Consider the following 57062-nt stretch of genomic DNA (forward strand, 5'->3'; position numbering starts at 1 on the left):
CTCCATGAAATGGTTTTGTTTGACTTGCTCAAACTTGTTTTTATCGCTTTTTCCGTTATTTCTAACGGGGCAGTTTTGCTCGTTGTTCAGTTTTCAAAGAACAATTTTTTTCAACAACGCTGTATATCTTATCACGTTATCGAATTCAGTGTCAAGCTTTGTTTTTCGTTGATTTCAATTTCTATCCATCAATGATCTTTAGCTTTTCGTCCCAGCCGCTTGTTTCTCTCGGCCAGAAATAGAATATACCATAGGCATCTAATTCATTGCAAGACTTTTTTTGAAAAACTTTTCCGAAAACAATTTGTTTTGTTCTAAACACAAACCAAAAAAACTACCCCTGCAATCACGTAAACTGTAACTCGAAATAGTTACTTCATTAAAAGCAATCATTTCAGAGCGTATATGGTGGCGGAGAATTGTGGCTGTGTGAATCCATAATTTAAAGAGCTTGATCACTGAAGTACAGTGACCAAGCTCTTTTGCATCCGCGTGAGGACGGGGGTTTTACTTCCTCACTTCATTCCTTGCGACCTTTTTGAAATAACTTGGCAATCGCACCTCTAAGGTATAGGGACTCCGTTCATCTCGTATATGCTAATTCACCGCAATGACCAATGGATCACTAGCTACCTTTTGAGCTTCTTTCGCTACCACTTTTATCGTTTGGCCAGTGACCAACTGAATCAAAGAAACATTGATCGAAAATGAACCGTCACCCAACATATCTAGTTGTAATTGCATTGCCCTTATCATTAACTATCATAATTATTGTCGGTATCCGTTCATCGACACTTGGACCATCGTAAGTTCCTTGTATATTTACCGTTTCGCTGCTAACAATACTCGAAACAACAGGCACTGTGCTTTTAGGCGCTGGTTGAATTGTAATGTATACCGGATCGCTTGGCAGCATTCCTGCCTCATCGGTGATAACATATATTCGATCTCCGCCTCGCAGAACAGTAAACGCTTTAAACCGATCGACCAGTTACCTGAATTCATTTCGGAAAAGGTACCCGTATAATCTGCGTGCCATCTTCAAGATAGGCGCTTATTAAACCTGTCCCGTAATAGTAGGTGGACTGAACTTCTCTTCTCTACTGACATAACAGGCGTGAGCACCAGCGCATTGCTCATTACTTTACCAGGCGCATCAGCTTTGAGCTGCAATGTTTCTCCAGCCGGCAACGGAGGATATGACGGCATCATAAAGCTAAACTCGCCCTCATCATTAGCTTGTTTACTGTGAATGAACGTTCCGTCTTTATATATAGAAGAAGAAGGTAGCATGTGGCTCAATAACACCTTCTAAAATATAATTTGTATCCGTGTAGGCTGGAGCTGTAACAGAAGGAAAAGGTGTTTCTTCCGTCGGAACGATGGTGGTAAACAAGAACGGCTGGCTGGCTTTCTTCCCTGCTAACTTGGCTGTTAATTGATATTGGGTTTCGGATTCCAAAGCCAATTTGTGTACAAATGTTGTTCCGCCAGCACCTGAATAAAACTCTCTAATTACGTTTTCGTAGCTTATAATCTACCAAAATTGTAATAACAAAAATATCCAAATTTATATAGTAACAATCCATTTACTAGAAATTAATATGTAACTAGGTATTTGCGAAAATCCACTATTTAATGAGGCTAAAAAGAATATCAGATACGCCCATCCTCTTCTCCCCGCTCTTACATACAATGTTTTAGCCCATCAAATAAGGAGTGACAAGATCATGTCATTTTTCCCACCTCCCGGCCCCCCAGGATTCCCTGGACAGCCGGGACCTCCGGGAGGACCACCAGGAGGACCTTCGGGACCGTCAGGGCAGCCGATGGCGCCCAGCTCACCTCCGCCGGGATTCATCCCTCAACAACCTCAGGTCTCACCGTTTGCTGTTGACCCTGGCGCGATTTCTCGTTGTATGTTTAGGAATACGTACATTTGGCTCAGAAATGGAAACCAATTCTGGTTCTTCCCAGTATTCTTAGGGCGCACATCAGTTGCGGGTTTTCAGTGGAACGGACGGTTTTGGATGTATACTGGGCTGAGCTTGCAGTCCATTCAATCATTCACATGCGTCTAACCAAACCACGAGATAGAGCTCCGTCCCTCTAGGGATGGGGCTCTTTCTCGCGTTTGTATTTCTCTATGGAGGCGAGGGGCATCAATACCACCCATTATATGGGATATTATCATGGAGTTGTCTAACCATCGGTCTTACAGGCGTCCGAATAGGCGCGGCTCCGTCCTTAATGTTATAATGGCGGCAAATCCTAACTATCTACGAGAGAGGGCACGGGTGCTTGAGATTCCAGAAAATCTACCGCAACTATATACAGAACAACCTGTTCGTCAAAGTCATTCTCGTCTTCGCGGTCATCGTGCATCTGACGATCATCACGCTCTCGTACCTGCTCTTTGGTCTCATATCTGATTCCATCGTGAACAGCGAGCTGAATAACCAGAAGCAGGCAATGGAACGGGTGAACCGCTATATGGAGCAGAAGTACGACTGGGTGCAGAACACGGTGCAGGACATCTACCGCAACAGCCTGCTCGCGAGCAACGCGTCCTACTTTCTCCGTCATTCCTACAGCGAATACGCGCAGTACATGCTCGACCAGAACTACGCGGGCGGCAACGAGAGCGCGGTCGATATTCTGAGCTATCTCGCTGACCGGATGGATGCCGATCCCGACATCCAGAACATCCTGCTGTACAGCACTGACATGCAGCAGTTGTATGCTTTCAATCAAAACGGACCTCGGCGGCTTTACAAGACCAATCCGACCCGCTCCTACATTCCCGAGATCATGGCAGCGGACGGGCCAGTGGCGGCGACGCCGAACATCTGGATCCGCGGGCTGATCGGCCAATGGAACTCGCAGCTGTATTCCATGCGCGTCCAGGTGAACGATAAGAATACGCTCAAGAACATCGGACAGCTGCTCATATACTTCGATTCCGGCATGGTGAGCCGATCACTTGACCAGCAGCGGACGCCGCTTAAGGGCGAGATTCTGGTACTGTCTCAGGACGGGCAGGTGCTGTCCGATTCGGCGAACCAATACTACGGACAGCTCTTCCCGTACATGAAGCAAATCGGCTCCCTGAAGGAAACCGAGCTGATCGACGAGCCGTCGTACATCTCCACGCTGACGCAGAACAAAGCCGGGTACTTCGTGGTCGGCATTATGCCTAAAAGCGTGATGGCCGAGGCTTACGCAGGCCTCAAGCGAACGATCATTCTGATCAGCTCGATTTGCATCGTCGTCTCGGTGATCATTCCGTCCATCCTGATTGTCAATATCTCGCGGCGGACGAACCGGATCGTACACTTCATGCGGAAGGTGGAGGGGGGCAACTTCACCGCCCGCCTGCAGGACGCCCGCGAGGACGAGCTTGGGCAGATCTCCCAGAGCTTCAACGAGATGCTCGACGAGCTGGGCCGGCATATCGACCGGGAATACAAGGCGGAGATACGGCATAAGCAGACGGAACTTGCCGCTCTGCAGGCCAGGGTAAACCCACATTTTCTTTACAACACGCTTGAGGTCATCCGAATGCGGGCGATGTCGCAAGGAGCGGTCGACGTAGGCGAGATGATCTACAGCCTCGCGGCGCTGTTCCGCAACTCGGTCAGTGCGAAAGCGGAGAACACCCTTGGCGAGGAGCTCGAGATGTGCAGGCTGTACCTGGAGCTGTTCCGAATCCGTTACAAAGACAAATTCGCCTATGAGGTCGAATGCGACCAGGAGCTGCTGCGGGTTCCAGTTGCAAAGCTCCTGCTGCAGCCAATCGTAGAGAACTATATCGTGCACGGGATGGATTCCCGTCGTAAGAACAACAGCCTGACTATCGAAGCCGTGCAAGAGCACGGCCTGATCCAGGTTCAGATACGCGACAACGGCAAAGGCATCGAGCCGGAGAGGCTTGCGCGCATCATGCACCGGCTGAAGATGCCGGAAACCGAGGAACAGCAATCCTTCGGGCTGCGCAGCGTGCACGAGCGGATCGAACTCGTGTATGGACCCGGCTACGGGATAAGCATAGAGAGCATGCCCGGGAAGGGGACATCGGTGACGGTGACCTGGCCCGAGGCCACACAAAGGGAGGAAGCTGGCGATGTATAAAGTATTACTCGTGGACGACGAGCCGTTTATCACGGAAGGCTTGAGCGACGCGATCGATTGGTCCGCTTTCGGTCTGGAGGTCGTCGGCAGCTCCGAAGACGGCGAGGAAGCATTGGAGCGACTGCGCGAGTTGCCAGTCGACCTGCTCATCACTGACATCTCCATGCCGATCATGACCGGACTGGAGCTGATCCGCAAAGCACGGGAGCTGCAGCCGCAATTGAAGGTGATCATCCTGAGCGGGTTCAACGAATTCAATTATCTCAAGGAAGGCATGCGCCTTGGCATCGAGAACTACCTGCTCAAGCCGATTAACTTCGGGGAGCTTGAGGCGACGCTGACGGATACGGTACGGAAGCTGGAGGTGGACAAGCCAGAAAAGCCGTTGGGGGAAGATGAGATTGGCATCCTGCGGGACAATGTGATGACCCGATGGGTAAACGGGCGGATCGCGTTACCCGAGCTGACGGAACGAACAACACTACTCGGCATCGATCTTTCGAAGCCATATGTGGCGCTGGCGATCATCCGTTTTCGCCCGGAACAGAGTGCCACAGGTTACGGCCCGGACGACCGCATTGCGGATCTCCTGGCCGAAGAGACTGACCGCCTGACTCTTGTTCCCTTTCGCAACGACGAAGGCGAGCTGGTTGCCGTCTGCTGCATAAACGGAGACGAGCAGAATCAAGCTAAGGTAACGGAAGCCTTGGAAAGAGTAGCGGACAAATGGGAAAACAGGCAACTCGGCCCGCAGATCGCGCTCGGCGGGATCATGTCGACAGCCGACGCCCCTGCTAGCTACATCCAGGCTCGTAAAGCTCAGCAGTTTTTCCTGGTGCGGCATGACCGGCATTTACTCGACTATGCGGATATTTCCGCTGACACGGCAGCTCTTCCTTCGGGATTATTCGAATGGGAGGTATATGCAAAGTCCATCCTCGCCAAGGACAAGGACGAGCTGGCGGGGGTTATCGACCGCGATTTCGCGGCTATACGGATAGCGGAGAGCTTGCATCCCATCCGGGCGAGAGGCGCCGCCATCGAGCTGATGATCCTGATGAAGATCGAAGTTGACAAGCTCGGACGCACGGATGCCGCGGAGGTGTTCCAAAGCGCACTCGACCAAGCGGTGACCGCGGCAACGCTCGAAGGCGTGGAGAAAGCCGTACGGACGGCGGCATTCTTCACTGCCGATTCATTCTCCGGGGAAGACATGAGTCCTGTCATCAAGCAGGCGTTGCGCTACATCCACGAGCACTACGCGGATGCGCTGACGCTCAAGTCGCTTGGGTTGCAGTTCCATATTCACCCCAATTACCTTGGGCAGCTCTTTCACAAGCAGACGGGAGATACGTTCACGGATTACCTGAATAAATTTCGTATCGACAAAGCTAAGGAACTGCTGGCGGACAGCCGGCTTAAGGTGAACGAAATCGCAAGACAGGTCGGGTATTGGGAGACAGGCTACTTCTACAAGCAGTTCAAGAAGCATGTCGGGATGGTGCCGGGCGATTTTAAGGAGCTGCTATGACGCCGAGGCGTCATTCGTGGTTCCTTTCTTTATTTTGTACACTTATTCTTTGTTTTCTATTATTTTTGAAAATGTTTTCATCTTCTAAGATGAAGTAGCAAGAAGTCGCGACTACTGAAATGCTACACAGACAAAAGGGAGGAAACACAAATGGGAATCATCCGTAAAAAGGCAGCGATCGGTCTGACGTCCGCGATGGCCGTCATGCTCTTGCTGAGCGCCTGCGGAAGCAACGGTAACACTGCCACGAACAACAACACTTCGTCCGGCAACACAGGCAGCACCGCCAAACCGGTCGAATTGAACTGGTACACAATCGGCACGCCGCAGAAAGACGTCGACAAAGTTATGGAAGCGGTTAGCGAATACACGAAAGAAAAAATCGGCGCAACAGTCAAAATGACAATGATTGACTGGGGCGATTACAACCAAAAGATGCAAGTACTTACGGCTTCCGGCGCAGACATGGATATCATGTTCACTGCAGCATGGGCATTCGATTATGTGCAAAACGCGCGTAAAGGGGCTTTCGCTCCAATCGACGATCTGCTGACGCAATACGGCAAAGGAATTACCGACACTTTGAACCCTGCCTTCCTGAGTGGCTCCAAAGTCGACGGCAAAAACTACGGCGTACCGGCGAACAAAGAGCTTCCGACATCCGAGGTATGGCGCTTCAACAAGAACATCCTTGATGAGAATAAGCTGAGCATCACGGACGTGCGCTCCCTGGAAAGCCTGGAGCCGCTATTGAAGACAGTTAAACAAAACAACCCGGACGTGACGCCGCTGCAAGTGGACAAGACCTTCACGCCGTACATTCCATATGACTACCTGATTGAGAAATTCCCGCTGGCCGTTAAGCTGGGCGACTCCAGCTACAAAATTGTAAACGTGTTCGAAACGCCGGAAATGAAGCAAGCGCTCGAAACCATGCACAAATACTACCAAGCCGGCTACATTCCTACGGAAGCCGCGACGCTGGAATCGTCTTCGGACGTGCAAGCGACGGGCAAATGGTTCACCGATAAAGCGACGACGCAGCCGTTCGCGGACAACGTCTGGTCGACCAGCTACGGCTACCCTATCGTCTCGACGCCGATGAGCGACGCGCTGATCTACAACGCATCGGTCATGGGTTCCATGCAAGCCATCTCCGCGAACTCGAAGCATAAAGAGAAGGCGATGGAATTCCTGAACCTGCTGAACACCGATCCGGTTCTTCGCAACATGGTCGACTCCGGCATCGAAGGCACGCACTACAAGGTAACCGACGGCGACTACATGGAGAACCTGCCTGAGTCCAAGAACTACGATATGCCAACGTTCGCACTTGGCAACATTATGATCACGCACCTGAACCCTGGCGATCCTGCCGACAAATGGGAACAGTTCAAGACATACAACGATGCCGGCAAACCTGCCGCATTACTCGGCTTCAACTTCGATCCAACGAAAGTATCGAGCGAGATCGCGGCTGTGCAAAACGCGAAGGAATCCTTCTGGGCACCGCTCATGACGGGTACCGTCGATCCGGATAAATACTTGCCGCAAGCGATCAAAAAACTGAACGACGCGGGTCTTGGCAAAATCCTGACCGAAGCGCAAACACAACTCGACGCTTGGAAAGCTACGCAAGGCAAGTAAAGCACTTATAGCACCGAAGGGCGAATGCGAACATTCGCCCTTTTTTCAAAAACAAGGAACCGAACGGGATGGGACATCCCGTACATTGTTTCTCGTTCTAAGGGATGAAACTTGCGCCGCCAATGGACGGCATCAGCCGTTTCACCTTGAATTCTAAGAGTCTATATGTGTTTTTTATAAACATGGCTTAGAATTCTCCGGATTGAAACGCGCCACCCCTCCCTAAGGACGGGGAAGCCGTTTCACCTTGGGACGAAATGCCGCAGGCCCTTGGTGCTGCAAACCGACTTCGCTTAGAAAGGGTGAACCCCATGAAGGCCTTTGGGCGTTTCTTCAAAGACATCAACCGTAATAAAGCCCTGCTCCTGATGGTGCTTCCGGCTAGTATCTGGTTTATTTTCTTCTCGTACCTGCCAATGCTCGGCACGGTGATTTCCTTCAAGGAATACCGCGTGCACGGCGGATTTCTCTCCAGCATCATCCACAGCCGCTGGGTCGGCTTCGATAATTTCAAGTTCCTGTTCAGCACAAACGACGCGTACATCATCACCCGCAATACCTTACTCTATAACATCGTGTTCATCATCATTGGTCTAGTTCTGGCAGTGGCCATGGCCATCGTCCTTTCCGAAATCGCAAACAAGCGGCTGGCGAAATGGTTCCAAACGGGGATGTTCCTGCCTTACTTCCTGTCCTGGGTCATCGTCGGTTATTTCGCATATAGCTTCCTCAGCTACGACCGCGGCGTGATGAACAAGATCGTCCTGGCGTTCGGCATGGATCCGCAGCAATGGTATTCGGAGCCGAAGTACTGGCCGTTCATCATCGTCATCGTGTTCCTATGGAAGTCGCTCGGTTATAACAGCGTCGTCTATCTGGCCGCAATCATGGGCATCGATAAATCTCTATACGAAGCGGCAATGATCGACGGCGCGAACAAATGGCAGCAGATCCGTAACGTCACGCTGCCGATGCTGACACCACTCATGACCATTTTGACCTTGCTGGCCATAGGCCGCATTTTCTACGCGGATTTCGGCTTGTTCTACCAAGTTACCCGCGATTCCGGGACGCTCTACAACGTCACGAACGTTATCGATACTTACGTCTACCGTGGCCTGAAGACAACCGGGGAGATCGGCATGAGCACAGCAGCCGGCCTGTATCAATCTTTCGTCGGCTTCGCACTCGTCATCACGTCCAACTGGATCGTCCGTCGTTTCAATAAGGACAACGCGTTATTTTAGGAAGAAAGGAGCATCATCATGGCATCCCTTACGAAATCCAAGGACTTCCACCGGCTGACGCCGGCCTGGAACATCATCTTCAACCTCATTGCTGGACTGTTCGCGCTAGCTTGCGTGTTTCCATTTCTGCTCGTCATGGTTATCTCGTTCACGGATGAGAAGACACTGGCGCAGGACGGGTACTCGTTATTTCCGAACAAATGGAGTACCGACGCCTACAGCTACCTATTCAAAGCGGGCGACCAACTATTGCGCTCCTACGGCGTGACCATTCTCGTCACGGTTGTCGGCACGGCGATCAGCTTGATCTTTATCTCGCTTTTCGCGTACGCGATCTCCCGCAAAGGATTCAAATACCGTAAATTTTTCTCGTTCCTTGCCTTCTTCACGATGCTGTTCAACGGCGGACTCGTACCGTCCTACATCGTGACGACGAAGCTGCTCGGTCTCGGGAATTCCCTGTGGGCGCTCATTCTGCCGCTTGCAGTCAATGCCTTCTACATTATGATCATGCGTACGTTCTTCTCGACCATGATCCCGGACGCAATTATCGAATCCGGCAAAATCGATGGCGCCGGCGAGTTCGGCATATTCTTCCGACTCATCGTACCGCTTGCGCTGCCGGGCCTCGCGACAATCGCGCTGTTCAACGTGCTTGGCTATTGGAACGACTGGTTCAACGCCCTGCTGTACATCGAGAACCCCGATCTGGTGCCGCTGCAATCGATGCTGATGCGGATCGAGAACAGCATGCAGTTCATTCTTGCCAATAGCAACAACGCCTCCCTGGGGACGTCCGTGCTGCAGTCGATGCCGCAGGATACATCACGGATGGCGATGGTCGTCTTGGCAACCGGGCCTATCGTGCTCGCGTATCCGTTCTTCCAGCGCTATTTTGTGCAGGGGCTAACGGTTGGCGCCGTGAAAGAGTAATACCCTTTTGAAAACATTTCACACCGCAAGCGGCCCGCGGCGCGGACAACCGCCCACGGGCCGTTTGCGGTACGCATAAGTACGTATAAGCAACAACGCAATATAGTAACGACAAAGGGGAAAAACACCATGGAACAATTCAGATTACCAAAAATCGACATGCCTCACCTCCCGCTCCCGCAATCCGTGCAAGCGGTGCTAGCAGAGGCAGAGACGCGCCTCGCACACCGGCCGAAGCTGCTTCAGCTGTTTAAGAACTGTTTTCCGAATACGCTGGAAACGACAACCAAGCTGCTGAACGATGGCACGACTTTCGTCATTACGGGAGATATCCCCGCGATGTGGCTGCGTGATTCCGTCGAGCAGGTCATGCATTACGTACCGTTCGCCAAGGACGACGCAGACCTGCAGCGGATCATCGGCGGCCTGATCAAGCTGCATATGCGCAACATCGTCATCGACCCATACGCAAACGCGTTCAACGAGATGGCAAATGACTGGCACTGGAACACCGACGACAAGACGGACATGTCCCCTTGGGTATGGGAGCGCAAATTCGAGCTCGATTCCATCTGCTTCTCGATGCGCCTCGCGTTCACGTACTGGAAGGAAACCGGCCGCGCCGATATCTTTGACGCGGACTTCAAGATCGCCATGCGCGCCGCAGTTGACCTGTGGAAACGGGAGCAATACCATTTCGAGCGTTCGCCATACCGCTTCGAGCGGGACAACGGCATCATGACCGATTCACTCATGAACGACGGACTCGGCATGCCGGTCAACTACACGGGCATGGTCTGGTCCGGCTTCCGGCCGAGCGACGACGCCTGCGATTTCCATTACAACATCCCAGACAACATGTTCGCGGTTGTCACCCTCCGCCAGATGCGCGAGATCGCCGAATTCGTCTTCCGTGACCTGTCGTTCGAGAAGGAAATGGCGAAGCTGGAACGCGAGATCAACCATGGCATCCAGCTGTACGGCATCTACCGGCATCCGGAGTTCGGGCCGATCTACGCTTACGAGACCGACGGCTTCGGCAACTACTGCTTGATGGACGACGCGGGTACGCCGGGTTTGATCTCGATTCCATACCTCGGTTACGTGGACGGGGACGATCCAATATACCAGAACACGCGCCGTTTCGCGCTGAGCAAGGAAAACCCGTTCTATTACGAAGGAACGGCCGCGAAAGGCATCGGCAGCCCGCATACGCCGCCGGGGTATATCTGGCATATGGCCTTGTCCATGCAAGGGCTGACGGCCAAGACGGACGAGGAGAAACTCGCCATGATCGCGGTCTTGGAAGCGACGGACGCCGAAACAGGCTTCATGCACGAAGGCTTCCATTCTGACGATCCAACCGTATTCACCCGCAAATGGTTCGCTTGGTCCAACAGCTTGTTCTCGCAGCTGGTCTATAAAGCGATGAAAGCAGGATTACTCGATGCTTAATTCAACGATAATTTTCTATGATGGCGCCTTTCCGGGCGCCTCTGCCATTGGCGGAGCGGATTTGGAACAGCTGCGGGGCGTCGGCGAGGTGTGCGGCGCCGATGCGCTGGCATCGAGGCTGGAAGGTGCGGACGACGGCGTATTCGTGTCGCTGCATGCGCCTTATTTTCCCGCCGCGGCTTGGGAAGCGCTGCTCGGGTTTTTAAAACGCGGCGGCGGCTTGATCAGCCTAGGAGGCGCGCCCTTCCGCGTGCCGGTCCGCAAAGAGGCGGGCGAATGGCTCGCAGAGTCGGAGCAAACGGCATATCATCGACAGCTGCGCATTCATGAGATGCTGCCAGTGAAAGCGGTGCCGGTCGCGAAGCTGGCATCTGTCGAGGAAATCCCTCTATTCAAGGGCCGGGAGTCGCTGCTCGACGTCACGGATACGTGGAACCTCGTGCCGCATGTGACCAAATCGAGCGACCTGCCGCAACAGATGGGCTCGGCCGGTCCGATGGACGCGCATATTTACCCCGTGCTGAAGGGCATCTCCTACGAAGGACGGGAAGTTGCTGCACCGGCCGTGCTGTGGGAGAACACGAAAGGTGATTTCGCCGGCGGACGCTGGCTCTTCGTCAACCAACCGCTTGGTGCGGATTTCTTCGCACGCGGCGGAGCCGAGGCGCTGCAAGCGTGGACGGCATTCTGCGCGGCTGGCGTGACCGAGCTGTGGCTGAAGCCGAGCTATGCTTCCTACGAGCTGCATGAGCGTCCGATGCTGACGCTGCAGTCGCAGAAGCTGGGTCGAAGCACGGCGGGCAAAACGAACTGGACATTTGACATCAAAGTCCGCCATGACGAAGACTCGGACGTGTTCACCTGCCGTCATGAGGCGGAAATCGGCCCCGAGCTCGAGTTGAAGCGCATTCCGCTGCTCGGCGACATCCACGCGGGTTATTATCATGTGATTTGTGTCGCTAAATCCTCGGACGGCGAGACGCGCCTGCTTCGCCAAGGCTTCTGGGGGATGGACGCCGATTTACTGAACGCTGGAGGGCTGCTGTCACGCGGCCGGGATTATTTCGAGAAGGACGGACAGCCGATGCCTGTCGTCGGCATGACCTATATGACCTCAGACGTTGCGCGCAAGTTCCTGTTCCTGCCGAATGTATCGGTGTGGGATCGCGATATGGCGCAAATGCGCAAGGCGGGCATCAACTGGATCCGCACGGGTATCTGGACGGCGTACCGCAACATCATGCAGGTGGACGGGCATGCGTCCGAAGAAGTGCTGCGCTCGATTGACGCGTTCTTCATGACCGCAAAGCGGCACGGCCTGCAAGTAACGTTTACATTCTTCTCCTTTACTCCGGAGACATGGGAAGGCACAAACCCGTACCTTGATCCACGCAGCGTGGAAGCGCAGAAGCGGTTCATCCGCTCCATCGTCAGCCGTCATCGCGAGACGACGAACGTCGATTGGGACCTGATCAACGAGCCGTCGATGTTCGATCCGCCGCGGATCTTCTCCGACGGTCCGCGCTCGAGCCGCGACCGGTTCGAGAAGGCGGCGTACGCGGAATGGCTGGCGGAGCGTCACGGCACCATCGAGAAGCTGCACGAACGATGGGGTATGACCCCGGGCGAGCTGCCGGATTTCGCGTCAGCCGTCATTCCGGAGCCGGAGGACATCAACTTCGACGTGCAGGACATGCACCAAGGCAAACGGGGTACGCGTTGGCTTGATTACGCACTGTTCTCTATGGACATGCACAACCGCTGGGCGAAGCAGCTCGTCGATGCGATCAAGGAAAGCAATCCGTCGCAGCTCGTGACGGTCGGCCAGGACGAAGCGCTTGGCGCTCAGCGGCCGTCGCCGTTCTTTTACGGGGAAGCGGTCGACTACACGACTGTGCATTCCTGGTGGCTGAACGACCATCTGCTTTGGGATGGCATCTTCGCGAAGACGGCTGACAAACCAAACGTCGTACAGGAGACGGGTATCATGTACGTGGAAACACCGGCCGGATTCGCGAAGCGGTCCGAGGAAGAACTGCGAGCGATGCTGGAGCGCAAGTACGCGTATGCCTTCGCGGCAGGCGGAGCCGGTGCTGTGCAGTGGATCTGGAACACCAACTTCTACATGGACAACGCGAATGAATCCCATATTGGCGCGCTACGGGCGGACGGAACCGAGAAGCCGGAGGCGGACGTCTCCTACCGGTTCGGCAGCTTCATGGAGCGGATCCGCGATCTGTTCCGGGACCGCGAGCTGGAAGATGTGGCTGCCGTGTTCCCTTATTCCAACGACTTCTCCAACCGCAAGCTGGCGTTTGATGCGACGACGAGCTTGACACGCGTGCTCGGCTACGAGCTGAATACGCCGTTCCGCGGCGTGTCGGAGTACCATCTGGATGCGCTGGAGACAGCGCCGGCCAAGCTGATCATTGTGCCGTCCGCGCATAACTTCTCCGACGAGGCATTCGCGCGGCTGCTGGACATCGTGGACCGGACAGCAGCGACACTCTTGTTCACGGGCCCTCTTGGGCTCGACGCCTACTGGCGGGAAGCGGACCGGCTCGCAGATACGTTCGGCCAGCGGAAGCCGGCCAACGTCGTCCGGGAAGAACGGCTCGCGATTGGGGACAAGGAGTATCCGGTATCATACGGTCACCGGAGGATCGCCGAAGTGTTCAAGGAAGCTGGCTACGGTGCCCCTGCGGGAGCGGACCAGGTCATGGAAACAGCCTACGGACAAGGACGCCTGATCTGGTGCCCGCTGCCCGTGGAGCTGAACGAACGCGCAGAACCGGTCGCTGCGCTCTATGCGCACGCGCTGGAGGTTTCCGGCGCGCGCCGCGAATTGGAATGGCTGAGAGGCGGCAACCTGGCCGGCGTATACGGCCGGAGTCTTCGCTTCAAGGACGGCGAGCTCTTCGTGTTCGTGTCCGAATACGCGCATGACGCGCAGATCGAAGTGAAGTCCGCCGCGACGGGAACAACCTATTCGTTCGTGCTGGAACGAGAGCGCGCGGTGTTGTTTGCCGTCGACCAGGCCGGTCGCGTGACGGATGTCTATCGCCCGGATGAAGTGGAAGTACTGGCGCAGCCGGCCGAAGAAGGCTTGAAATCGAAAGGAGACGATCGCCATGGCGAACGCTAATAATAGAAAAACGGCACATATCATCTCGCACACGCATTGGGACCGCGAATGGTATCTGCCTTACGAGAAACACCACGTGCGACTGATCGCACTCATGGATACACTGCTGGACACGCTGGAGAACGACGCGGAATACCGCAGCTTCTATCTCGATGGACAGACGATCATCATCGAGGACTACCTGCAGGTACGCCCGGACCAACGGGAGCGCCTGGAGAAATGGATCCGCGAGGGCCGCATTCATATCGGTCCATGGTACGTCCTGCAGGATGCGTTCCTGACGAGCAGTGAAGCGAACGTCCGCAATCTGCAGATCGGGCATCAAGATGCCTCGCATTACGGCACGATCGCAAAGGTCGGGTATTTCCCCGACACCTTCGGCAACATCGGCCAAGCGCCGCAGCTCATGAAGCAGGCGGGCATCGACAACGCGGTGTTCGGCCGCGGCGTCAAGCCGACGGGCTTCAACAACATGGTCTCGGACTCCGCTTATGAGTCGTCCTTCTCGGAGCTCGTATGGGAAGGACCGGACGGTTCGCAGGTGCTCGGCATTCTGTTCGCCAACTGGTACAGCAATGGCAATGAGGTGCCCGTGGATGAAGCGGAAGCCAAGGAGTACTGGGACCGCAAGCTTGCCGATGCAGGCAAATACGCATCGACGGGACAGCTGCTGTTCATGAACGGGTGCGATCATCAGCCGATCCAGACGGATCTGGCCGAAGCGATCCGCGTCGCGCGCAAGCTGTACCCGGATACGGATTTCGTCCATTCGAATTTCCCGGATTACCTGGCGTCACTGAAGTCGTCGCTCGAAGACAAGCAATTGTCGGTCGTGCGCGGCGAGCTGCGCAGCCAGCGGACGGACGGCTGGTCGACGCTCGTGAATACGGCATCCGCCCGCGTCTACCTGAAACAGATGAATCAGGTCGGCCAGACGATCCTCGAGAAGGTCGCCGAGCCGCTTGCCGCATTTGCGCATGTGACGGGCCAGGCCAAGTACCCGCATCATCTATTGAAGTACGCTTGGAAAACGCTCATGCAGAACCATCCGCACGACAGCATCTGCGGCTGCAGCGTCGACGAGGTGCACCGCGAGATGGTCACCCGGTTCGATAAGAGCCGCCATGTGGCCGAGACGATTGTCGACGACAGTAAACACGCGGTCGCAGGCACGGTCGATACAAGCGTATTCGCGGGCTACGGCCAGGATCCGCTGCCGCTCGTCGCGTTCAATACAACGGGATGGACGCGCAGCGGCGTCTTGGAAATTGAACTGGACATTGCGCGCGTGTATTTCCGTGAAGGCATCGCCCCGAATGACATGATTCGCATGATGAAGGAAATGTCCATCGAGGGCCGGACGCTCGTGGATGCGGACGGCAACGCCGTTGCGCATACGGTCGAGGATCTAGGCTTACAGTTCGGCTACGACCTGCCGGATGACAAATTCCGTCAGCCGTATTGGACACGCCGCGTGAAGCTGACATTCGAAGCGACCGCCGTGCCGGCGCTTGGATTGAAAACTTACGCTTGGGTGATCGGAGCTGCAAATGACGCTTCGTCGCCGTCAATGGTGACCGGTCCCCGTACGATTGCGAACGCCAACCTAAGCATCGAAATTGCCGAGGACGGAACCTTGGCGGTAACGGATATCGCCAGCGGACGCACGTACCGCGATCTGCTTATCTATGAAAATGTCGGAGATATCGGCAACGAGTATATGTTCAAGCAGCCGGACGGCGAGCCGGTTCTCACGACCAAGGGCCTAGTGGCTGAAATTCGCGTCATCGAAGACAGCGCGTTCCGCGCCGCGGTCGAGATCGTGCATCATTGGTCGATCCCGGCATCCGCCGATGAGCTGTTCGAGCAGGAGAAGCAGGAAGCTGTCTATTATCCCGAGCGCAAAGCCGGCCGATCGACAACATTCGTGCCGATTACGATTCGCACCGTCGTCAGCTTGGAGCGCTCCGGACGCGGCGTAGGCATCAGCACGACGTTCAATAACCAAGCGAAGGACCATCGCGTGCGCGCCTTGTTCCCGACCGATCTGGCTGCGTCCGTCCATCGGGCTGACGCGATCTTCGAAGTGGCGGTTCGGGGCAACGACCCGGCCGTCGAATGGGAGAACCCGAGTAACGCGCAGCATCAGCAAGCCTTTGCCGATGTCAGCGACGGTACGCAGGGCCTCACGATCGCGAATCTGGGCTTGAACGAATACGAAGTGCTTCGCGACGGCCGCAATACGATTGCCGTCACGCTGCTTCGCTCCGTCTCCGAGCTGGGCGACTGGGGCGTCTTCCCGACGCCGGAAGCGCAATGCCTCGGCGAGCATACGACCCAGCTATTGATCCTTCCGCATGGCGGCGACGGCGCAGCGACTGGCGCTTACGCGGACGCGTATCAGTTCCAAGCGCCGTGGACAAGCGCGCAGACCGGCGTACACGGCGGAACACTATCACCGGTGCACTCGTTCCTGGCATGGGAAGGAGAAGGCATTGCGTTCTCCTCTGCCAAGATCGCGGAAGCGACGGGCGACCTTATGCTGCGTTGGTTTAACATGCGGCCTGAAGCCGCGAAGCTGCAGGCGCAGCCGAACGTCGGCGCGGCCGCAGTGGCGTACGCGAGCGATGTACTCGAACAGATGGGCGAACGCCTGCAGCCGTCCGGTGAAGGTGCGAACGGCTCGTTCGCAGCGGAACTCGGGCCTTGCGAGATCTACACGGTAGGCATCACGGCAGCGAAGTGACGCAGTTGTGAACTGGATTTAACGGAATGAGAAAGAGGATGAACCGGCCATGGCTGGTTCATCCTCTTTTTTACCTGCGCTCGCTTGCTGAATGCTAATCGGACCGATTCAGTATCCATTGCCTTGGCAATCATCCTTAAATATACAGTTCTCTATGGCCCACTCTAACCGTTATAAACGCCTTCTACAACTCCGATGAGAGTTTCAGCCGCTATTACCCATACCCATCATATCGCCGTTCTAGAAGGCACTACAACGCTTCTGTGCCAAATTGAATAAAACACAAAAGGTCGACAGAAATTCTGCAGACCTTTTTGAGGGTTAGGACTCAACACCTTGCCCTAGTGATTTCGCACGAAACCTTGTTCTCGACGGTATGATAATCTGTTTATTATACCCACTCTCACAAGCAGTTAAGTTAGCTTACGACCTTCTCGGACTATAATAAAAAACATTCATTTTTTATTATTAACAATCCAATTATTAGGAATATTTATCAATTTAAAACAAAGCAAAAACCCCGACCTCTTGCGGTCGGGGCTTTACATGGTGGAGGCGAGGGGATTTGAACCCCTGTCCGAAGACAACGCCACACAGGCTTCTACGGGTGTAGTCACAGTATTGATGTCACCCGAGCGTCGTCCCGTAACCGACTACGCGTTGGGTCAGCCTGATTATCTTCTTCCGTCGACCCCAGGCGGAGACCGAACGGCGTATCCCACTACTTGTTAGCCCCTAGTCTAGTCACATGGGCGATGCTAGGTAGGAGCACGCTCACAGGTTATTAAGCTGCGAAAGCGTAAGTTTGTTGTTGTTTGCCATTTAATAGGCTTTAGCGTTGATGAAGCAGACGACTCCCTGCTACCCGCAACCCATGCTCGTACTATCCCCGTCGAATCCATAAACGCCCCCAATATCGCATAAACGACCTATTCAAAATATAAGAAAGTATACGATATCTCTATACTATGCTTATATTTCATTGGCCGATTAGCTTTAAGAACGCCTGGAATGAGGTGTAGCGCACTTACACGCTATTTCATTACAAGCAAGCATTACCTTACCTTGTATAACTTCTAGATCAGCGCCTCTTCTTTCCTTTAGCGCTTCTCTAGTATAACACGAACTCAATGACAATTGCTCAGCTTCTTGATACCAGTACATACAGGATGCACCATAAAAGGTTATCTTGCAACCTTCTGCTTCTCACGAAGCACACGCTGGATATCACGCTGTGCATCACGCTTGGCAGCAGTCTCACGCTTATCATACTGCTTCTTACCTTTACCAAGGCCGATCAGCAGCTTCGCGTAGCCATTGCGTACATAAATTTTGAGCGGCACGATCGAATAGCCTTCCTGCTTGGACTGGCCGAGCAGTTTGTGAATTTGCTGTTTATGAAGCAACAGCTTCCTGGCGCGTGTCGGATCGGTTGGATTGTGGCGATTGCCTTGTTCAAAAGGACTGATGTGCATATTATGAATGAACATCTCGCCGTTCCGGATCGTCGCGAACGCATCACCAATATTCGCCTTGCCCATTCGGAGCGCTTTAATCTCCGTACCCATAAGCACGATTCCCGCTTCATACGTATCCTCAATGAAGTAATCATGGGAAGCTTTCTTATTCTGAGCGAGTTGCTTTCCGTCATTTTTCTTACTACCCACAGTCTTTCACCTCATCTTTGTTTACGCCATCCAGCTCTAGAATGTGCTCTATTAAGAATTCATTGTAACAACTTTAAAAGCCTAACGCAAGAGACCTGTCCACGGAAATACATCGCTTACATAAATAAAAAGACCGCCCCATTAAGGGCGGTCTCCGTTCGTTAAATTAAGCTATTACAGCTTAACAACGTTCTCAGCTTGTGGTCCACGGTTGCCTTGAACAACGTTGAACTCAACGCGTTGGCCTTCTTCAAGAGTTTTGAAGCCTTCGCCAACGATTGCGGAGAAGTGAACGAATACGTCATTGCCGCCTTCAACTTCGATGAAGCCGAAACCTTTCTCAGCGTTGAACCATTTAACTGTACCTTGTTGCATGTGTATTACCTCCAAAAATGTATTAATATGCGCCTATTTCGTATCGAAACAAAAAATTCACACATTGAAAAAGGTCCATGACTTTAATGACACCCTTTTCAATATGTGAATTCAGGTTCATATCATCAATTGCTTTGAGTGTACTATACCCAAATTCAAAATGCAAGCGACAAGCTTAAATATATTTTCCCAGCTTATCCTAAGAAACGGTGCTGCTTACTCGCAGACCGCGCCGCTTCTGGCAGCACCATTTTCCCAGGTTTAGTACTATATATGTTCCATATTTATTTACTTTTATTTACGTTTCTTGCGGACAAACGCTGCGGTGGAGTTGCCTCCTCCGTTGTTATTACTGCCGTCTCCGCTATTTCTTTTTCTTTTCTTATTTTTCCCTTCTTCGCTGGAATTATTCACTCCACTCGAAGAATTTGTGCCGCCGCTGCGCTGACCAGTACCACGCTGGCCTCCACTACGATCTCCGCGTTGACTTCGGCCACCGCGATTACCGCCTGAGCGCTGCCCTTGATCCGGATCTTCGCCCGTATCGGCATCGCGACCCCGGCTGCCGCTAATCGGCAGCCCCCACATATCCGTGCGCGATCTTGCTCCGCGCACTTGACGCCCTTGCTCGAGCGGCTTCGCCGGCTCTTGCCATGGCGTGCGCTCCGCCGCGCCTTCGGCTGGGCGATTCGCGCCTTGCGCCGCTCCGCGGTCAGCGCCTCCGCGCTTCCGCTGCGCGCCACCGGCTTCGCCGGCTTTGCCGCGGCCCGCATTTGCGCCGCCGCGAGAACCACCTTGCGCACCGTTTTGCCCGGCGCGCTTATCTCCGCCGCGGCGTCCACCACCAGCGCGGTCGCCTCCGCGACCAGCAACAGCTCCCGCATCACCACCGCGGCCAAAGCCTCCGCGTTTGCGGCCGTTGTTGCCGCGGCCAGCACCAAAGCCTGCATCCGCTACGCCTTTGAAATCGCTGCGCGGTTTCATATCAACCATCTCAAAGTCGATCGTGTGGTCGTCCATATTTACCCGCGAGACGCGGATTTTCACTTCATCACCAATGCGATAGACCTTCGAGGTACGTTCGCCGATCAGCACCATATGAAGCTCGTGGAAGTGGTAATAGTCATCCGACATATCGCTTAGACGAATAAGCCCTTCCACCGTATTACTCAATTCGACAAACATGCCGAAGCTTGTCACACTGCTAATAATACCGTCGAATTCTTCTCCGACTTTATCCAGCATGTATTCACATTTTTTGAGCTTATCCGTATCCCGCTCTGCATCAACCGCTACACGCTCACGTTCGGATGAATGCTGCGCAATATCCGGCATGCGTGCTGCGAGTGCTTCGTTGCGTGCTTCCGTTAATGCACCACGGTTGTCCAACACTTCGCGGATAACTCGGTGAATCACAAGGTCCGGATAACGCCGGATTGGCGAGGTAAAGTGGGAATAAAACTCAGCCGCGAGGCCAAAGTGCCCAAGACTCTCAGCATCATATTTCGCCTGCTTCATGGAGCGCAGCATCACTGTTGAGATAACTGTCTCTTCTTTCGAGCCGCGAATCTCTTCGAGCAGCGTCTGGAGAGCGCGAGGATGAACCGAGTTCCCCTTACCCTTCACGACATATCCAAAGTTCGAAGCAAACTGCATAAAGTGAAGCAGCTTCTCTTGATCCGGATCTTCATGGATCCGGTATAAGAATGGAACGCGCAGCCAGTGGAAATGCTCCGCCACTGTCTCATTCGCCGAGAGCATGAATTCCTCGATAATCTGCTCAGCGACAGAACGCTCTCTTTTCACAATATCAACCGCTTTGCCCTGCTCGTCCACGATTACCTTCGACTCTTGGAAGTCAAAGTCAATCGCGCCGCGCTTCATCCGTTTCTTCCGAAGCTTCATCGCCAGCTCTTCCATCAAGCTGAACATATCAAGAAGATCTGCATAACGTTCTTTCAGCTCGGTTTGCGGCTCCTCTTCCGTTGCTGTCAGGATCTTCTTCACATTCGTATAGGTCATGCGTTCTTTCGTCTTGATCACACTCGTAAACACATCATGACGAACGCGCTTTAGCGTCTTCGCTTCAAATTCCATTTCGCAGGACAGCGTCAGACGGTCAACCTGAGGATTCAGCGAGCAGATCCCATTCGACAACCGATGCGGCAGCATTGGAATAACCCGGTCAACGAGATATACACTGCATCCACGGCGGAACGCTTCTTGATCAAGCTCTGATTTCTCCTTGACGTAATACCCGACATCTGCGATATGAACACCAAGCAGGTAGTTACCATTCTCAAGCCGCTTCACATGAACAGCATCATCAAGGTCCTTCGCATCTTCACCGTCAATCGTAACGATGACCTCACCGCGCAGGTCGCGGCGGCCTTGCTCGATAATCTCTTCCTCGGTAATGGAATCCGGGGCTGCTTCAGCCTCCGCCATTACTTCATCAGGGAAGCTCTCTGGCAGCTGATGCTTGCGGATAATCGACAGGATGTCGATACCTGGATCATTTTTATGCCCTAGAATCTCAACGATCTCACCTTGCGCAGCAGAACGTCCTTCCGGATAAGATACAATACGGACGACAACCTTTTGTCCCGACACTGCACCTTGGAATTCACCTTTCGCGATAAAAATATCACGGTTAATCCGTTTGTCATCCGGAATCACAAAGCCATAAGCTTCATGACTGTCGAAGGTACCTACAACCTGAGTGACAGCACGCTGCACAATGCGGACGACCTCGCCTTCCATTCGTCCTCCGCCTTCGCTTTGCGAAGTAATCCGTACCAGTACGATATCACCGTTCATCGCACTCTTCTGATCGTTAGCATGTATGTAAACGTCAGGGTGATCCTTCTCATCCGGCAATAGGAATGCGAACCCTTTCGCATGCGCCTGGATTTTACCTCTCAGCAGGTTCATTCTCTCTGGAACGCCATAGCGCTCGTTGCGCGTCCGAATGACCTTACCTTCTTCCTCCAACTGGTTTAACATCTTCAGGAATTGTTTAAACTCCGTCGCATCGGTTATGCCGAAATGCTGTTCCAGCTCCTGATAAGTCATTGGCTTATAAGCCGTTTCCCTCATAAAATCAAGCAGTTCCTGCTCTTGCATCATAATTCTCCTAGTCACCTCATACACCGGAGGCCTTTTTCTACCGTTATTTTGCTACCGGCTGATAGAATATCATATACCGTAAGTATACACGAAATCATTCCCCAGCATCCGTAAAACCCCGGAAAAAACAAAAAACGGAGGTTTCCCTCCGTTTTCGAGTACAAATCATGATCATTAAACTTTAACGACGTATGCTACAACCAAAGCTAAGATGAAAAATCCAGAAGCCAGGCCTACTGTCAGACGCTGAAGGAACAAGTCCAAACCGCGAGCTTTCTGCTTACCGAACAAATGCTCAGCACCGCCAGAGATTGCACCAGACAAACCAGCACTTTTCCCTTTTTGAAGCAATACGACCGATATCAAGCCAACTGCGAAAATAACGAGCAAAATCTTCCAAAAGATTTCCATTTGATCCACCTCCAGCATAGGAGCTCCGTAAAACACATAAATTTATTTTATCATAGGCGGACAAGTAATTCAATAGTTTCAAATTTAACTACAATTTCCTTCATCTAGCAAAAAAAGAAGGCGTCCGCTAAGCGGAACGCCTTCTTCTATTTTGACCTTCAAAACTTATTTGAAGTTTTTCAGGTTGTAGAATGCCGATTTGCCTGCATATTGAGCAACCGAACCCAGTTGGTCTTCGATGCGAAGCAATTGGTTGTATTTCGCAACGCGGTCCGTACGGGACGGAGCGCCTGTTTTGATTTGGCCAGCGTTTGTAGCAACAGCGATGTCAGCAATTGTGCTGTCTTCGCTTTCGCCCGAACGGTGGGAGATAACTGCAGTGTAACCAGCGCGTTTTGCCATTTCGATTGCATCGAATGTTTCAGTAAGCGAACCGATTTGGTTAACTTTAACCAGGATCGAGTTACCCACGCCTTTTTCGATACCGTCGGACAGACGCTCAGTGTTTGTAACGAACAGGTCGTCACCAACGAGTTGAACTTTGTCGCCGAGTTTATCAGTGAGCAATTTCCAACCTTCCCAGTCGTCCTCGGAGCAGCCGTCTTCGATTGTGATGATTGGGTACTTCTCAACCCACGAAGCAAGCAGGTCAACGAATTCAGCGGATGTGAACGATTTGCCTTCGCCTTCGAGGTGGTATTTGCCGTCTTTGTAGAACTCAGTGGAAGCTACGTCCATACCGAGGAATACATCAACGCCTGGTTTGTAACCAGAACGCTCGATAGCAGAGATGATTGTTGTAATTGCTTCTTCGTTGGAACCAAGGTTAGGAGCAAAGCCGCCTTCGTCGCCTACTGCAGTGTTCAGGCCTTTATCTTTCAGAACCGATTTCAGGTTGTGGAAGATTTCAGCGCCGATACGAAGAGCTTCTTTGAATGTAGGTGCGCCAACTGGCAGAACCATGAACTCTTGTACGTCAATGTTGTTGTCAGCATGCTCGCCGCCGTTGATGATGTTCATCATTGGAACTGGCAGAACTTTTGCATTGAATCCGCCCAGGTAAGTGTATAGGGATACGTTCAGAGCGTCAGCTGCAGCGCGAGCAACAGCCATCGATACAGCAAGGATTGCGTTAGCGCCCAGTTTAGCTTTGTTAGGCGTTCCGTCAAGCTCGATCATTTTACGGTCGATTGCTACTTGATCAAGTGCGTCCAGACCGATGATTTCAGGTGCGATAATTGCGTTTACGTTCTCAACCGCTTTTTCTACACCTTTGCCAAGGTAACGGCCTTTGTCGCCGTCACGAAGCTCAACAGCTTCGTAAGCGCCAGTGGATGCGCCGGATGGAACGATTGCGCGGCCTTTGCCGCCGGATTCCAGGGATACTTCTACTTCTACAGTTGGATTCCCGCGGGAATCCAGCACTTCGCGTGCGTATACGTCAACGATAATAGACATTTTAAGTAACACTCCTTATTAAGGTTTATTTATAGGGTTGAAGCATGGAAAACAACTCTTTTGAGTTTACCTTGAAACTTACTTCTGAATCAATGTTGTACCTGTCATTTGTTGCGGTTTAGCCAGTTCCATCAGATCAAGAACCGTTGGAGCCAGGTCAGCCAGAATACCGCCTTCGCGAAGCTCTCCGCCTGCCACTGTAACAATACAAGGAACAGGGTTCGTTGTATGTGCTGTGAACGGACGGCCGTTCTCGTCAAATACCATATCCGCGTTGCCATGGTCAGCCGTAATGATCGCTACGCCGCCTTTTGCAAGGATAGCTTCGACCACTTGACCAAGGCAATCATCTGTTGCTTCTACCGCTTTGATCGTTGGCTCCAGCATGCCGGAGTGACCAACCATGTCAGGGTTAGCAAAGTTCAGAATAATCGCATCATGATTGTCGGCTTCGATTTCTTTCACCGCAGCTGCTGCAACCTCATATGCACTCATTTCTGGCTGCAGGTCATAAGTTGCAACTTTTGGCGAATTGATCAGAACGCGTGTCTCGCCCGGAAGCTCAACATCGCGGCCACCGCTGAAGAAGAACGTAACATGCGGATATTTCTCCGTTTCCGCGATGCGCAGCTGCTTCTTGTTGTTCTGAACAAGCACTTCACCAAGCGTGTTATCCAGGTTCTTAGGCGAATAAGCCACATAACCGCCAATTGTCTCACTGAACAGCGTCAGGCAGACAAAATGCAGGTTTTTAGGGCAGCTCTCGCCACGGTCGAAACCACGGAAGTCTTCGTTCGTGAATACTTGTCCAAGCTGGATCGCACGGTCAGGACGGAAGTTGAAGAAGATGATAGAATCTTCCGATTCAACAAGCCCTACCGGCTGGTCATTCTCACCTACGATAACCGTTGGCATAACGAATTCATCATAAACGGATTTCTCATAGGATTCAACTACTGCCTTGATCGGATCCGTGTACTTAGGACCATCGCCGTAAACCATGGCGCGATAAGATTTCTCCGTACGCTCCCAACGTTTGTCACGGTCCATCGCATAGTAACGGCCTTGTACCGTTGCGATTTGGCCTACGCCTACTTCTTCGATCTTCGCTTGCAGTCTTTCAAGATAACCTTTCGCGCTGTCTGGAGCAACGTCACGTCCATCAAGGAAAGCATGAATGAATACTTCGTTCAGCTCTTCTTTCTTCGCCAGATCAAGCAGAGCGAAAAGATGTTCGATATGACTGTGAACGCCGCCGTCTGACAGGAGACCGTACAGATGAAGCTTCTTGCCGTTCGCTTTCGCATGGCGAACTGCCCCAAGAAGCGTTTCATTGTCGTAGAACTCCCCGTCACGGATCGACTTGGAGATTCGAGTCAAATCCTGATAAACGATACGGCCAGCGCCGATGTTCAGGTGCCCTACTTCAGAGTTGCCCATTTGCCCTTCCGGCAAACCAACAGCCTCACCACATGCTGTCAAAGTCGTATGCGGGTAAGTCGACCAGTAGCGGTCGTAGTTAGGCTTTTTCGCTTGTGCTACAGCATTACCTGTTACATCATCACGAAGACCAAAGCCGTCAAGAATAATCAGTGCAACTGGTTTCGGAGCCATGTTACTTGGCCCCCTCAACTAGTGCAATATAGGAAGCTGGCTCAAGCGATGCGCCGCCTACAAGTGCGCCGTCGATGTCCGCTTGGCCCATATATTCTGCTACGTTGTTAGGTTTTACACTGCCGCCGTATTGGATACGAACCACTTCAGCTGTTGCTGCATCATACAGATCAGCAACTACGCTGCGGATGTAACCGATAACGTCTTGTGCATCCTCAGAAGTCGAGGATTTGCCAGTGCCGATCGCCCAGATTGGCTCATAAGCGATAACCACTTCAGCAGCTTGTGCAGCCGACAGACCCTCAAAAGCTGCTTCTGTTTGCACTTTACAAACATCTTTTGTTTGGTTCGCTTCGCGCTCTTCGAGCTTCTCGCCTACGCAAACGATTGGCGTAATGCCATGTTTGAAAGCTGCATGCATTTTTTTATTAACGATTTCATCAGTCTCAGCGAAGTAAGCACGACGCTCGGAATGGCCGATAATGACATATTTCACGCCAAGATCCTTCAGCATTACGCCGCTGATCTCGCCTGTGAATGCACCATTGTCTTCGAAGTGCAGGTTTTGCGCACCGATTGCGATCGATGTGCCTTTAGCTGCTTCAACAAGTGCTGGAAGTGTAGTGTAAGGTGCGCAAATCACGCTCTCTACACCAGCAACCTCTGCTTTGCCTTTAACTTCGGAGAAGAACGATACGGCCTCGGAAACCGTTTTGAACATTTTCCAGTTACCTGCAATGATTGGTGTTCTGCTCATCGTAATCCCTCTTTTCTATTAATGATAATTCTATAAACTTCTTATTTATCGTTAAGAGCTACAACGCCTGGTAGTGCTTTGCCTTCCATGAACTCCAGGGAAGCGCCGCCGCCAGTCGAGATATGATCCATTTTGTCTGCTACGCCGAATTTCTCAGCTGCTGCAGCAGAGTCGCCGCCGCCGATAACCGTATAGCCAGCTGTTTCTGCACATGCGTTAGCAACTGCAATAGTACCATGGGAGAATGGTTCGATTTCGAATACGCCCATTGGTCCGTTCCAAACAACCAGCTTCGAGTTTTTGATTACATCAGCATAGATTTCACGCGTTTTTGGACCGATGTCGATGCCTTCCCAATCAGCAGGGATGCCGTCAACGTCAACGATTTTTGTGTTCGCGTTTTTGCTGAATTCGTCAGTAACTACGATATCTACTGGAATATAGAAGTTTTTGCCGAGCGATTTCGCTTTCTCGATGAACTCAAGAGCCAGATCCAGCTTGGAGTTATCAACGAGCGATTGGCCGATTTCATGACCTTGTGCTTTGAAGAATGTGTAAGACAAGCCGCCGCCGATGATGATGTTGTCAGCGATCTCGATCATTTTGTTGATAACGTCGATTTTGTCTTTTACTTTCGAACCACCAACGATAGCTGTGAAAGGACGCTCTGGATTGTTCAGTGCTTTGCCGAGTACATCCAGCTCTTTCTCCATCAGTAGGCCGGATACTGCAGGCAGGTAGTGAGCGATGCCTTCTGTCGAAGCATGCGCACGGTGTGCCGCGCCAAATGCATCGTTTACGTACAGGTCAGCCAGCTCAGCGAATTGCTTAGCCAGTTCCGGATCGTTTTTCTCTTCACCAGCATGGAAACGAACGTTTTCAAGCAGCAATACGTCGCCATTGTTCAGAACGTTTACTTGTGCTTTTACTTCTTCGCCAACCGAATCGTTAGCTTTCACTACTGGTTTGCCCAGAAGCTCGGAGAGACGAGCAGCAGAAGCCGTGTGGCGCAGTTCTTCAACTACTTCACCGTTAGGACGACCCAAGTGGCTCGCGAGAATAACTTTAGCGCCTTTTTCTATCAAGAAGTTAATCGTAGGCAGTGTTTCACGGATCCGTTTGTCGTCTGTAATTTTGCCGTCTTCCAATGGCACATTAAAATCGACGCGTACAAATACGCGTTTGCCTGCTACTTCTACGTCACGAACACTTTTCTTATTCATTGGTGTTGCCTCCCTGATTATGAAATTGAAAGCATAATGCATATATACAGCAAAAAAGGCGCCCCTTCTCGCAGGAAGGAACGCCTTTGCCTTAAATTCCACCCAAGTGGAGCCGCAGACTAAGCGTATCCCGGGGCATTAACCCCGGGACCTCCATGCCATTGTGGGGAATGCTAGATTATCTTACAGACCTTTAGATGCAACAAAAGCTGCGAGGTCAACTACACGGTTCGAGTAGCCCCACTCGTTGTCGTACCAAGAGATAACTTTAACCATGTTGCCTTCTACTACCATAGTCGACAGAGCGTCGATTGTGGAGGAAGCTGGGTCGGAGTTGTAGTCGCTCGATACCAATGGCAGTTCGTTGTAGTTCAGAATGCCTTTAAGAGCGCCTTCGGAAGCTTCTTTCAGAGCTGCGTTTACTTCTTCAACTGTTACGTTAACTTTCAGTTCAGCAACCAGGTCAGTTACAGAAACGTTAGGCGTAGGAACGCGCATAGCCATGCCGTTCAGTTTGCCTTTCAGTTCAGGCAGAACCAGGGATACTGCTTTAGCAGCGCCAGTCGACGAAGGAATGATGTTCTCAGCAGCTGCGCGAGCACGGCGCAGGTCTTTATGAGGAACGTCCAGAACGGATTGGTCGTTAGTGTACGAGTGAATTGTAGTCATCATACCTTTTACGATACCGAATTTGTCATTCAAAACTTTTGCAAATGGTGCCAGACAGTTCGTTGTGCAAGAAGCGTTCGAGATAACAGTGTGCGATGCAGCATCGTACTTGTCTTCGTTTACGCCCATAACGATTGTGATGTCTTCGTTAGTTGCTGGAGCGGAGATGATAACTTTTTTAGCGCCGCCTTTAAGGTGAAGCTCAGCTTTTTCTTTAGCTGTGAAGATACCAGTCGATTCAACAACGATTTCTGCGCCTACGGAGCCCCATGCCAGGTTCTCAGGGTTACGCTCAGCAAATACTTTGATTTCTTTGCCGTTAACAACGATTGCGCCTTCTTTAGCTTCAACTGTAGCATCAAGAGTGCCATGAGTTGTATCATATTTCAGCAGGTGAGCCAGAGTGCTAGTGTCAGTCAGGTCGTTCACCGCTACTACTTCTACATTAGGGTTGTTCAGCGCTGCGCGGAACACGTTACGGCCGATACGGCCAAATCCGTTAATACCAATTTTAACCATTTTAAATTCCTCCTAAGCTTTTTTAAATGACTATGGTATATATTTCAAAACGGTCTGCAGCAAGACTTGCCGCAAATCGTTAAGATAACGATTGTTGCTGTGCGTCGATAATGGCGGACAACTCAAGAGCAGCCGCTTCATCTGTAATCAGTACATCATCGTGCCCAAACTTCATTATGGCACCTATCGCTTCAGCTTTACTTTTGCCGCCAGCGATACCAATAACAACTTCAGTCTTCACAATATCATCGAGTCGTAATCCTACTGTCTGCATTTTGTGAACAACCTCGCCATTACGGTCGAAATAAAAACCAAATGCCTCCGCCAATGCGCCATCAGCTGCCATTGCATTTACAAGCTCAGGCTTCAGCTTTCTGCGTCTGGCCATCACCATAGCGTCCCCGATCCCGTGCACTACGATTCGAGCACTACGAATGACTTCAACAATATCTCGGATACTCGGCTCTTGCATCATGGATGCATAGGCTTCATCACCAAGATGATCCGGCACATGCAGCATACGGTAATTTGCACCCGTGCGCTTGGCCATCGTTGAGGCAATCGTATTCGCCTGATAATCAAGGCTTTCTCCAAGCCCGCCCCTTGCCGGCACGAACCAATTGTTCTTCAGCGGCGTTGTTGACGTTAAGTGGTTGGCAACCTGGGCAATTGTCGTTCCACCGGTTACAGCTACGACATCGTTAGGCTCCATTACTTTGCTGAGCACTTGGCAAGCTGCTCTTCCGAGCTCCCGCTTCGTTTGCTCAGACTCTTCGGAATCGCCTGCTACAATAACAACCTGCGATAAACCGAAATGACTTCTGATCTTCTCTTCCAGATCGGATAATCCGAACAACGTTTTGTAGAAGGGCTCCAATTGCTCAAGCAGTTGTTTGCCTGATTCGCTGATTCGCATTCCAGCCGTATGAATATCGAGCAGGCCCTGCGATTTCAGAAAATCTGTCTCTGCCCGGAGTACCCGTTCCGTCATCCCTAAGGAATTCGCGAGTGTTCGACGACCGATGAGATCAGACAACATAACTTGGCGCAATATCGAGTATCGCTTCTTCATTACGTCAAGCAGATCTGGGAGAAGCTGCTTCTGCAGCTCAATAATGTGACGCATCCTCTACTTTTCACTCCACCCGTCAATAGGCGTAATGGGCTTTCAGGGGATGGACGTTAAACGTCCCGCATACTCACTTTAAGTCCCACCTTTATTTTAGCTAAAAACAGTTCACATGGCAAGTAAGCAAATGTTGATGTAAGCGTTTGTATTCACGATTTGCTCAAATTTATTTTTCTCATCTATCTTGCTTTCTACAAATGATTCGCGTATACTAAGTTTTGCTGTTGCTTTACATTGTGTAATGCGCCCGTGGTCCAATGGATATGACGTAGGCCTCCGGAGCCTGAGATCTAGGTTCGATTCCTAGCGGGCGCGCCATTCAAACTATTAATATCGCCTATACATAAACGATAAACCGCCCTCCTGATGAGGGCGGTTTTTTTATTTGTTACAAGTTTTAGCTTTTCCAAATCCGAGTTTGACTTTCTTTGACTTTTGAATACCAATCCGCTATTATGAAATTATTGCAATACCATCTTTTTTATTATGAGGAGGGGACTTGGTTGGATATGAATTTCGTTCCTATGGTCATTGAACAGAACAATCGCGGAGAGCGCGCTTATGACATTTACTCCCGTCTTCTGAAGGATCGCATCATCTTCCTCGGGTCAGGCGTAAACGACATAGTGGCCAACTCCATTATCGCCCAATTGCTGTTCCTGGCAGCTGATGATCCTGAAAAAGATATTTCTCTCTACATTAACAGCCCAGGTGGTTCTATTACAGCGGGCATGGCAATCTATGATACGATGCAATACATTAAACCCGATGTTTCGACGATTTGCGTAGGTATGGCTGCTTCGATGGGTGCTTTCTTGCTCACAGCCGGTGCTAAGGGCAAACGTTATGCACTTCCAAACAGCGAGGTTATGATCCATCAGCCGCTTGGCGGCGCTGAAGGCCAAGCTAGTGACATCGAGATTCGGGCTCGCCGCATTATTAAGATGCGCGATAAGCTGAACGGTATTCTCGCTGAACGTTCCGGGCAGCCACTTGAACGGATCGAGAAGGATACAGACCGCGATTACTTCATGAGTGCAGCAGAAGCGCAGGAATACGGCTTGATCGACAGAGTTATCGAGAAAGTATAATTTATACAAAAAGAGCGCCCCGGTATTCGTAATGAATACCGGGGCGCTCTTTTGTTATTGGCTATTATTGGTTCTCCAGCTCTTCTTTGCTGACGAGAGCGACTAAAGCGTTTACAGCCTGCTCTGCATCCGAGCCTTCTGCGCTGATGAAAATCTCTGTACCCGAGCTGATAGCAAGGCTCATAATACCCATAATGGATTTTGCATTTACTTTCTTGTCGTCTTTCTCAACAAATACTTCGGAGGAAAATTTGTTCGCTTCTTGAACGAATAATGCGGCAGGTCTTGCGTGCAAACCTGTTTTAAGACGAACGACAACCGGTAGCCTTGTCATGGTAACCATACCCCCTATACTATAATAAGTCCGGCAAGCAGCCCTCCATACAAACGGACATTTCGCTTCATGCTCAGCCTGACATGACTAATAATTTTCAATAAGACTTTTTGTTCATATTATATCATTATACCATCTGATGCACTAGGTTAAAAGTTTAGCCATTGCGTATTTTTTCCGCAAGCTCATCAATCTTCCTAAGCCGATGGTTAACGCCCGATTTGCTCACACTGCCCTTGAGCATTTCGCCAACTTCCTTCAGATTCATATCGGGATGCTGAAGCCTGACTTCTGCAACTTCTCTCAGCTTATCCGGCAAATTATTGAGCCCGATCTCCCTCTGAAGCAGTCTGATGTTGTCGATTTGTCGAACAGCTGCACCAATCGTTTTGTTCAAGTTCGCCGTTTCACAATTAACAATCCGATTAACGGAATTACGCATGTCACGCATAATACGTACATCTTCGAATTTGAACAGTGCTTGGTGAGCGCCTACAATGTTCAGCAACTCGATAATTTTCTCGCCCTCTTTGATGTAGAACACAAAGCCCTTCTTGCGCTCAATACATCTGGCATTCAGATCAAACTTATTCGCAAGCTCCACCAAAGCCTCACAATGCTCTTCATACATCGAAGAAATCTCAAGGTGGTAGGACGAGCCTTCTGGGTTATTAACAGAGCCCCCAGCAAGGAATGCTCCCCGCAAGTAAGACCGTTTACAGCAAGACTTCTTGATAATACTCTTATCAATGCCATCATTAAATACAAAACCCTCAGATACAATTCGAAGCTCACTTAGTATTTCCTGTACCTTCGTCGGAATTCTGACGATGTATACATTATTTTTTTTAAGCCGCATTTTTTTACGAACGAGCAGTTCCGTATGCACTTCAAAATGCTTTTTCAACAAGGAATAGATCCGACGGGCAATTGCTGCATTTTCGGTTGAGATGTCGAGGACGACTTTGCGGCTGGATACACTGACGGAGCCGTTCATTCGAATGAGTGCAGACAATTCAGCCCGCTCGCAGCAGGTGTCCGCCTCAACCATTGTCAGCTCTTTCTTTGTTTGCGCCGCAAATGACATCGCTTGTTCACCTCTTTCTTAACATCCAGTTTTCCACTAATTTATAAATATGATGACTTAACCGTTCTGCGTCATGCCTTAAGAAAGTCCGATACAGGACAAGGCGGTCGGAGATGACCTCCGGCCCCATTTTGGCAACCTCGTCAAAATCCAGCCCCACAGGGGTTGCACCCATCTCTGCATATTTATCCGATACCTCTGGCGGAATCTCTCCGTCATTAACGAGTACATAATCGAACAGGCTATGTCCAATATGATCATGAATCGCCTTCAGATGATCACTGACGGAATAGCCATCCGTCTCACCAGGCTGAGTCATCACATTGCATACAAACAGCTTAACCGCTGTCGAATCCACGATCGCTTGCGCCAGCCTAGGCACGAGCAAATTCGGAATGATGCTCGTGTATAAGCTGCCGGGACCGATCAGGATCGCATCGGCTTGCTCAATTGCCTCTATCGCTTCCGGAAGCGGCTCTACATCATCGGGCTCAACAAATACCCGTTTAATCTTCTTGCCTGCCTTCGGAATAAGCGATTCTCCGACAATAATCGTACCGTCGGTCATTTCCGCACTCAGCACAATAGCTCGGCCTGCAGCTGGAAGAACACGCCCCCGTACAGCCAGTACCTTGCTAAGTTCACGGATACCCGTTACGAAATCGCCTGCGATATCTGTCATTGCCGCCAGCATGAGATTACCTAGACTGTGGCCAGCCAAGCCTGTGCCGCTTGAGAAGCGGTACTGCAGCACCTCAGTCAGAAGCGGCTCGGCATCTGCAAGCGCCATAATAACGTTACGAATATCACCAGGCGGAGGGATCTGCAGCTCATTGCGCAGAATCCCCGAGCTCCCACCGTCGTCGGCGACCGTTACGATCGCCGTAATATCAAGCGGCTTCTCCTTAAGTCCACGGAGCATAACCGACAGGCCGGTTCCGCCGCCAACAACGACGATTTTAGGTCGCCTTAATATTTTATGCCTACTCTGCATCCAATCACCCCGTCAATGCTTATCGCGGTCAGCATCGCGGTGGCTGACGCGTACCCGTTCTGTATCACTGCTGCCGAGCATGCGACCTAAATATTCCGCAATCGCAACCGAGCGGTGTTTGCCACCCGTACACCCGATGCCGATAACAACCTGACTCTTGCCTTCTTTATGATAAAGAGGAAGAAGAAACTGAAGCATATCGAGCAGCTTGGTTAGAAAGGCTTGCGTCTCTGGCCACTTCATCACGTAATCATAGACGTCCGGATTTTGCCCGGTGTTCGGGCGCAAATGGTCCACATAATGAGGATTAGGTAAAAACCGTACATCATAAATCAAATCGGCATCAATCGGAATTCCGTATTTAAATCCGAATGAGGTAACATTCACCGATAGACTGTTGCTTTCCAAATTAGTAAAGCGGGAAATAATACGTTCTTTAAGCTGCGTAGGCTTAATGCTGCTCGTATCAATAACTTGAGAAGCCGAGCCCTTCAAGTCCTCCAGCATCCTTCTCTCCAGACGAATGCCTTCAAGCGGCATACCTTCCGGAGCAAGCGGATGACGGCGCCGGCTTTCCTTGTATCGCTGAACAAGCACTTCGTCTGTCGCATCCAGGAATAAAATTTCGCAGCTGATTGTAAAATGTTCTTTTATGAAATTTAATGATTCCGATAAAGCGGTAAAAAACTCACGTCCCCGCAAATCAATAACAAGGGCTACTTTGCCTATTTTGCCGTTCGACTGCTCAATCAGCTCTGCAAATTTAGGAATAAGTACCGGCGGTAAATTATCGACGCAGAAAAAGCCAAGATCTTCAAGGCTTTGAACGGCAATGGTCTTGCCCGCGCCGGACATCCCTGTAATGATAACGAGCTTTGACATTGCTCCCGTTTCCATAGCTGCACCCTCTTTCTCCATCGTAACGCCGCTGTTCATATTCACTACGAACGCAAGATGAGTCCTGCCGCACCTACAACGCCGGCATTATTTCCAAGCGTAGCTGCAACGATCTTCACGCCTTCTTGTGCCTCTTTTTGTGTGTATTTCGCGAATACTTCGCGAATTTGGTCGAACAGGAAATCGCCTGCTTTCGACACGCCGCCGCCAATAATAAAGCATTCCGGATTCAGCACAACCGCCATAAGCGCCATTGACTTGCCCAAATAATAAGCAGCACGGCTAACGATACGCGCTGCAACTTCGTCGCCAGCTTTCGCAGCGTCAATAACGTCTTTCGCCATAATATCTTCAACTTGCGTCAGCGATGTACGATCGCCGCGCTCAACAGCGTCTTTTGCCATACGGATAATTCCCGTTGCAGACGATACCGTCTCGAGGCAGCCCATTTTGCCGCAGCCACATTGAATAGCTTCCAGATCAGGCACAATTGCGATATGACCCAGCTCGCCAGCCATACCTGCGAAGCCTTCTACGATTTTGCCGCCGATAATAATACCGCCGCCAACGCCAGTACCGAGAGTATAGCATACGCAGTTATCGATGCCTTTGCCCGCGCCAGCCCATGCTTCGCCAAGTGCGGCAACGTTTGCGTCATTATTTACAAGAACTTTCACTTGAAGCTCCTTCTCGAGGTAGTCTTTCAAGTGAACATTCTCAATCTTCAAGTTGCCCGAAAATTTCACAATACCGTTCGGGATATCAAGGAAGCCGGCAATACCAACGCCAACGCCTTCTACCTGTTCCCACGCGAACGAAGATTCATCAACGATGTTACGCGCATATTGCGCAATATTATGAAGGATGGTGTCCGTACCTTTACTTGTTTCCGTCGGCCCTTCGTAAGTATGGAGCAACTCTCCCTCTACATTACAAATCCCAACTTTAATAGCGGTGCCGCCGACATCGACTCCAACGTAAATCTTCTCAGACATTACTAGTCCACCTCATTAATATGTTATCTACTCTGTTACCAACTATAAGCCAATGCCCAATTCCGGTCAAGATAACCGCTTACCCAGTGTTTGCCTATGGATCCGTGCCGCTGCGTAAGTTTGGCGTGAAAAAGCCCTCTCCAACATGCAGGAAAGGGCTGACCGAATACGCCTCTTATACTGGATTGCTGCTGCATTTGCAATCAAATGCAACGATTAATGTGAACCGTTGCTCTCGAGGAATCGTTCGCAATCGAGTGCTGCCATACATCCGCTGCCCGCTGCCGTAATGGCTTGACGGTACTTATTGTCCTGTACGTCGCCGCAAGCGAATACGCCTGGTACATTTGTTTCTGAGCTGCCTGGCTTCACTATAATGTAGCCGTGGTCATCCGTGTCGATTTGGCCATTGAGGAACTTCGTGTTTGGCGTATGACCAATTGCGATGAAGACACCATCTGTTTCAATAACTTCCTCTTCACCAGAAACGTTGTTACGAACTTTAAGACCAGTAACCCCCATACCGCTCGCTACAACTTCAAGGGGGGTACGGTTCAAGCTCCAGCTAATCTTCTCATTCTCACGTGCACGGTCCTGCATGATCTTCGAAGCACGAAGTTCATCACGACGGTTTACCAGCTCAACGTTTGTCGCAAAGCGAGTCAGGAAGTTCGCTTCTTCCATAGCAGAGTCACCACCGCCAACAACTATAATCTTCTTGTTACGGAAGAAGAAGCCATCGCAGGTTGCACAAGTACTTACGCCGCGTCCAACATTGTCTTTTTCGCCCGGGATGCCAAGCCATCTAGCGGACGCGCCAGTCGATATAATAATGGATTCACCAACGAACTCGCCTTTGCCCTCCACTTGAAGCTTGAATGGACGCTCCGACATATCAACGCTGTTAACCCAACCTGTCACAAACTCGGCACCAAAACGCTCAGCCTGCTTCCGCATATTTGCCATCAGTTCAGGACCCATAATCCCTTCAGGGAAACCAGGGAAGTTCTCAACCTCTGTAGTCGTCGTCAACTGGCCGCCTGGCTCAGGACCTTCAATAATAAGAGGCTTCATATTCGCACGTGCAAGGTAGATCGCTGCTGTAAGACCGGCTGGGCCGGTGCCAATAATGATGGATTTGTACATGGTTGTCCTCCTAAATGTGATGTAAGTTTATGGCTGTTTGATGCCGCTACGCGAAAATAACGTCCTTCCAATCGCTGTTGTCCCCGAATTTCTTCATTTCAATAACCACTATAGTGGTTGAAATTCGGGGACAAATGCGAGCGCTGCGCTTCTCCAGTACGTTATTTCCACTTCGCTCCCAAATATGCCGCAACTTACAGGATTTAAGTCATTTCAACCACTTAACAAGTGGTTGAGTAGGGAAAGATAAGGGCAAGAGTAAAACAAGGGCAAAGCTAATTACTTTATTATATATAAGTTTGCCCGACAAAGACAAAACGCACTTAGGGAACCATATCCTTCAGTGCGTTGCGATGACAAGGCGTATTTAATGACTGTGCCTATTCGAGATGGTCTAAAGAGAAGACAGAACTGATCGATTTCATCTTTTCTTTAATTCCGCAAATCTCGTCAATTTTTTTGGCGTTCTTGCTGACTGTCGCAATGGAGATACCATAACGCTCTGCTATTTCAGGATACGAAGTCGTTCGACGATGCATCTTAGCCGTTAAATATTCAAGTGCTGCTGCCCAGCCCTCCGGCTTCGTCAGCTTTGGCACTTCCGGATACAGACGTGAGAGGAATTCAACCCACAGTGTCATCAGGTCGTACTGCTGTACGAGGTCAAACCGCTTGTTGACGCGGGATAGCGCTGCCTCAACAACCTCCTGCCATTTGTCTTCCCAAACCGGAAGACGCGATGGAACACGATTAGGTTCAATGACTGTTGCCTTTCCTTCCAGCACAGCATGAAGCGGCTCCTGTACGCCGAGTGTACGAAGCACGAATACGGCAATTCGCTTCAAGTAGTCATCTTCGTCCGCCTCAAGCAAGAAGGCGCGAAGCACATCTTTTACTTCATTGTCAGCAATCATGCCAAGCGCTTGAATGACCTGCAGCTTCGTATTCTGATCGCCATGACGAAGCGCCCAGAAGAACGATGAGCGGACTAGCGGATCCCGCTTCAAATGCTCAGGAAGACCATCGGAGGAATTTTCCCACAGTTTAAACTGCTCCTCGAACGGCAAATGATAATGATAGCTCACCGTCGCTGACTGGTCACCGATCTTAATCAACGATAACTGTTCCATGTAATAGCGCGGAATATCCGATTCAGGATCAAGCTTCGCCGCCTGCTTCCAGAGACGCTCTGCTTCCACGTATCGATTAATATTACATGCCGCTACCGCAGCATAATGGTATAAGCATGGATCTTGATTAAGCTCCGAATCTTTCAGCAGGCGTGTGAAATGGCGATAAGCCGATTCATGTTCACCCAAGATCCCCATCGTTGTTGCAAGCTTAAACACATGCTCCTGATGGAATGGTGCTGTTTTGCGCAGAAGATCTAGCAATGGGGCAAGGCTCGCCGTATCCCCCGAATGCTGATAGAAGATCCCCAGATTACAAAGGGCATGCAAATTACCGGGTTCTAGTTCAAGCGCTTCATGAATCGTTGCCATCGCTTTGTCGAACATGCCCATATAGTAATAAGCCAATGCTAAATTATTTCGTGCCGCCAGAAACTCTGGCTGCTCCTCGATAATCTTCTCAAGAATACGAACAGCTTCCGTAAACTTGCCTTCCTCAAGCAGCTTACGGGCCTGATCATGTTCGAACATACCTTCACGTGCTTTAATATTCGTAAGCGGTGCAGGGCGCTCCAGCTCATACTGGAGAAGCTCCATCATCTCATCAGCTTCATCGAGATATTGTCCATCCGCGTCTTCTTCAAGATATTTAACAAGCGAGCCCTCGGCTGCTTCATACATCTCCATATTGGCATAGTTATTGGCCATGTAGAAATGACATTCCGTCATCGTCGGATCCAGCTCATCGACAATCCATTTCAAAATCCGATTGGATTCTTCATAATTGCCCATCTCCGACATGATGCCTGCCATGTTGCAATGATTAACCGGATTTTCCGGTTCATACTCCACGGCACGCCGGAAATATTTGAGTGCCTTGTCATAGTGGTAACGATCCAACGAGCGAACCGCCCGTTCGAAAAAGAACGTGGCGTCCCATTGAATCGGTATGATCTTGGCTGTCTGTTCTATGGCTTCACGTTTCTTTTCTTTCACCTGGCAAGGCACCTCCCGGAACTTGATTTTCTACGATTATACCATAGCAATGCCTATCCTAACACGAAAGAATATGTGGGAAAATCGCGAACGTTAGGTAAAACGCCCGCGATTTTCTGTCATTGCCTTATTTAATTAAACGCCGCCGTTTGTCTTGAAGAGGGTACTGATCGAACCGCCTTCAATGATAATGCGAGTCGCTTCCGCAAGCAGCGGAGCTACCGACAATACGGTGAACTTCTCCGGATGATCCTCTGGCAGAGAGATCGAATCCGTAACGATTATTTCTTTGATATGAGGATGATTCAAACGCTCAATGGCATTTCCCGAGAACAGCGGGTGAGTTGCGCATACATAGACGTCTTCTGCTCCACGCTCTTTCAAGCTTTCAACAACGTTGACAATAGTAGAGCCCGTATCGATCAAGTCCTCGATAATAATCGCAGTTTGTCCCTCAACATCGCCGATAACGTGAGTAATCGAAGATTCATTGTGTGCAGGACGCTTCTTGATCATAATAGCAAACGATGTGTCCAGGTTGTTCGCAAGTTTCTCTGCGGTGGAAGCACGTCCAGCGTCCGGAGATACGACTACCGGGTTTTTAATGTTCTTCGATTTCAGATAGTCACTGATCAGATCCAGCGCTGTCATGTGGTCTACCGGAATATTGAAGAAGCCTTGAATTGCCGGCGCGTGAAGGTCAATAGTGATAACACGGTTTGCGCCAACCGTAGTCAGTACGTCTGCAACCATTTTAGCAGAGATAGGCTCCCGCGGAGCTGCTTTGCGCTCTTGGCGCGCATAGCCGTAATACGGCATGATGATGTTAATCGTCTTCGCGGATGCCCGCTTCGCTGCATCGATCATTACGAGCAATTCGACAAAATGCTCATTGATCGGATGCGAGAACGATTGAACGAGGAATACGTCACAGTTCCGAATCGTTTCTTCATAGTGAACGTAGATTTCCCCGCTCTTGAAACGGGACATTTTGATGGCGCCGAGTGTCAATCCCAAATCACTGGCGATCTTTTGAGCCAATATCGGATTGGACGAACCCGAAAAAATACGCAACTTGTCGCTAAACATGATACCCTCCTGAGCGTTTTAAACCAATAATTTGACATGAAGTGCTTCTTTGCATGGGCAAAGCCTTCGTCGTTTGCTCGACACTTTCGTACAGCGTCAAGCTTGTTCCATATCATTATACATCTAATTTACTATAATTCAAAAATCGACAAATACCAATTTTCGCCGTTCAAACGTCGCCAGCTGAGAAAAACCGACATCTTTCAACACCGCACGCGCTTGATCTAAATATTGCCCCAGTCGCTGCGGCTGATGCGCATCCGAGCCAATAGTGATTGGAATGTTCAATTGTTTTGCATATTCGAGCATTCTGCGGCTTGGAAACATCTCCTCAGCGGGGGTCCGAAGACCCGATGCATTAAGCTCGATCGCCATCCCATGACGCTTAACAGCATCTAGAGCAGCCTTCTCCAGATGAGTAACATCACCTTCTGGCTTGAAGCCAAAACGCTTAATGACATCGATATGCCCGATGTAGTCGTAGAATCCCGTTGCTGCTGCTTTCGCCACCGCATCGTAATACTGCTCATACACCTTCATAGGGTCTTTACCTTCCCAGCCATGTGTCTGGCGGAAGTCCGTAATATCCCATTCACCCAGAAAATGAACCGACCCAATCACATAGTCGAATGGATATGCGTTAATAATGGCTTCGATCTTCTCTTCTTGACCTTCGATATAGTCCCCTTCAAGGCCGACACGAATGTCGATCTGGCCTTTATATTTCTCCTTCAGAGCCAGACACTCTTCCACATATCCAGAAAGCTCCTCCATCGGCATCGCCATCTCCGGATAATACGTAGCAGGATCCACATGAAGAAGCGGCATATGGTCAGAAAGACCGATCTGCTGAAGACCGATCTCTATCCCCTTCTGCACGTATTCCTCCAGCGAGCCGACAGCATGCCCACAGCGGGCATGATGGGTATGATAATCGATAAACATGTGCATACCGGCCTTTCTTTTGAAAAAATAGGTTATTTGCCTGCCTGCTCTCTTCTCATCGCATTGTTAGTGGCAGGCTTGCCGTGACGGCTTTGCAGCTCATTCATCACATCGTCAAGCGGCAAACCGCGTTCACGCAGCAGGACAAGCAGATGGAACAGCAGGTCGCTTGCTTCCGAGCGAAGCTCGTCGTTGTCACTGTTTTTCGCAGCAATAATCGCTTCCGTAGCTTCTTCGCCGACCTTTTTCAGGATCTTATCGAGACCCTTCTCGAACAGATAAGTCGTATAAGCGCCTTCGGGGCGTTCTGCATAACGCGCAGCGATAACGCTCTCCAGCTCGCCAAGAATCGCAAAGCGATTATCAGCGGATGCCTCAGCCTCTGCTCCCGCTGTGTCATTGCCGGCTACTTCAATCTCGTTGAAGAAGCAGGAGTACGCACCCGTATGGCAAGCCGGACCTTTCTGATCTACACGCACGAGCAGCGTGTCGGCGTCGCAATCATACGACATCGAGCGAATACGCTGCGTATGGCCGCTTGTTGCCCCTTTGTTCCACAACTCATTGCGGGAACGGCTCCAGAACCAGGTAACACCTGATTCCACCGATAACTTAAGCGACTCTTTGTTCATGTAAGCAAGCATAAGAACTTCTTTGCTCTGCGTATCCTGCACAATTGCCGGAACAAGGCCGTCCTCGCTCCATTTGATGCGTTCTGCCAGTTCCGTCATCGTACTTCCACGCCTTTCTGCCTCAAATCATCCTTCACTTCGCAAATCGTCATTTCTTTGTAGTGGAAAATGGTCGCCGCAAGGCCTGCATCGGCATGACCTTCTTCGAATACGTCAGAGAAATGCTCAATCCGTCCCGCTCCGCCGGAAGCGATGACCGGAATACTAACCGAGTCCGATACTGCACGAGTCAGCTTCAGGTCAAAACCGTCTTTTGTACCGTCTGCATCCATGCTAGTAAGCAAAATTTCTCCTGCTCCTAGACGTTCAATCTCCTTCGCCCATTCGAGAACCTTAATGCCAGTCTCCTTGCGTCCGCCGTGGGTGAACACTTCCCACTCGTCCCAAGCCTCGTTGTACTTCGCATCAATGGCTACAACAATACATTGCGAGCCGAATTTGCGAGCACCGTCGCTTACAAGAGATGGATTAAGAACCGCAGCTGTGTTGATTGCGATTTTGTCCGCGCCAGCACGAAGCAGCCGCTTCATATCGTCAACATGGGAGATACCGCCGCCAACTGTGAACGGAATCGTAATTTCTCCAGCCGTTCTTTTAACAACTTCAATCATTGTTGCGCGTCCTTCTACCGATGCCGAAATATCGAGAAAGACGAGCTCATCGGCGCCCTCCTGATCGTAGGTGGACGCAAGCTCAACCGGATCCCCTGCATCACGCAGGTTCACGAAGTTAACTCCTTTTACAACCCGTCCGTCCTTCACGTCCAGACATGGAATAATACGTTTCGCCAGCATATGTTCACGCTCCCCTCTCGTTAATCGCTGGAATCTAATCTATATCGTAGCGAGTAATCGCCTGTTAACGCTGCACAACCGGGCTTCCCGTTAAAGCAAGGAAGTTACCCAGCAGCTTGATGCCTAGCTCACTGCTCTTCTCCGGGTGGAACTGCATCCCATACACATTGCCACGTCCCACAATAGCCGTTACCTGCTGATGATAATCCGTTGTCGCTAGCAGATCAGAAGCAACCTCCGGCTTCGCATGATAGGAGTGTACGAAGTACACATGCCCTTCCTCGAGGCCTTTGAACAGCGGGCTGTCTTGTAGGAAGTTTAGCTTGTTCCAGCCCATATGCGGCACTTTGTAGTCGCCCTGGAAACGGATTACTTTGCCCGGGAGCAAATTAAGACCCTCATTTACGCCATGCTCTTCGCTTTGAGTAAACAGCAGCTGCATACCGAGGCAAATACCGATAAGCGGCTTGCCGGAAGCTGCATAAGCTTTTGTTGCCTCATCAAGCTTCGTCTCACGCAAATTGTCCATTGCATCGCCAAACGCGCCAACGCCCGGCAGAATTGCACCGTCCGCTGCAGCAATAACCGCTGGATCAGCTGTTACGACTGCCTCGTAGCCAAGACGCTCAACCGCCTTGCTGACGCTGTGCAGATTGCCCATGCCGTAATCGATGATCGCGATCATACTACAGCACTCCTTTCGTTGAAGGCACTCCTTGTACACGAGGATCGATGCTAGTAGCTTCGTCGACCGCACGTCCCAGGGCTTTGAACACCGCTTCGATCATATGATGCGTGTTCTTGCCGTAGTGAACGATGACGTGCAGCGTAACACGTGCTTCAAGAGCAAACTTCCACAGGAATTCATGAACCAGCTCCGTCGAGAAGCTGCCGACTTGTGGAGATGGGTATTCCGCACGGTATTCAAAGTGAGGACGGTTGCTGACGTCGATAATGACTTGAGCAAGTGCCTCATCCATCGGTACGAATACGCTCGCGTAACGCTTGATGCCGCGTTTGTCTCCAAGCGCTTCACGAAGAGTTTGACCAAGGCAGATGCCGATATCTTCTACTGTGTGGTGATCATCGATGTCGATATCGCCGCGTGCTTCAACGGTCAGGTCGAATTGGCCATGCTTGGCGAACAGGTCCAACATATGGTTCAGGAAAGGAACATCCGTCTCGAGCTTCACTTCACCCGTACCGTCTACTGCAAAGCTAAGCTTAATATCTGTTTCATTCGTTTTACGTACAATTTCTGCTTTCCGTTGTGTATCCGCCACTATAATTCCTTCTTCCTATATGAATGGTCTGTTATTTTCCTTCTTGCTCTAACCGAATCTCAATCGCACGGGCATGCGCCTCAAGCCCCTCATGACGGGCGAGCGTCATAATGCTGCTGCCGTTCTTCAGCAAAGCTTCCTTGCTGTAATAGATAAGGCTCGACTTCTTCAGGAAATCATCCACGTTCACCGGCGAGGAGAAGCGTGCTGTTCCATTCGTCGGGATAATATGGTTAGGTCCGGCAAAATAATCACCAACCGGCTCCGAGCTGTATGGTCCGAGGAAAATTGCACCGGCATTCTCGATGAGACCAAGCAGGCTCATCGGATCAGCCGTCAGTACCTCCAGATGCTCCGGTGCCAGTTTGTTCACAACGTCGATACCCGCTTCGATGGAATCGACGAGCAGTACCGCGCCGTAGCTGTCAATGGACGCGCGCGCAATTGCTTCACGCGGCAGTGTTGCAAGCTGGCGCTCCACTTCGGCAGCGACCGCTTGACCAAGCTTCTCGGATGGCGTCACAAGAATCGCCGAAGCCATCTCATCATGCTCTGCCTGCGACAGCAGGTCAGCTGCGATATAAGAGGCATTCGCCCCTTCATCCGCCAGTACTATGATTTCGCTTGGCCCGGCAATGCTGTCGATGTCTACTGCACCAAATACGGAGCGCTTCGCCAGCGCTACATAAATATTGCCCGGTCCACAAATTTTATCAACCGGTGCAATCGATGCTGTGCCATAAGCGAGCGCTGCAATCGCCTGAGCGCCGCCAACCCGGTACATCTCTTTAACGCCTGCTTCTGCAGCGGCTACAAGAATATACGGGTCAATGCCAGCCTTGCCGCCTGTTGCTGGCGGTGTTACCATCACAATCTCCGGCACGCCGGCTACCTGTGCCGGAATGACGTTCATAAGCACGGACGACGGGTACGCCGCCTTGCCTCCGGGCACATACACGCCGACCCGCTTCAGGGGCCGGAGAATTTGCCCAAGCATCGTACCGTCCGGCTGCAAATCCATCCACGAGTTACGCTTCTGCTTCTCGTGGAATACCCGAATATTCACGGCTGCCTCACGGATTGCCGTGAGGAAATCGGCGTCGACCTTATCGTACGCCGCCAGAATCTCCTCTTGCGTCACACGAAGCGATGACGCATCAAGCTGGACGCGGTCCAGCTGCTCCGTGTACCGCAGCAGCGCCGCGTCTCCTTCCGCCTTAATCGCTTCTACGATCTGACGCACCGTTTCATTTTGCTCCGGTGTTCCGTACTCCACCTCACGCTGCAGCCCAAACTGCTCCGCCTGCATAATCCGCATAAGCTTTCGTCCCCTTCCTCACCTATATTGCTCTATCTATCGTGTTATACTTTGGCTGTAATCGTATTCTGAAGACGGTCACACAAGCCTTGAATCACTTCATTCTTCATCCGGTAGCTGACACGGTTCGCGATCAGACGGCTTGTAATCGGGAAGATCGACTGCATCTCCACAAGACCATTCTCACGTAGCGTTTGACCCGTCTCTACCATATCTACGATGCGGTCAGCAAGACCAATCAGCGGTGCAAGCTCGATTGAACCATTCAGCTTGATAACTTCAACCTGCTGCCCCAGCTCACGGAAATATTGCGAAGCCACATTCGGATATTTCGTCGCTACCCGTGGATTAATAGCCGGCTTCCAATCCGCAAGACCAATAACCGACATTCGGCATTTTGCGATGCCCAGATCAAGAAGCTCATAGACGTCTTTGTTCTCTTCCATCAGGACGTCTTTGCCCACGATTCCGATATCGGCAACACCGTATTCCACATAAGTTGGAACGTCAACCGGCTTCGCCATGATGAACTCCATGCCAACCTCCGGCAGCTCGATAATGAGCTTACGTGTATCATCGAAGTCGCTTGGAATCGGCAGACCCGCTTCACGGAACAGCTTCGAAGCCTGCTTATAGATGCGGCCCTTTGGCATCGCAACCTTCAAAATATCTTTTCTCGCTTCGCTCATTGTCCGCTGCCTCCTGTCGCCTTTTCTACACCGCTGATAAACGGCATTCCTTTCGTATACGCTACACCTTTATAAGTAAACGAGCCTTCTACAAGCCCTTTCCAATCCTCTGCTGCCATACGTTCTGTAACAACAGCTGTTCCCTGCTCACGAAGCTGTTGAGCCGCTCCCAGCGCTTCTGCACGGCCTTGAACATCATAGCCGATTAGGACACGCTCATTACCCGCTGTGTCTTCTTCTGCACCAACAAGCTCCAGAATGCGTGTTGTCTTTAGGGCAAAGCCTGTTGCCGGTGCTGGACGTCCAAATTGGCTGAGCAGATTGTCATAACGTCCACCGCTTGCCACTGGGAATCCTAGATCCGCCGCATAACCCTCAAACGTCATGCCTGTGTAATAAGAGAAGTCACCAATCATCGTCAGATCGATCAGTACATGCTCGCATACGCCATATGCCTTAAGCACATCCCAGATCTCACACAAATGGCGAATGGACTTCTGCGCCGTCGCATCTGCGCTCAGCTCAAGTGCCTGCTCGCAGATTTCCTGCCCGCCGCGTAGACGGAGAATACCTTCCAGCTCACGCTGTACCGGCTCATCTAGCTCAAGTTCACGCAGGCTCTCACGATAGCCGACATAGTCACGGTTAAGCAGGCAGGACTTTAACTGCTCCTGTGCTTCCTCACGTCCAGCCAGTGTCTCCTCAAACAAACCGTTCAGGAAGCCGACATGACCAATCGCAATTTTGAAACGGTTAACACCAGCTGCCTTAAGGGAAGCGATGGCCAGTGCAACAACCTCTGCATCCGCTTCAGCTGAAGCATCACCAACAAGCTCTACACCTGTTTGGAAAAACTCCGCCTCGCGGCCCGACTCTTCTTCAATAGAGCGGAATACGTTCCCATGATAAGACAAGCGCAGCGGGAATTGCGATTCCTTAAGGAGGGAAGACACCACACGAGCAATTGGTGCTGTCATGTCTGAGCGCAATACAAGCGTCGTACCACGATTATTGAGCAGCTTGAACAGCTTCTGATCCGAAGTCGAGCTCGCGACCCCTACTGTATCGTAGTATTCCATCGTTGGAGTAATAATCTGTTCGTAGCCCCAGCCCTTCATACAGGCCAGTACATCACGTTCAATATGACGCAGCTTTGCTACTGCGTTTGGAAGATAATCTTTAACGCCAATTGGCTTCTCGAATACTTTTGGTTTAGACATCATTATTCACCTTCGGTTACTTTAGTATATTAAAGTGCTACCATGTTACCATACTAACAAAATAAAGTATTAGACGTAATATTAGCATGAACATTCGCTTCCGTCAAGATAGCTGGGCATCTCTTCCAGTAGTGTGCTGTCCAGCAAGAAAGCCCCGCTATTCGCGCTCTTTCGAGTGTTCGCGAATAGTGAGGCTTTTCCCCTTGTTATAAAGATCCTGGATCACTTCAACTCGGTATCCGTCCGCATAATCTCCCGAATGGGATTGCCTCCAACAAACGTATAGGCTGGTACATCCTTATGGACGATCGAACCAGCAGCGATTACCGCATGATCTCCAATCGTCACACCAGGAAGGATGGTCGTGTTAGCCCCAATCATAACATGAGAGCCTATCTTCACATTACCCAGCCGATATTCCTTGATTAAGTACTCATGCGTCAGAATGGTCGTGTTATAGCCAATAATCGTATTATCCCCTACTTCAATCTTCTCTGGGAAAAATACATCAACCATAACCATAAGCGCAAACGCGGTCTGCTTGCCGACCTTCATCCCAAGGATCCGGCGGTAGATCCAATTCTTAACCGTAAGCTCCGGACAATAACGAGCAGCCTGAATCGCGATAAAATTCCGTACCGCCTTGAGACGGCTTACCGTATGATATACCTGCCACAGCGCATTTGGTCCTTCCACCGGATAACGCTCAACGTTTCGCAACGGCTATCGCTCCATTCCTGCGAATGCATACAACTCGCGCATATCTTCAATGATATACTGCGCTCCGCTCTCCTTCAGCAGCTCCTGGCCTTTCAGCGACCAGGCAACACCCACGGGGATTACTCCCGCTTCCTTCGCGGAGATGATATCAACGGTACTATCACCAATCATAATCGTGGTTGCCGGGTCAGCCCCAAGCTGCTCTAACGCCATAAGTACCGGCTCAGGATGCGGCTTCGGATTCGTAACATCATCGACCGTAACAAACGCATCGACATAATCATACAGCCCGCAAAATTTCATTCCGCGTTCTGTCGACATCCGAATCTTCGTCGTAACAACGCCAATCTGAATGCCTTGTTCATGCAAATTCTTCATGACCTCATTCGTATAAGGGAATGGCCGGAGCAGCTCGTCATGAAGTTTTGTATTCACCGTACGATAAGCTTTAATGAGGTGGTCAACATCCTCAAGCCCTGTAAAATGTCTAAACTGCGCTTGAAGTGTAAGTCCCATACTCGGGATAATATGTTCTCTGCCGAATCCCTCAGGGACAAGGCCCTTCAGTGATTCCAGAAACGAGCGAATAATAAGCTCATTGGTGTCCATAATGGTGCCATCCAGATCGAACAGCATTGTTCGTATATTGCCCGTCATGCTTTTCTTCACTCCTACTACTAATAAAAGCTTACAGGTTGTCCGTCTTTACATCCGTTACAGGTAATGCTGTCTCCTTGGTGGACACAATCGGATCCTGATAGCGGACAGATGCTGCACCTGTTGAACGGCGCACAACGATGAAGATGATTGCCGCGATGATCAGGATAATCGCAAGAAGCTGCGAGATACGTACATCGCCATAGGCTGGATCAAGGAATCCTTGTTCAAACCCTAACCAAGTCATCGGTGTCCATAATGCATCCATCAGGGAACCCAGTGCCCCTGGCCCTTGGAAAGCCAAACTGTCCGTACGGATTCCTTCAATGAAGAAGCGGCCGATGGAGTACCAGATAAAGTAGTACGCAACAAGCTCACCAGCGCGAAGGAACTTTTGACGACGAATAACCATCAAGAGGATAATACCGACCAAGCTCCAGAGCGATTCATAGAGAAACGCCGGGTGATGGTAAACGCCTTCACTTGCAACATACATTTGATTCACAATGAAGTCAGGCAGATGCAGCGTATTCCGCAGGAAGTTCTCCTCAACCGGACCGCCGTATGCTTCCTGATTCATGAAGTTGCCCCAGCGGCCAATCATTTGGCCGGCAAGAAGCCCTGGTGCGCAAATATCTACCATTCGCCAGAACGAGTAACCCTTGTAGCGGAAATAGAAAAATCCACATGCAAAAGCCCCGATCAAAGCCCCATAGATGGCAATCCCGCCATTCCAAATTTTAAAGACATCTACCCAATTGTTCTTATACTCGTCCCATGTGAAGGCTACATAATAAATTCTCGCGCAAATAACGGCCGATGGCACGCCAAGCAGCAAGAGGTCCATGAAAAACTCCGGCTTAATGCCGAATCTTTTCCCTTCCTGTACAGCCAGCAGCAATCCGACCAATGCAGCCGTACCAAGAATGATGCCGTACCAACGCACATGAATGTCCCCAAGGGAAAACGCCGTTGGATCAATCAACAGATTCATTGTTCAATGCTCCTTCTATAATAGGTCTATTCCTGCAACTCTTTCAGCTATCAATCGAAATCATCGGTATCTTCCGCAATCGTTTCGGTCAGCTTGTTCGTAAACTGCAGAGCCGCATTGTAGCCCATACGTTTCAGACGGAAGTTCATCGCTGCAACCTCGATAATAACTGCTAAGTTTCGACCAGGACGAACCGGCACTGTAACAAGCGGTATATCCGTATCAATAATCCGAGTCTTCTCCTCGTCAAGGCCAAGACGGTCATATTGTTTATCCTGCTGCCAGTTCTCAAGCTTAATAACCAGGGTAATACGCTTGCTCGTACGTACAGCACCAGCACCAAACAAAGTCATCACGTTGATGATCCCTAAGCCTCGAATTTCAAGCAAATGGCGAATAAGCTCCGGCGCACTGCCGAACAACTGTCCATCCGACGTCTGACGAATTTCAACCGCATCATCGGCTACCAGACGATGGCCGCGTTTCACAAGCTCAAGAGCGGTTTCACTCTTACCAATACCGCTTCCGCCTGTAATAAGCATGCCAACACCATATACGTCTACAAGGACGCCATGAATCGTAGCAGTTGGAGCAAGCTTCTTCTCCAGGAAGTCAGTAATCCGGCTTTGCAAAATAGTCGTTGCCACATTACTGCGCAGCACCGCAATTTGCGCTTTGTTCGAGTGTTCCACCAGCTCGGCTGGTGCCTCAAGTCCCCTTGTCAAAATGATACAAGGTGTGTTCTCATGACAAAGCTGTTCAAAACGGCTTCTGCGTTCCTCACTCGTCAGTGTATCGAGGAATGTAAGCTCCGTCTTGCCTAGCAGCTGTACCCGCTCATGTGGGTGATAATCGAAATATCCTGCCATCTCCAGGCCCGGACGGTAAAGATCATCAACCAGAATAGAACGCTTCAAGCCGTCTTCGCCGGAGACAATCTCCATTGAGAAATGTTGCACTAGTTCCGCTACTTTTACTTTCTTAGCCATCGAACGGCCTCCTCACTTGCGTTCCCAATAGGTTATATGAAGTAAGTAAATCTATTTCCAATGACTTCATCGTAAAGGAAAAAAGCGCCGAAAGCAACGTTTCTCCGTCGCTCAGCGCTTTTCGTCATTTTATAACCACATTCACAGGTTCTTCGACATATCCCGGGTATTGATACAGCGTAAAAGTTAATGGCTGCTTATAAGGTTTATTAGGGATGGTGTAGTATGCTTCGTACATGAAAGCCGATCCATCTGCTTCGCTTCTTGAAGTACTTTGTGTGCCATCATGATCAAGTAATGTATGCTCCCTCCCCGATGCGTCATGGAATACCGCCTTATGGTCAAGCAACCAGTAGCCATACCCCCGTTCCAGCTCATTCAATTGCTTTGCTTCAATAGATAACTCAAAGCCCGAAGGGTATTTCCGGACTTTCGTCAATTGGATACGGTCATCCGGTGTTTCCAGCGTCTCTCCCGTTTCGGTATTAATAACAAATTTCTGCTCTTTCAGCGATAGTAGCAGTCCATCGGCTACCAGTTGAAGATGCTTAGGCTTCTCGAAATAATTGCTTTGGAACGTCAGCGTCGTTGTCCCGTCATCCAGCATGCCAAAACCACCTTTTGTTTCCCAACGCCGCCCTTTTTCATCCACCAATGCCAGCTTCAAAAAAGAATTTGCGCGTATCCTTGCATCCGGTTCCCGTCGAATCGTGACTGATGCCTGCAGCGGTGTAACGAGGGCTTTCTCTATGATGAAATACTGTCCTCCAACCTCTATTTCTTTGTTCAGCGTGATTTCTTCCCCTAACTCTTCAAATCGGCTATGATCAATTGGAATATCGACCTCATGCCATTCACCGCCGAGCTTCAAAGCGAACTTGATTTTATCCGGTACTTGGACACCATCACCCAACATAATATCAATCATATCATGAACATTTGTCGCTTCTTCCTTCTCCGGCTCTGTCTGCCCAATACTATAATAGTTACTGCCGATCATAGCTTCCAAGTGCTCACCATTACCGTCGGTAATCTTGTAGTCTGAGGTATGAGCATCTTCGCTCATATTCGGACCCTCTGCCGTATAAAAAATCACAATCCGCTGTTGATCCGCCATAACACCATCAACCGTGAGCGTATAGCCGTTCTTACTGTCGGAGTCATTCACCGGCTGAATAAATTCATGATTTATTGCACTAATCAGTGTGTTATCGCCTTTTATCAACTCAACGACTCCATTCAACCCCGGAATCTCACGCATCAGATTCGCAAAGGCAGGGGATACCCGAATACATGCTGTAAGAAGAACAAGCACGATAACCGCCGAAGCTGCCATTTGAACGGTCAGTCTGCTTCTTCTCCTACTTCTTCCCTGCTGGCGTGCCCTTTCTACTCCTGTCCGAATGGCTGATGAAAAGGAATCCTCCGTTGCACTTCCTAATAACAAGTTCACCTGTGCCTTATCCTCTGCAAACATCTCTTCTAACCCTTGTTCGAACTCCAACCTATTCCCACTCAACCGTCATCCCCTCCTTTCCGTACGACTCATTACTTCTTAATTGCTTCAAAGCTTGATGCAGCCACGTTCTTATCGTCCCGTCCGGCTTCTCCAGGAGCTCGGCTATCTCCGTAATCGTCATGTCCCGATAATATTTCAGCACAATAACCATCCTGTATTTCGCAGGTAACTTCTGCAGTTGAACAGCCAAATCCATTTTATCCACGCCATTTTCAGTAGCAGCTGACGTATCTCTCTCCATAAGCTCATTATTTAGAGGCTGCTCACGGCGCCGCTTCTTTTGCTCATCCAGACAGATCCGGATAAGAATCCGTGTCATCCAGGTCGTAAAGACCTTGGGATCACGCAAAGTACGGCGTTTATTCCAAACCCTAAAAGTAGTCTCCTGTATAGCCTCGAGTGCATCCGTCTCATTCCGCATATAGGAGTAGGCAATGCCATATAGGCGGCCCTGATCCATCTGAATTCGTGCAATAAGCGCCTCATCGTCGCCTTTTATAGCAGCCGCTGCATACTCATCTCTATCCATTTGTCCCTCCTTCCCCAAACCCTCAGCATACGCTTAATTAAGTATTAGACGGTGCTGGCGCCAATACGGTTTTTTATTTATAAAAACGTAAAAAAGACTGCCTCCCAATCGGGAGACAGCCTTGTTGTAATTATTAAGGATTAGTTTTCGAAGATGTTCAGCTCGGACTCTTTGTCGAACATATGAACTTTGTTCATGTCCAGAGCAAGCTTAACGCTGGAACCGTCACGCAGTGTCGAACGACCGTCAACGCGAGCGATTACTGTGTCAGAACCGATACCATTCAGGTACAGGTACATTTCATGACCAAGGTTCTCAGCTACTTCAACGTTAGCGTTAACGATTGTGTTCGGGGAAGCTTCCAAGAACACAGGCTCTTCGTGAAGATCTTCTGGACGAATACCCAGAATTACTTCTTTACCAATGTAACCTCTAGCGCGAAGATCTGCTGCTTTACCTTCAGGTACAACAACGTCTACACCAGTAGTTTTGAATTTCACAGCGCCGCCTTGATCAGCAAGCGTACCAGTAATGAAGTTCATCGAAGGAGCACCAATGAAGCCCGCTACGAAGATGTTTACTGGGTGGTTGTACAGCTCTTCAGGAGAAGCCGTTTGTTGAATGAAGCCGTCTTTCATAACTACGATACGATCACCCATCGTCATTGCTTCGATTTGGTCATGCGTTACGTAGATAGTAGTTGTTTCAAGACGTTTAGTCAGTTTGCTGATTTCAGCACGCATTTGACCACGAAGTTTAGCGTCCAAGTTGGAAAGTGGTTCGTCCATCAAGAATACTTGTGGTTCACGAACGATAGCGCGTCCCAAAGCTACACGTTGACGTTGACCGCCGGAGAGTGCTTTTGGTTTACGATCCAGCAAATGCTCGATATCAAGAATTTTAGCAGCTTCACGAACACGTTTGTCGATGTCTGCTTTTTTGAATTTACGAAGTTTAAGGCCGAAAGCCATGTTTTGATAAACGTTCATGTGTGGGTACAACGCGTAGGATTGGAATACCATCGCGATGTCGCGGTCTTTCGGTGCTACGTCATTTACGACGCGGTCGCCGATATACAGCTTACCCTCGGAGATTTCTTCAAGACCTGCGATCATACGAAGAGTTGTCGATTTACCACAGCCGGAAGGTCCTACCAGTACCAAAAACTCTTTGTCCTTAATGTCAAGGTTAACATCAGTTACCGATGCTTTGTCGGAACCCGGGTATTTTTTGTAAATGCCTTCTAAACGTACGCCTGCCATTTGAATGTCCCCCTAAAAGAAAATTTCTTATGGGTATATCTTATCGCACAGGCCCGTTTGTGACTATGCACAAACTATACAAAAAAACTAATTCCTTTTCGTAACTTTGTACAATAGTAAAATAATTTTGACTAATACGGCATCACGGAACTGTCGAACATCAAGTCCAGTTTCCTGTTTTAATTTATCTAAGCGATATAATAATGTATTCCGATGGATATAAAGCTTTTTTGCCGTTTCACTTACATTACAATCAAGCGAGAAGAAAGTTTCAAGCGTTGCCAGCATTTCCGATTCAACGAACAACTCGGTCCGCTTTAAAGCATGCTCCAAGTAACGGGAACGTTGAACTTCCGGAATCGCATTCAAGAGCCGCTCCAACTGCAGATTCCAAGGCAAATGAATACTTGTTCCTACATGGAACTTACGGCCAAGATTAATCGTCTCACGCAACAGTACGGTCGTCTCCACGATTCCTTTAGCCGGACTTACAGGATGAGCGACAGCCAGATGGCATTCGCCGATCCATTCGCTTGCCAGCATCTCATATAAACCATGACATATAGAAGACAAACTGTCTTCCACCGTCTCTTCATCTTCGTCATCCATAAACTCACTATCGGCTTCCTTCAATAAAGAGACAGGTCCCCATATGAGCCATTCCTGATTTTTAAGTGGAATAAGCAAAATATCCTCCGCAAGAAATGAGCGGAGCAGCTTTTCTAGTTCCGAATAAGAAGCCTGTTTACCATTCGTGTATTCCGTTACTAATAAGAAAGGGATCATTTCCGCAAATAACTTGCCGCCTGCAGTCAAATGATCGGGAATCGAATAAGAAGGCTCCTCCGAATCAACCTGCTGTTGAATCCACTCGCTTAGCTTGAGGGCAAACGATTCGCTTTCTGATAAGTTACCTGGTTTCACCGCTTGCTGCTGTTGAGCTTGATTCCATTGCAGTGTCCAAGTCAATAACTCCGCTTCAGCCCGCTTAAGTTCCCCTTCGATCTCTAAGGCTTCCACATCGTTGCCCGTAACCTTAACAACGATCCATGTCTTTCCGTTTTGCTCTACACGACTGCCTTCCACAATCTTATCGTGCTTGTCATCTCCGCTCCAGCTTGTCCAATCAGATAACGAGAACGTAGTGAACCGTACCGGACAGTTCAAAATGTGCTGCAGCGGGGTTAGCCAATCTGTCGTGCTCATTTCACATGTCTCCAATCTCCAGCTCCAAGAATGACGCTTTTTTTCGTCATTGTATCACAAAACCACTGCTTAGTTCAGCCTTTCATGACAAGCAGAAGGATAGACAGCAAGGAGAACAACGCTGCAATGAGATACATAAAGGAAACCGTTTGAACCTGTGTCAGCCCCCAACGCATAAGAGCATGGTGAGTATGGAGCTTATCTGCCTGATGGAGTCCCTTACCGGTAGCCAGCCTGCGAAGCATAACGATTATCGTATCCAAGATAGGTAATCCTAATGCCAGTAGAGGCACTAATATCGTGATAAACGTAGCTTTCTTGAACGCACCATCTATAGCGATAACCGCAAGGGTATAGCCTAGAAAGGTTGCTCCAGCATCACCCATAAAAATTCTCGCAGGGTGGAAATTATACAGCAGAAAACCGATACAAGAACCACCAATAATAATGGCGATTACTCCTATATCCCCTTGCCCTTTAATAAGGGCAGTAATAAACAAAGTAATTGAAGACAATGTACAGACTCCTGAAGCAAGGCCATCTACACCATCTATGAAGTTGATCATATTAATAAGGGCGAAAATCCAAATGATTGTTCCAATCCAATCTACCCAGGCAGGGAAGCTGACGAACAATCCATTAGCAGGATTCATAACGCCATCCATATGAATACCAAAAAACAGTGGAATAGATGAGACCCCCAAATAGATAATGACACGAGGCCATACCGGGAAGTCTTTTCCTTTCGCTTTCGATGCATCATCCATCAATCCAATTGTAACAAGCAGCGCCCCGCCTACAATAATGCATAAACTAAGTGGAGTTATCCCCTGAAAAGTAAGAATCGTCACAACACAAGCAATGTATAGCGCAGCCCCGCCCATAAGCGGAATCGGGCGATTATGAATTTTACGCCAGTTTGGCCGGTCAACAATACCGTACCTGATAGCAATCCTCTGCATGATGGGTACAAACAAAACCGTCAATACAATAGTCATCCCGACAGCAAGCCAATACGTCATTCGAATGTTCCCCTTCGTCAGTCACGTCATTTGTTTTAACTGTTCAACATTGTTCCCTATCGAGAGGAAAAAAATGATTAAAATCTCTTCTTACAGCGTTATAATGTGTTTGACGACTGGAAATGTTCATGATAGGATAAATCCATACTTATCATATCGGAATTAACGAAAATTAAGGAGTGAATATAAGATGCCGCAAGTTGTTATTTTGAATGGCAGTCCTAATCCTGGTTCACGTTTGACAGGTATTACGCAATATGTTGAATCACACTTGTCTAAAGAAGGCATTTCTTTCAACCATATTACGGTTGCTTCCCTTCCTGCAGAGGATCTCATCCATGCACGATTCGACAGTCCTGCAATTGTTGAAGCTTCTTCCTTAGTTGAGTCAGCAGATGTAGTGATTATTGCTAGCCCTGTTTATAAAGCATCCTTTACCGGCGTACTCAAAACATTCCTTGATCTGCTTCCTCAAAAAGGACTATCCGGCAAATTCGTCACTCCTCTGTTCATTGGCGGTACGATTGCTCACTTGCTCTCAATTGACTATGCCCTGAAGCCAGTCCTTTCCGCATTAAATGCTAAGCATTTCGGCAGCGGAGTATATGCCACTGATTCTCAAATCGCACGTGTTGATAACGGTGAATTCGAGCTTAACGAGGAATTACAAGAACGGTTAAACTCTTCTGTAGCAGAAATCATTGAAGAACTTAAATTTCGGAAAAATAGATAACAAAAAAGCTTGAAGGATCGAGTGTCCCTTCAAGCTTTTTCTATTCTATATTAATGAAGCATCAAAAACCCACATACCGAAGTATGTGGGTTGGACATTTAAATAAGTGGTGAGCCATGAAGGACTCGAACCTTCGACACCCTGATTAAAAGTCAGGTGCTCTACCAACTGAGCTAATGGCTCTCAATAAAGAGAAATGGTGGAGGGCGATGGATTCGAACCACCGAACCCGAAGGAGCAGATTTACAGTCTGCCGTGTTTAGCCACTTCACTAGCCCTCCACAAGCTAAATGGTGGCTCGGGACGGAATCGAACCGCCGACACGAGGATTTTCAGTCCTCTGCTCTACCGACTGAGCTACCGAGCCTTATTTACACATAAAAAAATGGCGGAGCTGACGGGATTCGAACCCGCGGTCTCCTGCGTGACAGGCAGGCATGTTAGGCCTCTACACCACAGCTCCATGCTACTTCCGGATTTTTTCCGAAAAAATTGGTTGCGAAGACAGGATTTGAACCTGTGACCTTCGGGTTATGAGCCCGACGAGCTACCGGACTGCTCCACCTCGCGGCAATATAAAACTTATATGGTGGAGGCTGAGGGGATCGAACCCCCGACCCTCTGCTTGTAAGGCAGATGCTCTCCCAGCTGAGCTAAGCCTCCGAAAAGTATGGTAGCGGCGAAGGGGATCGAACCCCCGACCTCACGGGTATGAACCGTACGCTCTAGCCAGCTGAGCTACACCGCCACACTTATCCCACTAGTGTCACTTACAGCGCGTGGGAACGACTGCAAGATCAGGAACTTGTGCCCTGAAAACTGGATGCGAAAGTGAAACTTCTTAAGCGATGTTTATGAATCAATCATAAACGTTTTAGGATAAGCCCTCGACCGATTAGTATTCGTCAGCTCCACACATTGCTGTGCTTCCACCCCGAACCTATC

The 57062-nt window shown here is 50.2% G+C and carries 47 protein-coding genes, 8 tRNA genes and 1 other RNA gene; 13 read left to right on the forward strand and 43 right to left on the reverse strand.

Annotation, left to right across the window (positions count from 1 at the left end):
- The 10 genes from AC0YNT_RS29885 to AC0YNT_RS29930 form a co-directional block, all read left to right on the forward strand.
- Positions 1-195, forward strand: a 195-nt coding sequence (locus AC0YNT_RS29885) for a hypothetical protein (RefSeq protein WP_475807831.1), incomplete at its 5' end; no start/stop codon positions are given.
- A 1535-nt stretch (positions 196-1730) separates the two neighbouring features.
- Positions 1731-2081 carry a collagen-like protein gene (locus tag AC0YNT_RS29890; protein WP_475807832.1) on the forward strand — a complete coding sequence of 117 codons (351 nt, stop codon included), beginning with the start codon at positions 1731-1733 and terminating at the stop codon, positions 2079-2081.
- A gap of 220 nt (positions 2082-2301) precedes the next feature.
- Positions 2302-4131, forward strand: coding sequence for a cache domain-containing sensor histidine kinase (locus tag AC0YNT_RS29895; protein ID WP_475807833.1), 1830 nt, complete (start codon positions 2302-2304; stop codon positions 4129-4131).
- A complete protein-coding gene (locus AC0YNT_RS29900) occupies positions 4124-5662 on the forward strand; it encodes a response regulator (protein ID WP_475807834.1) in 1539 nt (512 codons plus the stop codon). Before AC0YNT_RS29895 ends, AC0YNT_RS29900 begins: the two co-directional genes overlap by 8 nt.
- A gap of 150 nt (positions 5663-5812) precedes the next feature.
- Positions 5813-7309 carry an ABC transporter substrate-binding protein gene (locus AC0YNT_RS29905; RefSeq protein ID WP_475807835.1) on the forward strand — a complete coding sequence of 499 codons (1497 nt, stop codon included), beginning with the start codon at positions 5813-5815 and terminating at the stop codon, positions 7307-7309.
- Between the two features lie 311 nt (positions 7310-7620).
- Positions 7621-8556 carry an ABC transporter permease gene (locus tag AC0YNT_RS29910; protein WP_475807836.1) on the forward strand — a complete coding sequence of 312 codons (936 nt, stop codon included), beginning with the start codon at positions 7621-7623 and terminating at the stop codon, positions 8554-8556.
- An 18-nt stretch (positions 8557-8574) separates the two neighbouring features.
- Positions 8575-9489, forward strand: a complete 915-nt coding sequence (locus tag AC0YNT_RS29915) for a carbohydrate ABC transporter permease (RefSeq protein WP_441897168.1) — start codon at positions 8575-8577, stop codon at positions 9487-9489.
- A 129-nt stretch (positions 9490-9618) separates the two neighbouring features.
- The gene (locus AC0YNT_RS29920) at positions 9619-10944 is read left to right on the forward strand and encodes a glycoside hydrolase family 125 protein (RefSeq protein WP_475807837.1); all 1326 of its coding nucleotides are present in this window, start codon (positions 9619-9621) and stop codon (positions 10942-10944) included.
- Positions 10937-14089 carry a beta-galactosidase gene (locus AC0YNT_RS29925; protein WP_475807838.1) on the forward strand — a complete coding sequence of 1051 codons (3153 nt, stop codon included), beginning with the start codon at positions 10937-10939 and terminating at the stop codon, positions 14087-14089. Before AC0YNT_RS29920 ends, AC0YNT_RS29925 begins: the two co-directional genes overlap by 8 nt.
- Positions 14076-16835, forward strand: coding sequence for an alpha-mannosidase (locus tag AC0YNT_RS29930; RefSeq protein ID WP_475807839.1), 2760 nt, complete (start codon positions 14076-14078; stop codon positions 16833-16835). The genes AC0YNT_RS29925 and AC0YNT_RS29930 overlap by 14 nt, the downstream gene beginning before the upstream one ends.
- 547 nt (positions 16836-17382) lie before the next feature.
- Here AC0YNT_RS29930 and ssrA read toward each other — a convergent pair.
- The 11 genes from ssrA to AC0YNT_RS29985 all read right to left on the reverse strand — a co-directional run bounded on the left by ssrA (position 17383) and on the right by AC0YNT_RS29985 (position 29783).
- Positions 17383-17747, reverse strand: a transfer-messenger RNA (tmRNA) gene (gene ssrA, locus AC0YNT_RS29935).
- 272 nt (positions 17748-18019) lie between these two features.
- Positions 18020-18502, reverse strand: coding sequence for an SsrA-binding protein SmpB (gene smpB / locus AC0YNT_RS29940; RefSeq protein ID WP_167283131.1), 483 nt, complete (start codon positions 18500-18502; stop codon positions 18020-18022).
- 174 nt (positions 18503-18676) lie between these two features.
- Positions 18677-18877, reverse strand: coding sequence for a cold-shock protein (locus tag AC0YNT_RS29945; RefSeq protein WP_012772186.1), 201 nt, complete (start codon positions 18875-18877; stop codon positions 18677-18679).
- 294 nt (positions 18878-19171) lie between these two features.
- Complete coding sequence (gene rnr / locus AC0YNT_RS29950) at positions 19172-22006, reverse strand: ribonuclease R (protein ID WP_475807840.1); 2835 nt, start codon at positions 22004-22006, stop codon at positions 19172-19174.
- A gap of 174 nt (positions 22007-22180) precedes the next feature.
- Complete coding sequence (gene secG / locus AC0YNT_RS29955) at positions 22181-22417, reverse strand: preprotein translocase subunit SecG (RefSeq protein WP_167283125.1); 237 nt, start codon at positions 22415-22417, stop codon at positions 22181-22183.
- Between the two features lie 165 nt (positions 22418-22582).
- A complete protein-coding gene (gene eno / locus AC0YNT_RS29960; RefSeq protein WP_167283123.1) occupies positions 22583-23875 on the reverse strand; it encodes a phosphopyruvate hydratase in 1293 nt (430 codons plus the stop codon).
- Positions 23876-23953: 78 nt separating this feature from the next.
- Positions 23954-25489: a 2,3-bisphosphoglycerate-independent phosphoglycerate mutase gene (gene gpmI / locus AC0YNT_RS29965; protein ID WP_475807841.1), complete on the reverse strand. Its 1536-nt coding sequence runs from the start codon at positions 25487-25489 to the stop codon at positions 23954-23956.
- 1 nt (position 25490) lies between these two features.
- On the reverse strand, positions 25491-26246 hold the full coding sequence (tpiA, locus tag AC0YNT_RS29970; protein WP_475807842.1) for a triose-phosphate isomerase: 756 nt from the start codon (positions 26244-26246) through the stop codon (positions 25491-25493).
- A 41-nt stretch (positions 26247-26287) separates the two neighbouring features.
- Positions 26288-27469, reverse strand: coding sequence for a phosphoglycerate kinase (locus AC0YNT_RS29975; RefSeq protein ID WP_475807843.1), 1182 nt, complete (start codon positions 27467-27469; stop codon positions 26288-26290).
- Between the two features lie 183 nt (positions 27470-27652).
- On the reverse strand, positions 27653-28657 hold the full coding sequence (gap, locus tag AC0YNT_RS29980; protein WP_091190982.1) for a type I glyceraldehyde-3-phosphate dehydrogenase: 1005 nt from the start codon (positions 28655-28657) through the stop codon (positions 27653-27655).
- Between the two features lie 79 nt (positions 28658-28736).
- Positions 28737-29783 carry a sugar-binding transcriptional regulator gene (locus tag AC0YNT_RS29985; RefSeq protein WP_475807844.1) on the reverse strand — a complete coding sequence of 349 codons (1047 nt, stop codon included), beginning with the start codon at positions 29781-29783 and terminating at the stop codon, positions 28737-28739.
- 246 nt (positions 29784-30029) lie between these two features.
- On the opposite strand from AC0YNT_RS29985, the gene AC0YNT_RS29990 reads away from it, so the two are divergent.
- Both AC0YNT_RS29990 and clpP read left to right on the forward strand, forming a co-directional pair.
- Positions 30030-30104: transfer RNA gene (locus AC0YNT_RS29990), tRNA-Arg, on the forward strand.
- Positions 30105-30295: 191 nt separating this feature from the next.
- The gene (gene clpP, locus AC0YNT_RS29995) at positions 30296-30877 is read left to right on the forward strand and encodes an ATP-dependent Clp endopeptidase proteolytic subunit ClpP (RefSeq protein ID WP_208420642.1); all 582 of its coding nucleotides are present in this window, start codon (positions 30296-30298) and stop codon (positions 30875-30877) included.
- Positions 30878-30941: 64 nt separating this feature from the next.
- Here the strand turns inward: clpP and AC0YNT_RS30000 are convergent, their stop codons facing one another.
- From AC0YNT_RS30000 to AC0YNT_RS30120, 25 genes are all read right to left on the reverse strand, one after another.
- Positions 30942-31211, reverse strand: coding sequence for an HPr family phosphocarrier protein (locus tag AC0YNT_RS30000; RefSeq protein ID WP_167283107.1), 270 nt, complete (start codon positions 31209-31211; stop codon positions 30942-30944).
- A 157-nt stretch (positions 31212-31368) separates the two neighbouring features.
- Positions 31369-32298 (reverse strand): DNA-binding protein WhiA, encoded by a 930-nt coding sequence (gene whiA / locus AC0YNT_RS30005; protein WP_167283104.1) that lies wholly within the window; start codon positions 32296-32298, stop codon positions 31369-31371.
- Between the two features lie 7 nt (positions 32299-32305).
- Complete coding sequence (locus AC0YNT_RS30010; protein WP_208420641.1) at positions 32306-33292, reverse strand: gluconeogenesis factor YvcK family protein; 987 nt, start codon at positions 33290-33292, stop codon at positions 32306-32308.
- Between the two features lie 12 nt (positions 33293-33304).
- Positions 33305-34189, reverse strand: a complete 885-nt coding sequence (gene rapZ, locus AC0YNT_RS30015; protein ID WP_208420640.1) for an RNase adapter RapZ — start codon at positions 34187-34189, stop codon at positions 33305-33307.
- 44 nt (positions 34190-34233) lie between these two features.
- Positions 34234-35184: an ROK family glucokinase gene (locus AC0YNT_RS30020; RefSeq protein WP_441897141.1), complete on the reverse strand. Its 951-nt coding sequence runs from the start codon at positions 35182-35184 to the stop codon at positions 34234-34236.
- 216 nt (positions 35185-35400) lie between these two features.
- Positions 35401-36330, reverse strand: a complete 930-nt coding sequence (gene trxB / locus AC0YNT_RS30025; protein WP_167283098.1) for a thioredoxin-disulfide reductase — start codon at positions 36328-36330, stop codon at positions 35401-35403.
- Positions 36331-36710: 380 nt separating this feature from the next.
- On the reverse strand, positions 36711-38456 hold the full coding sequence (locus AC0YNT_RS30030) for a tetratricopeptide repeat protein (protein ID WP_167283095.1): 1746 nt from the start codon (positions 38454-38456) through the stop codon (positions 36711-36713).
- 135 nt (positions 38457-38591) lie between these two features.
- Entirely contained in the window at positions 38592-39545 is a 954-nt protein-coding gene (locus AC0YNT_RS30035; protein ID WP_167283093.1) for a ribose-phosphate diphosphokinase, read from the reverse strand.
- A 138-nt stretch (positions 39546-39683) separates the two neighbouring features.
- On the reverse strand, positions 39684-40490 hold the full coding sequence (gene hisJ, locus AC0YNT_RS30040; protein WP_475807845.1) for a histidinol-phosphatase HisJ: 807 nt from the start codon (positions 40488-40490) through the stop codon (positions 39684-39686).
- A gap of 32 nt (positions 40491-40522) precedes the next feature.
- On the reverse strand, positions 40523-41221 hold the full coding sequence (gene hisIE / locus AC0YNT_RS30045; RefSeq protein ID WP_475807846.1) for a bifunctional phosphoribosyl-AMP cyclohydrolase/phosphoribosyl-ATP diphosphatase HisIE: 699 nt from the start codon (positions 41219-41221) through the stop codon (positions 40523-40525).
- Entirely contained in the window at positions 41218-41976 is a 759-nt protein-coding gene (gene hisF, locus AC0YNT_RS30050; protein WP_475807847.1) for an imidazole glycerol phosphate synthase subunit HisF, read from the reverse strand. Before hisF ends, hisIE begins: the two co-directional genes overlap by 4 nt.
- 64 nt (positions 41977-42040) lie before the next feature.
- A complete protein-coding gene (gene hisH / locus AC0YNT_RS30055) occupies positions 42041-42661 on the reverse strand; it encodes an imidazole glycerol phosphate synthase subunit HisH (protein ID WP_167283082.1) in 621 nt (206 codons plus the stop codon).
- 1 nt (position 42662) lies between these two features.
- A complete protein-coding gene (gene hisB, locus AC0YNT_RS30060; RefSeq protein ID WP_475807848.1) occupies positions 42663-43259 on the reverse strand; it encodes an imidazoleglycerol-phosphate dehydratase HisB in 597 nt (198 codons plus the stop codon).
- A 31-nt stretch (positions 43260-43290) separates the two neighbouring features.
- Positions 43291-44577: a histidinol dehydrogenase gene (gene hisD, locus AC0YNT_RS30065; protein WP_167283078.1), complete on the reverse strand. Its 1287-nt coding sequence runs from the start codon at positions 44575-44577 to the stop codon at positions 43291-43293.
- Positions 44578-44621: 44 nt separating this feature from the next.
- Complete coding sequence (gene hisG, locus AC0YNT_RS30070) at positions 44622-45266, reverse strand: ATP phosphoribosyltransferase (protein ID WP_167283074.1); 645 nt, start codon at positions 45264-45266, stop codon at positions 44622-44624.
- Entirely contained in the window at positions 45263-46486 is a 1224-nt protein-coding gene (locus tag AC0YNT_RS30075) for an ATP phosphoribosyltransferase regulatory subunit (protein ID WP_475807857.1), read from the reverse strand. The genes hisG and AC0YNT_RS30075 overlap by 4 nt, the downstream gene beginning before the upstream one ends.
- 222 nt (positions 46487-46708) lie before the next feature.
- The gene (locus AC0YNT_RS30080) at positions 46709-47206 is read right to left on the reverse strand and encodes an acyltransferase (protein ID WP_475807849.1); all 498 of its coding nucleotides are present in this window, start codon (positions 47204-47206) and stop codon (positions 46709-46711) included.
- Between the two features lie 3 nt (positions 47207-47209).
- Positions 47210-47863, reverse strand: coding sequence for a pyrophosphatase PpaX (gene ppaX, locus AC0YNT_RS30085; RefSeq protein ID WP_475807850.1), 654 nt, complete (start codon positions 47861-47863; stop codon positions 47210-47212).
- A 31-nt stretch (positions 47864-47894) separates the two neighbouring features.
- Complete coding sequence (lgt, locus tag AC0YNT_RS30090) at positions 47895-48857, reverse strand: prolipoprotein diacylglyceryl transferase (protein WP_475807851.1); 963 nt, start codon at positions 48855-48857, stop codon at positions 47895-47897.
- 50 nt (positions 48858-48907) lie between these two features.
- A complete protein-coding gene (gene hprK / locus AC0YNT_RS30095; protein WP_441897115.1) occupies positions 48908-49846 on the reverse strand; it encodes an HPr(Ser) kinase/phosphatase in 939 nt (312 codons plus the stop codon).
- A gap of 124 nt (positions 49847-49970) precedes the next feature.
- Positions 49971-51365, reverse strand: coding sequence for a DUF4179 domain-containing protein (locus AC0YNT_RS30100; RefSeq protein ID WP_475807852.1), 1395 nt, complete (start codon positions 51363-51365; stop codon positions 49971-49973).
- Positions 51352-51894: a sigma-70 family RNA polymerase sigma factor gene (locus AC0YNT_RS30105; RefSeq protein WP_475807853.1), complete on the reverse strand. Its 543-nt coding sequence runs from the start codon at positions 51892-51894 to the stop codon at positions 51352-51354. The genes AC0YNT_RS30100 and AC0YNT_RS30105 overlap by 14 nt, the downstream gene beginning before the upstream one ends.
- 140 nt (positions 51895-52034) lie before the next feature.
- Positions 52035-53156 (reverse strand): ABC transporter ATP-binding protein, encoded by a 1122-nt coding sequence (locus AC0YNT_RS30110; protein ID WP_475807854.1) that lies wholly within the window; start codon positions 53154-53156, stop codon positions 52035-52037.
- Positions 53157-53243: 87 nt separating this feature from the next.
- A complete protein-coding gene (locus AC0YNT_RS30115; protein ID WP_475807855.1) occupies positions 53244-54362 on the reverse strand; it encodes a PucR family transcriptional regulator in 1119 nt (372 codons plus the stop codon).
- A gap of 74 nt (positions 54363-54436) precedes the next feature.
- Positions 54437-55384 carry an MraY family glycosyltransferase gene (locus AC0YNT_RS30120; RefSeq protein ID WP_475807856.1) on the reverse strand — a complete coding sequence of 316 codons (948 nt, stop codon included), beginning with the start codon at positions 55382-55384 and terminating at the stop codon, positions 54437-54439.
- A 190-nt stretch (positions 55385-55574) separates the two neighbouring features.
- Here AC0YNT_RS30120 and ssuE point away from each other — a divergent pair, with 190 nt between their 5' ends.
- Positions 55575-56117, forward strand: a complete 543-nt coding sequence (ssuE, locus tag AC0YNT_RS30125) for an NADPH-dependent FMN reductase (protein ID WP_167283052.1) — start codon at positions 55575-55577, stop codon at positions 56115-56117.
- 107 nt (positions 56118-56224) lie between these two features.
- Here ssuE and AC0YNT_RS30130 read toward each other — a convergent pair.
- The 7 genes from AC0YNT_RS30130 to AC0YNT_RS30160 all read right to left on the reverse strand — a co-directional run bounded on the left by AC0YNT_RS30130 (position 56225) and on the right by AC0YNT_RS30160 (position 56865).
- Positions 56225-56300: transfer RNA gene (locus tag AC0YNT_RS30130), tRNA-Lys, on the reverse strand.
- 14 nt (positions 56301-56314) lie between these two features.
- Positions 56315-56398: transfer RNA gene (locus AC0YNT_RS30135), tRNA-Tyr, on the reverse strand.
- Between the two features lie 10 nt (positions 56399-56408).
- Positions 56409-56484 (reverse strand) — tRNA-Phe (locus AC0YNT_RS30140).
- Positions 56485-56503: 19 nt separating this feature from the next.
- Positions 56504-56580 (reverse strand) — tRNA-Asp (locus tag AC0YNT_RS30145).
- A 30-nt stretch (positions 56581-56610) separates the two neighbouring features.
- A tRNA-Met gene (locus tag AC0YNT_RS30150) sits at positions 56611-56687 on the reverse strand.
- Positions 56688-56704: 17 nt separating this feature from the next.
- A tRNA-Val gene (locus AC0YNT_RS30155) sits at positions 56705-56780 on the reverse strand.
- A gap of 8 nt (positions 56781-56788) precedes the next feature.
- A tRNA-Met gene (locus AC0YNT_RS30160) sits at positions 56789-56865 on the reverse strand.
- Positions 56866-57062 lie beyond the last annotated feature (197 nt).

Source organism: Paenibacillus sp. J22R56 (assembly GCF_056269375.1).

Excerpts from the sequence above, each read along its gene's own strand:
- AC0YNT_RS29945 (WP_012772186.1), bottom strand. The coding sequence starts at position 18,877 with ATGCAACAAGGTACAGTTAAATGGTTCAACGCTGAGAAAGGTTTCGGC.
- AC0YNT_RS30110 (WP_475807854.1), bottom strand. The coding sequence starts at position 53,156 with ATGGCAGGCGTACGTTTAGAAGGCATTTACAAAAAATACCCGGGTTCC.
- hisIE (WP_475807846.1), bottom strand. The coding sequence starts at position 41,221 with ATGACGGAACTGGCAGAACGCATCAAATGGAGCGAGGACGGCCTTGTT.
- hprK (WP_441897115.1), bottom strand. The coding sequence starts at position 49,846 with ATGGCTAAGAAAGTAAAAGTAGCGGAACTAGTGCAACATTTCTCAATG.
- tpiA (WP_475807842.1), bottom strand. The coding sequence starts at position 26,246 with ATGAGCAGAACACCAATCATTGCAGGTAACTGGAAAATGTTCAAAACG.
- AC0YNT_RS29985 (WP_475807844.1), bottom strand. The coding sequence starts at position 29,783 with ATGCGTCACATTATTGAGCTGCAGAAGCAGCTTCTCCCAGATCTGCTT.
- AC0YNT_RS30105 (WP_475807853.1), bottom strand. The coding sequence starts at position 51,894 with ATGGATAGAGATGAGTATGCAGCGGCTGCTATAAAAGGCGACGATGAG.
- eno (WP_167283123.1), bottom strand. The coding sequence starts at position 23,875 with ATGTCTATTATCGTTGACGTATACGCACGCGAAGTGCTGGATTCCCGC.
- secG (WP_167283125.1), bottom strand. The coding sequence starts at position 22,417 with ATGGAAATCTTTTGGAAGATTTTGCTCGTTATTTTCGCAGTTGGCTTG.
- hisD (WP_167283078.1), bottom strand. The coding sequence starts at position 44,577 with ATGCGGATTATGCAGGCGGAGCAGTTTGGGCTGCAGCGTGAGGTGGAG.
- AC0YNT_RS29930 (WP_475807839.1), top strand. The coding sequence starts at position 14,076 with ATGGCGAACGCTAATAATAGAAAAACGGCACATATCATCTCGCACACG.
- AC0YNT_RS29975 (WP_475807843.1), bottom strand. The coding sequence starts at position 27,469 with ATGAATAAGAAAAGTGTTCGTGACGTAGAAGTAGCAGGCAAACGCGTA.
- AC0YNT_RS30115 (WP_475807855.1), bottom strand. The coding sequence starts at position 54,362 with ATGAGCACGACAGATTGGCTAACCCCGCTGCAGCACATTTTGAACTGT.
- AC0YNT_RS30075 (WP_475807857.1), bottom strand. The coding sequence starts at position 46,486 with ATGTCTAAACCAAAAGTATTCGAGAAGCCAATTGGCGTTAAAGATTAT.
- AC0YNT_RS29925 (WP_475807838.1), top strand. The coding sequence starts at position 10,937 with ATGCTTAATTCAACGATAATTTTCTATGATGGCGCCTTTCCGGGCGCC.
- AC0YNT_RS30010 (WP_208420641.1), bottom strand. The coding sequence starts at position 33,292 with ATGCAGAGTAGGCATAAAATATTAAGGCGACCTAAAATCGTCGTTGTT.
- AC0YNT_RS30020 (WP_441897141.1), bottom strand. The coding sequence starts at position 35,184 with ATGTCTGAGAAGATTTACGTTGGAGTCGATGTCGGCGGCACCGCTATT.
- clpP (WP_208420642.1), top strand. The coding sequence starts at position 30,296 with ATGAATTTCGTTCCTATGGTCATTGAACAGAACAATCGCGGAGAGCGC.
- trxB (WP_167283098.1), bottom strand. The coding sequence starts at position 36,330 with ATGTACAAATCCATCATTATTGGCACCGGCCCAGCCGGTCTTACAGCA.
- AC0YNT_RS29910 (WP_475807836.1), top strand. The coding sequence starts at position 7,621 with ATGAAGGCCTTTGGGCGTTTCTTCAAAGACATCAACCGTAATAAAGCC.
- AC0YNT_RS29890 (WP_475807832.1), top strand. The coding sequence starts at position 1,731 with ATGTCATTTTTCCCACCTCCCGGCCCCCCAGGATTCCCTGGACAGCCG.
- AC0YNT_RS30000 (WP_167283107.1), bottom strand. The coding sequence starts at position 31,211 with ATGACAAGGCTACCGGTTGTCGTTCGTCTTAAAACAGGTTTGCACGCA.
- hisG (WP_167283074.1), bottom strand. The coding sequence starts at position 45,266 with ATGAGCGAAGCGAGAAAAGATATTTTGAAGGTTGCGATGCCAAAGGGC.
- hisF (WP_475807847.1), bottom strand. The coding sequence starts at position 41,976 with ATGCTGGCGAAACGTATTATTCCATGTCTGGACGTGAAGGACGGACGG.
- AC0YNT_RS29915 (WP_441897168.1), top strand. The coding sequence starts at position 8,575 with ATGGCATCCCTTACGAAATCCAAGGACTTCCACCGGCTGACGCCGGCC.
- rapZ (WP_208420640.1), bottom strand. The coding sequence starts at position 34,189 with ATGGAAACGGGAGCAATGTCAAAGCTCGTTATCATTACAGGGATGTCC.
- AC0YNT_RS29905 (WP_475807835.1), top strand. The coding sequence starts at position 5,813 with ATGGGAATCATCCGTAAAAAGGCAGCGATCGGTCTGACGTCCGCGATG.
- AC0YNT_RS29900 (WP_475807834.1), top strand. The coding sequence starts at position 4,124 with ATGTATAAAGTATTACTCGTGGACGACGAGCCGTTTATCACGGAAGGC.
- ppaX (WP_475807850.1), bottom strand. The coding sequence starts at position 47,863 with ATGACGGGCAATATACGAACAATGCTGTTCGATCTGGATGGCACCATT.
- ssuE (WP_167283052.1), top strand. The coding sequence starts at position 55,575 with ATGCCGCAAGTTGTTATTTTGAATGGCAGTCCTAATCCTGGTTCACGT.
- hisJ (WP_475807845.1), bottom strand. The coding sequence starts at position 40,490 with ATGTTTATCGATTATCATACCCATCATGCCCGCTGTGGGCATGCTGTC.
- AC0YNT_RS29920 (WP_475807837.1), top strand. The coding sequence starts at position 9,619 with ATGGAACAATTCAGATTACCAAAAATCGACATGCCTCACCTCCCGCTC.
- lgt (WP_475807851.1), bottom strand. The coding sequence starts at position 48,857 with ATGAATCTGTTGATTGATCCAACGGCGTTTTCCCTTGGGGACATTCAT.
- AC0YNT_RS30120 (WP_475807856.1), bottom strand. The coding sequence starts at position 55,384 with ATGACGTATTGGCTTGCTGTCGGGATGACTATTGTATTGACGGTTTTG.
- hisH (WP_167283082.1), bottom strand. The coding sequence starts at position 42,661 with ATGATCGCGATCATCGATTACGGCATGGGCAATCTGCACAGCGTCAGC.
- gpmI (WP_475807841.1), bottom strand. The coding sequence starts at position 25,489 with ATGGCTCCGAAACCAGTTGCACTGATTATTCTTGACGGCTTTGGTCTT.
- AC0YNT_RS30035 (WP_167283093.1), bottom strand. The coding sequence starts at position 39,545 with ATGTTTAGCGACAAGTTGCGTATTTTTTCGGGTTCGTCCAATCCGATA.
- rnr (WP_475807840.1), bottom strand. The coding sequence starts at position 22,006 with ATGATGCAAGAGCAGGAACTGCTTGATTTTATGAGGGAAACGGCTTAT.
- gap (WP_091190982.1), bottom strand. The coding sequence starts at position 28,657 with ATGGTTAAAATTGGTATTAACGGATTTGGCCGTATCGGCCGTAACGTG.
- whiA (WP_167283104.1), bottom strand. The coding sequence starts at position 32,298 with ATGTCATTTGCGGCGCAAACAAAGAAAGAGCTGACAATGGTTGAGGCG.